Source organism: Prevotella sp. oral taxon 376 (assembly GCF_003043945.1).
Taxonomy (GTDB): Bacteria; Bacteroidota; Bacteroidia; order Bacteroidales; family Bacteroidaceae; genus Prevotella.
In genome coordinates this window covers 527,501-585,171 of the sequence record NZ_PYXG01000002.1, presented here as the reverse complement: position 1 = coordinate 585,171, position 57,671 = coordinate 527,501, and the positions used below count along the sequence as shown (strand labels likewise).

The 57,671-nt window shown below is 49.3% G+C and carries 49 protein-coding genes, 1 rRNA gene and 2 pseudogenes (1 of these 52 cut by a window edge); 18 read left to right on the top strand and 34 right to left on the bottom strand.

Annotated features, from left to right (window positions below):
• Together C7120_RS12045 and C7120_RS12040 are read left to right on the top strand one after the other, a co-directional pair.
• Nucleotides 1-133: the 3' portion of a site-specific integrase gene (locus C7120_RS12045; RefSeq protein WP_004368363.1), read on the top strand. The gene continues 1,097 nt to the left of window position 1, outside the view; the window shows 133 of its 1,230 coding nt (coding positions 1,098-1,230); its start codon lies beyond the left edge, outside the window; its stop codon occupies nucleotides 131-133.
• Nucleotides 134-138: 5 nt separating this feature from the next.
• Nucleotides 139-1,308 carry a site-specific integrase gene (locus C7120_RS12040; protein ID WP_004368362.1) on the top strand — a complete coding sequence of 390 codons (1,170 nt, stop codon included), beginning with the start codon at nucleotides 139-141 and terminating at the stop codon, nucleotides 1,306-1,308.
• Between the two features lie 85 nt (nucleotides 1,309-1,393).
• On the opposite strand, the gene C7120_RS12035 is transcribed toward C7120_RS12040, so the two are convergent.
• The 6 genes from C7120_RS12035 to C7120_RS12010 all read right to left on the bottom strand — a co-directional run bounded on the left by C7120_RS12035 (nucleotide 1,394) and on the right by C7120_RS12010 (nucleotide 4,657).
• Nucleotides 1,394-1,924: an HXXEE domain-containing protein gene (locus C7120_RS12035; protein ID WP_004368361.1), complete on the bottom strand. Its 531-nt coding sequence runs from the start codon at nucleotides 1,922-1,924 to the stop codon at nucleotides 1,394-1,396.
• Nucleotides 1,925-1,978: 54 nt separating this feature from the next.
• Entirely contained in the window at nucleotides 1,979-2,617 is a 639-nt protein-coding gene (locus C7120_RS12030; RefSeq protein ID WP_107621885.1) for a sister chromatid cohesion protein PDS5, read from the bottom strand.
• Between the two features lie 84 nt (nucleotides 2,618-2,701).
• Entirely contained in the window at nucleotides 2,702-3,319 is a 618-nt protein-coding gene (locus tag C7120_RS12025; protein ID WP_004368359.1) for a DNA alkylation repair protein, read from the bottom strand.
• Between the two features lie 104 nt (nucleotides 3,320-3,423).
• Nucleotides 3,424-3,891 carry a GNAT family N-acetyltransferase gene (locus C7120_RS12020; RefSeq protein WP_233247102.1) on the bottom strand — a complete coding sequence of 156 codons (468 nt, stop codon included), beginning with the start codon at nucleotides 3,889-3,891 and terminating at the stop codon, nucleotides 3,424-3,426.
• Nucleotides 3,892-4,069: 178 nt separating this feature from the next.
• Complete coding sequence (locus C7120_RS12015; protein WP_004368357.1) at nucleotides 4,070-4,372, bottom strand: helix-turn-helix domain-containing protein; 303 nt, start codon at nucleotides 4,370-4,372, stop codon at nucleotides 4,070-4,072.
• Between the two features lie 6 nt (nucleotides 4,373-4,378).
• Nucleotides 4,379-4,657, bottom strand: coding sequence for a helix-turn-helix domain-containing protein (locus tag C7120_RS12010; RefSeq protein ID WP_004368356.1), 279 nt, complete (start codon nucleotides 4,655-4,657; stop codon nucleotides 4,379-4,381).
• Between the two features lie 479 nt (nucleotides 4,658-5,136).
• On the opposite strand from C7120_RS12010, the gene C7120_RS12000 reads away from it, so the two are divergent.
• The 4 genes from C7120_RS12000 to C7120_RS11980 all read left to right on the top strand — a co-directional run bounded on the left by C7120_RS12000 (nucleotide 5,137) and on the right by C7120_RS11980 (nucleotide 11,137).
• Complete coding sequence (locus tag C7120_RS12000; protein WP_004368355.1) at nucleotides 5,137-6,324, top strand: VapE domain-containing protein; 1,188 nt, start codon at nucleotides 5,137-5,139, stop codon at nucleotides 6,322-6,324.
• A gap of 364 nt (nucleotides 6,325-6,688) precedes the next feature.
• Nucleotides 6,689-7,630 (top strand): toprim domain-containing protein, encoded by a 942-nt coding sequence (locus C7120_RS11995; protein ID WP_107621884.1) that lies wholly within the window; start codon nucleotides 6,689-6,691, stop codon nucleotides 7,628-7,630.
• Between the two features lie 330 nt (nucleotides 7,631-7,960).
• Nucleotides 7,961-9,217 (top strand): MobV family relaxase, encoded by a 1,257-nt coding sequence (gene mobV, locus C7120_RS11985; protein ID WP_107621883.1) that lies wholly within the window; start codon nucleotides 7,961-7,963, stop codon nucleotides 9,215-9,217.
• A 381-nt stretch (nucleotides 9,218-9,598) separates the two neighbouring features.
• A complete protein-coding gene (locus C7120_RS11980; RefSeq protein ID WP_233247101.1) occupies nucleotides 9,599-11,137 on the top strand; it encodes a hypothetical protein in 1,539 nt (512 codons plus the stop codon).
• A gap of 290 nt (nucleotides 11,138-11,427) precedes the next feature.
• On the opposite strand, the gene C7120_RS11975 is transcribed toward C7120_RS11980, so the two are convergent.
• The 6 genes from C7120_RS11975 to C7120_RS11950 all read right to left on the bottom strand — a co-directional run bounded on the left by C7120_RS11975 (nucleotide 11,428) and on the right by C7120_RS11950 (nucleotide 15,904).
• Nucleotides 11,428-12,087, bottom strand: coding sequence for a hypothetical protein (locus C7120_RS11975; protein ID WP_107621882.1), 660 nt, complete (start codon nucleotides 12,085-12,087; stop codon nucleotides 11,428-11,430).
• Between the two features lie 21 nt (nucleotides 12,088-12,108).
• On the bottom strand, nucleotides 12,109-13,032 hold the full coding sequence (locus tag C7120_RS11970) for a relaxase/mobilization nuclease domain-containing protein (protein ID WP_107621881.1): 924 nt from the start codon (nucleotides 13,030-13,032) through the stop codon (nucleotides 12,109-12,111).
• A complete protein-coding gene (gene mobC, locus C7120_RS11965; RefSeq protein ID WP_088439464.1) occupies nucleotides 13,029-13,376 on the bottom strand; it encodes a plasmid mobilization relaxosome protein MobC in 348 nt (115 codons plus the stop codon). The genes C7120_RS11970 and mobC overlap by 4 nt, the downstream gene beginning before the upstream one ends.
• A 102-nt stretch (nucleotides 13,377-13,478) precedes the next feature.
• On the bottom strand, nucleotides 13,479-14,369 hold the full coding sequence (locus tag C7120_RS11960; RefSeq protein ID WP_107621880.1) for a toprim domain-containing protein: 891 nt from the start codon (nucleotides 14,367-14,369) through the stop codon (nucleotides 13,479-13,481).
• A gap of 180 nt (nucleotides 14,370-14,549) precedes the next feature.
• A complete protein-coding gene (locus C7120_RS11955) occupies nucleotides 14,550-15,599 on the bottom strand; it encodes an AAA family ATPase (protein WP_107621879.1) in 1,050 nt (349 codons plus the stop codon).
• Entirely contained in the window at nucleotides 15,596-15,904 is a 309-nt protein-coding gene (locus tag C7120_RS11950) for a DUF3853 family protein (RefSeq protein ID WP_107621878.1), read from the bottom strand. Before C7120_RS11950 ends, C7120_RS11955 begins: the two co-directional genes overlap by 4 nt.
• A 460-nt stretch (nucleotides 15,905-16,364) precedes the next feature.
• Here C7120_RS11950 and C7120_RS11945 point away from each other — a divergent pair, with 460 nt between their 5' ends.
• On the top strand, nucleotides 16,365-18,299 hold the full coding sequence (locus tag C7120_RS11945; RefSeq protein ID WP_107621877.1) for a hypothetical protein: 1,935 nt from the start codon (nucleotides 16,365-16,367) through the stop codon (nucleotides 18,297-18,299).
• Nucleotides 18,300-18,435: 136 nt separating this feature from the next.
• Here the strand turns inward: C7120_RS11945 and C7120_RS11940 are convergent, their stop codons facing one another.
• Nucleotides 18,436-20,505: an OmpA family protein gene (locus tag C7120_RS11940; protein WP_107621960.1), complete on the bottom strand. Its 2,070-nt coding sequence runs from the start codon at nucleotides 20,503-20,505 to the stop codon at nucleotides 18,436-18,438.
• Between the two features lie 90 nt (nucleotides 20,506-20,595).
• Nucleotides 20,596-22,584 (bottom strand): DNA topoisomerase 3, encoded by a 1,989-nt coding sequence (locus C7120_RS11935; RefSeq protein WP_107621876.1) that lies wholly within the window; start codon nucleotides 22,582-22,584, stop codon nucleotides 20,596-20,598.
• A 354-nt stretch (nucleotides 22,585-22,938) separates the two neighbouring features.
• Between C7120_RS11935 and C7120_RS11930 the strand changes: the two genes are divergently transcribed.
• Nucleotides 22,939-23,568, top strand: coding sequence for a deoxynucleoside kinase (locus tag C7120_RS11930; protein ID WP_107621875.1), 630 nt, complete (start codon nucleotides 22,939-22,941; stop codon nucleotides 23,566-23,568).
• 15 nt (nucleotides 23,569-23,583) lie between these two features.
• On the top strand, nucleotides 23,584-24,213 hold the full coding sequence (locus C7120_RS11925) for a deoxynucleoside kinase (RefSeq protein WP_107621874.1): 630 nt from the start codon (nucleotides 23,584-23,586) through the stop codon (nucleotides 24,211-24,213).
• 2 nt (nucleotides 24,214-24,215) lie between these two features.
• Here the strand turns inward: C7120_RS11925 and C7120_RS11920 are convergent, their stop codons facing one another.
• The 8 genes from C7120_RS11920 to C7120_RS11885 all read right to left on the bottom strand — a co-directional run bounded on the left by C7120_RS11920 (nucleotide 24,216) and on the right by C7120_RS11885 (nucleotide 31,724).
• Nucleotides 24,216-25,316 (bottom strand): DegT/DnrJ/EryC1/StrS aminotransferase family protein, encoded by a 1,101-nt coding sequence (locus C7120_RS11920; RefSeq protein WP_107621873.1) that lies wholly within the window; start codon nucleotides 25,314-25,316, stop codon nucleotides 24,216-24,218.
• The gene (locus C7120_RS11915; RefSeq protein ID WP_107621872.1) at nucleotides 25,313-26,251 is read right to left on the bottom strand and encodes a GNAT family N-acetyltransferase; all 939 of its coding nucleotides are present in this window, start codon (nucleotides 26,249-26,251) and stop codon (nucleotides 25,313-25,315) included. The genes C7120_RS11920 and C7120_RS11915 overlap by 4 nt, the downstream gene beginning before the upstream one ends.
• Nucleotides 26,239-26,646: an FdtA/QdtA family cupin domain-containing protein gene (locus C7120_RS11910; protein WP_107621871.1), complete on the bottom strand. Its 408-nt coding sequence runs from the start codon at nucleotides 26,644-26,646 to the stop codon at nucleotides 26,239-26,241. The genes C7120_RS11915 and C7120_RS11910 overlap by 13 nt, the downstream gene beginning before the upstream one ends.
• Nucleotides 26,643-27,824: a formate-dependent phosphoribosylglycinamide formyltransferase gene (gene purT / locus C7120_RS11905; RefSeq protein ID WP_107621870.1), complete on the bottom strand. Its 1,182-nt coding sequence runs from the start codon at nucleotides 27,822-27,824 to the stop codon at nucleotides 26,643-26,645. Before purT ends, C7120_RS11910 begins: the two co-directional genes overlap by 4 nt.
• A gap of 15 nt (nucleotides 27,825-27,839) precedes the next feature.
• Nucleotides 27,840-28,988: a dTDP-glucose 4,6-dehydratase gene (rfbB, locus tag C7120_RS11900; protein ID WP_107621869.1), complete on the bottom strand. Its 1,149-nt coding sequence runs from the start codon at nucleotides 28,986-28,988 to the stop codon at nucleotides 27,840-27,842.
• 92 nt (nucleotides 28,989-29,080) lie between these two features.
• A complete protein-coding gene (locus C7120_RS11895) occupies nucleotides 29,081-29,593 on the bottom strand; it encodes a metallophosphoesterase (protein WP_107621868.1) in 513 nt (170 codons plus the stop codon).
• A 147-nt stretch (nucleotides 29,594-29,740) separates the two neighbouring features.
• Nucleotides 29,741-30,364: an AAA family ATPase gene (locus C7120_RS11890; protein WP_107621867.1), complete on the bottom strand. Its 624-nt coding sequence runs from the start codon at nucleotides 30,362-30,364 to the stop codon at nucleotides 29,741-29,743.
• Nucleotides 30,339-31,724, bottom strand: a complete 1,386-nt coding sequence (locus tag C7120_RS11885) for an MATE family efflux transporter (protein WP_107621866.1) — start codon at nucleotides 31,722-31,724, stop codon at nucleotides 30,339-30,341. Before C7120_RS11885 ends, C7120_RS11890 begins: the two co-directional genes overlap by 26 nt.
• 124 nt (nucleotides 31,725-31,848) lie before the next feature.
• Between C7120_RS11885 and C7120_RS11880 the strand changes: the two genes are divergently transcribed.
• The 5 genes from C7120_RS11880 (at nucleotide 31,849) to trmB (ending at nucleotide 36,595) form a co-directional block, all read left to right on the top strand.
• Nucleotides 31,849-33,222 (top strand): S8 family serine peptidase, encoded by a 1,374-nt coding sequence (locus C7120_RS11880; protein ID WP_107621865.1) that lies wholly within the window; start codon nucleotides 31,849-31,851, stop codon nucleotides 33,220-33,222.
• A gap of 6 nt (nucleotides 33,223-33,228) precedes the next feature.
• Complete coding sequence (gene xseA, locus C7120_RS11875) at nucleotides 33,229-34,524, top strand: exodeoxyribonuclease VII large subunit (protein WP_107621864.1); 1,296 nt, start codon at nucleotides 33,229-33,231, stop codon at nucleotides 34,522-34,524.
• Nucleotides 34,525-34,529: 5 nt separating this feature from the next.
• The gene (gene xseB, locus C7120_RS11870) at nucleotides 34,530-34,721 is read left to right on the top strand and encodes an exodeoxyribonuclease VII small subunit (RefSeq protein ID WP_107621863.1); all 192 of its coding nucleotides are present in this window, start codon (nucleotides 34,530-34,532) and stop codon (nucleotides 34,719-34,721) included.
• 80 nt (nucleotides 34,722-34,801) lie between these two features.
• On the top strand, nucleotides 34,802-35,818 hold the full coding sequence (locus C7120_RS11865) for a branched-chain amino acid aminotransferase (protein ID WP_107621862.1): 1,017 nt from the start codon (nucleotides 34,802-34,804) through the stop codon (nucleotides 35,816-35,818).
• Between the two features lie 6 nt (nucleotides 35,819-35,824).
• Complete coding sequence (gene trmB / locus C7120_RS11860) at nucleotides 35,825-36,595, top strand: tRNA (guanosine(46)-N7)-methyltransferase TrmB (protein ID WP_107621861.1); 771 nt, start codon at nucleotides 35,825-35,827, stop codon at nucleotides 36,593-36,595.
• An 18-nt stretch (nucleotides 36,596-36,613) separates the two neighbouring features.
• Here trmB and C7120_RS11855 read toward each other — a convergent pair whose 3' ends face one another.
• Nucleotides 36,614-38,449 carry a glycosyl hydrolase 115 family protein gene (locus tag C7120_RS11855; RefSeq protein WP_107621860.1) on the bottom strand — a complete coding sequence of 612 codons (1,836 nt, stop codon included), beginning with the start codon at nucleotides 38,447-38,449 and terminating at the stop codon, nucleotides 36,614-36,616.
• Nucleotides 38,450-38,562: 113 nt separating this feature from the next.
• Here C7120_RS11855 and C7120_RS11850 point away from each other — a divergent pair, with 113 nt between their 5' ends.
• Entirely contained in the window at nucleotides 38,563-39,666 is a 1,104-nt protein-coding gene (locus C7120_RS11850) for an Mrp/NBP35 family ATP-binding protein (RefSeq protein WP_107621859.1), read from the top strand.
• A 136-nt stretch (nucleotides 39,667-39,802) separates the two neighbouring features.
• Here C7120_RS11850 and C7120_RS11845 read toward each other — a convergent pair whose 3' ends face one another.
• Genes C7120_RS11845 through C7120_RS11825 form a run of 5 tightly spaced genes read right to left on the bottom strand, consistent with a single transcriptional unit; the run spans nucleotide 39,803 to nucleotide 45,704 of the window.
• Complete coding sequence (locus C7120_RS11845; protein WP_107621858.1) at nucleotides 39,803-41,116, bottom strand: ABC transporter permease; 1,314 nt, start codon at nucleotides 41,114-41,116, stop codon at nucleotides 39,803-39,805.
• A gap of 3 nt (nucleotides 41,117-41,119) precedes the next feature.
• The gene (locus C7120_RS11840) at nucleotides 41,120-42,283 is read right to left on the bottom strand and encodes an ABC transporter permease (RefSeq protein WP_107621857.1); all 1,164 of its coding nucleotides are present in this window, start codon (nucleotides 42,281-42,283) and stop codon (nucleotides 41,120-41,122) included.
• Between the two features lie 24 nt (nucleotides 42,284-42,307).
• Nucleotides 42,308-43,294: an HlyD family secretion protein gene (locus tag C7120_RS11835; protein ID WP_107621856.1), complete on the bottom strand. Its 987-nt coding sequence runs from the start codon at nucleotides 43,292-43,294 to the stop codon at nucleotides 42,308-42,310.
• A gap of 21 nt (nucleotides 43,295-43,315) precedes the next feature.
• Complete coding sequence (locus C7120_RS11830; protein WP_107621855.1) at nucleotides 43,316-44,827, bottom strand: TolC family protein; 1,512 nt, start codon at nucleotides 44,825-44,827, stop codon at nucleotides 43,316-43,318.
• 4 nt (nucleotides 44,828-44,831) lie between these two features.
• Entirely contained in the window at nucleotides 44,832-45,704 is an 873-nt protein-coding gene (locus tag C7120_RS11825; protein WP_107621854.1) for a hypothetical protein, read from the bottom strand.
• A gap of 162 nt (nucleotides 45,705-45,866) precedes the next feature.
• On the opposite strand from C7120_RS11825, the gene C7120_RS11820 reads away from it, so the two are divergent.
• Nucleotides 45,867-46,109: a GlsB/YeaQ/YmgE family stress response membrane protein gene (locus tag C7120_RS11820; protein WP_107621959.1), complete on the top strand. Its 243-nt coding sequence runs from the start codon at nucleotides 45,867-45,869 to the stop codon at nucleotides 46,107-46,109.
• 692 nt (nucleotides 46,110-46,801) lie between these two features.
• On the opposite strand, the gene C7120_RS11815 is transcribed toward C7120_RS11820, so the two are convergent.
• From C7120_RS11815 to C7120_RS11790, 6 genes and pseudogenes are all read right to left on the bottom strand, one after another.
• Nucleotides 46,802-47,656 (bottom strand): hypothetical protein, encoded by an 855-nt coding sequence (locus tag C7120_RS11815; RefSeq protein ID WP_107621853.1) that lies wholly within the window; start codon nucleotides 47,654-47,656, stop codon nucleotides 46,802-46,804.
• A 13-nt stretch (nucleotides 47,657-47,669) separates the two neighbouring features.
• Nucleotides 47,670-48,293, bottom strand: a complete 624-nt coding sequence (locus C7120_RS11810; protein ID WP_107621852.1) for a hypothetical protein — start codon at nucleotides 48,291-48,293, stop codon at nucleotides 47,670-47,672.
• Nucleotides 48,280-48,789: an RNA polymerase sigma factor gene (locus tag C7120_RS11805; RefSeq protein WP_107621851.1), complete on the bottom strand. Its 510-nt coding sequence runs from the start codon at nucleotides 48,787-48,789 to the stop codon at nucleotides 48,280-48,282. Before C7120_RS11805 ends, C7120_RS11810 begins: the two co-directional genes overlap by 14 nt.
• A 191-nt stretch (nucleotides 48,790-48,980) precedes the next feature.
• A pseudogene (locus tag C7120_RS11800) lies at nucleotides 48,981-50,135 on the bottom strand (sugar MFS transporter).
• A 24-nt stretch (nucleotides 50,136-50,159) separates the two neighbouring features.
• A pseudogene (locus C7120_RS11795) lies at nucleotides 50,160-52,455 on the bottom strand (GH92 family glycosyl hydrolase).
• Between the two features lie 392 nt (nucleotides 52,456-52,847).
• Nucleotides 52,848-54,575 carry a class I mannose-6-phosphate isomerase gene (locus tag C7120_RS11790; RefSeq protein WP_107621958.1) on the bottom strand — a complete coding sequence of 576 codons (1,728 nt, stop codon included), beginning with the start codon at nucleotides 54,573-54,575 and terminating at the stop codon, nucleotides 52,848-52,850.
• Nucleotides 54,576-54,734: 159 nt separating this feature from the next.
• On the opposite strand from C7120_RS11790, the gene C7120_RS11785 reads away from it, so the two are divergent.
• Together C7120_RS11785 and C7120_RS11780 are read left to right on the top strand one after the other, a co-directional pair.
• The gene (locus tag C7120_RS11785; RefSeq protein WP_107621850.1) at nucleotides 54,735-55,466 is read left to right on the top strand and encodes a GntR family transcriptional regulator; all 732 of its coding nucleotides are present in this window, start codon (nucleotides 54,735-54,737) and stop codon (nucleotides 55,464-55,466) included.
• Between the two features lie 562 nt (nucleotides 55,467-56,028).
• A 16S ribosomal RNA gene (locus tag C7120_RS11780) occupies nucleotides 56,029-57,561 on the top strand.
• Nucleotides 57,562-57,671 lie beyond the last annotated feature (110 nt).

Sequence of the window (57,671 nt, the reverse complement as noted above, 5' to 3'; positions counted from 1 at the left end):
AACGGTGAGCCGAATGTTGGGGCATAGAAACATTCAAACGACCGAACGGTACGCCCACGTTACTCCAAAGAAACTCTTTGATGAGTTCGAGCGATTTCTTTCTTTCACTGAAAACCTAACCTTAATCTTGTAAGACTTATGCGTAGTACTTTCAAAATTTTATTCTATATCAATAAGAACAAGACCAAGGCAGACGGCACAACGGCTATCCTTTGTCGCATCACCATTGACGGAGCAAACACAGTGATAACCACAGGCGAAAGCATAGAACCTCATAGTTGGAGCGTGAAGCGAGGGGAGACAACGGACAAGAAAATCAATCAACGCCTGCAAACCTTTCGGGAAGAAATCGAACAAAGCTACAATACTTTGCTCTACAAGTATGGAGCAGTGAGTGCCGAGCTTTTGAAAAACCATCTGCAAGGCATCGGACGAAATCCAATGACACTTCTTGCCCTTAGTGCAGAGGAACTCAAAGAACAGAGAGAAAGCAAGAGTGAGGGAACGTGTTGCAACAATAGAAATTCTGATAAGCAGCTCAATTCCTTTGTGAGAAGTCTTGGCGAGGAGGATATTCCTCTAACGGCTATTTCCATAGAGTTTTTTGATGATTACCGTTTCTATTTGAAGAAGGAGGGCTATGCCCCTGCAACAACGAACAGGCATTTGTGCTGGTTAAGTCGGTTGATGTATCGAGCCGTCAGTCAAGGGACAATACGCTTTAATCCTTTCGAGGAAGTGAAGTATGAAGCGGTGGAGAATAAACCTCGTTTCCTAAGCAAAGGCGATGTAGAGAAACTTTTGGTATTCCCATTGCAAGACGAAGGGGCGGAACTAAGCCGAAGAATGTTTCTTTTCTCTGTCTTTTCGGGATTGGCATTTGCCGACTTACAGAGTTTGCGAGCTTCGCAAATCGAAACGAATAGTGAGGGAAAACGGTATATTCGTAAGACACGCCAAAAGACAGAGGTAGAGAGCCTGATACCCCTGCACCCGATAGCGGAGCAGATACTTTCACGCTACACCAAGGAGAAAAGCAAGGGAGACTACAAGATATTCCCCGATACAATGAGCAAAGGCAAACTATCCACGCACCTCAAAGCCGTTGGCTTAGCGTGTGGCATTCGAACTCCGCTAACTTGGCATGTCGGAAGGCATAGCTTCGGTACGCTGACTTTGGAGGCAGGTATCCCGATGGAGAGCATTGCCAAAATGATGGGGCATTCGTCCATTGCCAGCACGCAAATCTATGCTCAAATTACTGACCAAAAGATTTCCTCAGATATGGACAGGTTGATACAACAATAGACTATGTAGGCTTAAACAGAAAAGAGTTTGCCACAGGCTAATGTAGCAAACTCTTTTTCTGTTTAATTATCGTTGATACCTTTACTCAATGTTTATTCAGCCACTTTTGAAACCTATTCATCAAGAGGAATGCAGAGAACAAACTAAGCACAGTAAGAATGAAACCGATTACTGCCCATAATAACATTTGCAAAGGAGATAAAATAGATGCCTTTGCAAATTCAACAAAGGCATAGACACAATATGGCAATGTCAAGATTGTGGTAATGATAACAGGTATGTATTTTCGGTATATAGCCCATTGTACAAGATGGACTATGAGATGGATGGAGTATCCAGCAAATGCAGCGAACCACCAATGATAAGCCCCCAGCCATAGAGAACAGAAAGAAATAGCAGCAATCAGTAAAAACTCGTGAGCAGTGCCAACGGCAAACGTGGCTGTAGAATAGTCAAAATGTCCTCTATGTGTAAGAAACTGCTCGAATTTTGGGAAACGCCTTTTTAATTCATTTCTATTATTGCCAAGCCAATACTTGAACATAATAATCTCCTCGTATTCGTGAATCATGAATACAATTGGGAGAAGTATCATTATCAATTCTAATTTCGTCATAACTCATCCATTATTCCATATTGGTTTAATAACAGTTCGGATGAAAAGTTATAATCACACACAGTCCTGCAATGCTTTCTCTGTGATGCGAATTGCTCCCGCACTATGAATACGGACGACAGGATGTTGGTCATTATCAGCAAACCATTGCAATTTATTCAAATAAGGCTCTACTACTTTAGGTTTTCTCTTTCCCATAACACGAAACATCTCAGGAGCCTCTATTCGCACTCTTTCAGCCTTGTCTTGCATCAATTCGTAAAAGAGCTTTAGATTTTCACAGAACAACTCTGGAGCATTCATTGCAATATTTTCACAAGCCCAAATAAATGACAGTCTTACATTATCGGCTTCATCTTCTACCATTTTCATCAATTTGTCTAAATAGGGAAGAACAAAATTCTTATCTGCCCTACCTATCCGTCCTATTGCATTTACTGCTCGTTCCCGTAGTTTGGGGTTGTTGTTTTCCAAATAGTTGGCAATTTTGCCAATGTATTCTTGCACTCGTAAAGGATATTTCAACCCCATTTCGCCAAGAAGCCACAAAACTTTTGCTGTTACAGCAGATGAATATTTTTCTGAAAGTCCTTTTGCTACATCATCTATCGCAACCTCCCATTTCTCTTTACTCTTTGTCAGCAATTTCAACTTATCCAGAAATTCTTTTTCGGCATTTGTCGGTTTATCCATAACAAGCGATATTTGATTTATCTATAAATTATTTGTTCGTCATTATACTCCTTGGATGAATAGTACAATTTCCTATGGTAATATCTATTTTAGCAACTTAGCTGCAAGTTTGTAGGTGAACAGGATTCGTGGATTGGACAAATCCCATTGTTGCACTTCCTGCCGTATCAATTCTGCGTGTTTCTTGCTTATATCCCTTAAAGCGTTTCCAATGGATTTCCGAAGATATTCGCTTTCGGATTCCTTATGCTTAGCTATGAGAGCAATAGTCACTGATGGGTTTTCTTTGAAGAACGGGCGACTTGTCCAAATTCTCAATCCCTCCGTTACGGCACGGATAACATTCGGATTATTATCATTCAGCCATTCTTCTATGAGAGGTAAAGAAACTTCATACCCTCTGTGTTTGCAAACTTCATCGAAAGCCTTTGCAAGCATTTCCTGCACGCGCCAATTTTTATCAGTACTTACTTGTTCTTTCAGAAAACAAAGTGTATCATTATTCGTTGCAGCCAATCTGCCCAATATAGATGTTGCCAACATTCGGGCTTGATAGGCTTCGTGCTTGAACAATTCGAGGGCAAGTTCAAAACATTGCTCTTTTGAATATATTTCCATTATTTCTGAAGCTCCATCATTGATGTGCTTAAAACCATTTTCAATTTGCAGAATATGATTAAGGATATTGCTTATACTTTTCATTGTTAATGTGCTTAAAAAGGCGATTGAATCTTTATTACAGTGGTCAACCAATAGAAATATGAGTAATAATTCAGCGGATAACTTTTGGGATTTCCCTAATAATACTACTCAAAGTTTATCCTGACAACGGAAAGGTTTCCAGATTTTGATGCTTCTTTCTTTGATACTTCACATCCTAGTTTTAAGTAAAATGGCAAAGGCGACAAATATGGTTGCCCATTAGATTTCATATACCTATCATGGTCAATAACCCAAGCATTTAATGATTTCTCCTTAGTCATAAGGACTTTCAGCATTGCACGTCCAATTCCTTTTTTTTGAATAGTCGGAGATAGTATAATAGCAAACCAACGAAGATTGTCTCTATCAAATGTAAAAGCCCAGCCTTTGATTATATCATTGTGCGACAAGTCCATCAATAAATAGTGCACGACATTTTCTAAACTATCTAAGTAACGATTAAAACTCTGCAACGAACTATGCGATATGATAATAGGATACTCATCATTCCATAACTGTAGAAGGAGCTTTCTCTCTTGCTCTTCTAAGGTTTTCTTTTCTTGCAGTTTCATATTTACTGCTTCAAAATTTATTTCCATGTTATTGGTATGATATAGATGATTTTATACACGTAATATGCTCTACAACAAAGGTATCTGTTTTTATAAATTCCAACAAGGAAATTTGAGCATTTAACACATACGATTGGATATTATTATGGAGCAATAAGAGAAAAGAAAGCCTGTACCGTCATCGATACAGGCTTCTGTTTATGTAGTTTTCTTGCAGCAGACGGTTGATGTCAGAGAGACGGTAGAGTATCTTGCCTGCTATTTGGGTATAGGGTATAATCCCCTTGTCCCGATAGTCCTGCAAGGTGCGAGGGCTGACGAAAAGATGTTCACAAACCTCTCGTCCCGTGAGGTAGATTTCGCCCCCGAAGAGCGGACGATGCGTTTGGGCAATCTCTCGCATACGTTTGCTCACTTCTTGAATGCTCGAAATGAGTTGTTTCATCTCGGGCGTTTCCTTGTTGATTGTTTCGTATTCCATAGTCGTTTAGTTTTTATGAGGATTAGACTTTGCAAGGAGAGCTTCCACGTCCTCACGTTTGTAATAGCACTTATGCCCGATTTGGATAAAGGGCAACACCGATGTATCTCGGTAATGTTGCAGTGTCCGTTTGCTGATGTTCAGTATTCGACACACATCTCCGTTGTGTAACAGGTCAGGTAATTCAGCAGGTGGAGCAAAGTACTCGTTGAAACAGTCGGTGAGTTCTACAATGCTCTCTTTCAGTTCCTCCCAAGCGGAGGTGTCAATGGCTGTAAATCTCATATCAATATCGTTTTAATTGTTATTTCTACTTCGTTTGGTGCAAATATACGCAGGCAAAATCCTTGTTTCCAGACCTGATGAAATCAAAGGAAACACAAGGAAATCACAGGCAAATGTACAAGCGTAAAACACCTATTCCACCCACTTTTTCTAAGTGCGTACTTGTGGCTTTGATACGGTATAAAATGGCTCTCATTAACAATGAATACACACGCCCCTTCTCTCCCCAAAGAAAAAGGATGCAGACGGTAGCAATCCGACGAAGTCGCTTATAGAGCCATTATCCTCTCTGTTCTCTCTTTTTGAGCCTTTTAGTTCTGACAGCTCCTGTTTTTCGCTCCTGTTTTCGGAGCATTCTTGTGTATCTCGAAGCAACAAACTCGCAAACCTTGGCGGTATGGAGTCGGCTCTCTAATTTGGTTTTAGCATCCTTTTTCGGATGAAAGTTCAAAACCAAGCAAATAGAAGAAGTACGAACAATGAAAAAAGAAGAGAAGGACAACCCCTCCAAGAACGCTCAAATAGAAGAATTTCTTTCGGCTCGCTATGAGTTTCGGTACAACACCGTGTTGCACCGAGCGGAGTACTGTCCACGAGGAACGGGTGATTATACAGCCATAGACCGCTACCGCATCAATACCCTCAAACGAGCATTGGACAAGGAAGCCGATGTACAGACCTCACCCGAGAATCTGTACAGCATCATTGAAAGCGATTTCTCCCCACGTGTCAATCCCGTACAAGCCTATTTCCAAGCGTTACCGCTGACGAAAGGGAATACGGCTATCACCGCCCTTGCCGACTGCGTGAGCGTAACCAATCCCGAGAAATGGAAAGAATACCTCACCAAGTGGCTGGTGGCAGTGGTCGCCAATGCAATGGACGACAAGCAGTGTCGCAATCACACCTGCCTTGTGCTGACAGGAGAGCAGGGCAAGTTCAAAACCACGTTCCTTGATTTGCTCTGTCCACCAGCTCTATCCGATTACCGCTATACGGGAAAGATTTACCCGCAGGAAAAGGACGTGCTGAGCCTTATCGGGCAAAACCTCATCATCAACATTGACGACCAACTCAAAGCCCTCAACAAGCGGGACGAGAACGAACTGAAGAACCTCATTACCTGTCCACAGGTAAAGTATCGTATGCCTTATGAAAAGCACATCGAAGAGCGACCGCACTTGGCGAGCTTCGTGGCTTCGGTCAATGGCAACGATTTCCTCACCGACCCGACAGGAAGCAGACGATTCCTGCCTTTTGAGGTGCTGGAGATAGAGATAGACAGAGCCAAGAGCATTCCGATGGATGCCGTTTACAGCGAAGCCAAGACACGATTGAATGAAGGGTTTCGCTATTGGTTCAATGATGAAGAAATTATTGAATTGCATAGAAACAGCGAAGCCTTCCAAGTCTATACGACAGAGATGGAATTATTGCTTCGCTATTTTACCTTTCCCACGGAAGTGGAGACGGCAACGAAACGCTTCTATATGACCAATTCGGAGATAGTGGGTTACCTCTCCTGCTATACCCGACAATCCCTCTCCGCCAAGCGGATGGGGGAAGCCTTGCGAAAGGCCGGTTATACGAGAGAGTGTCGCAGGATAAACGGCAATCCCGTATATGTCTATGCCGTCCGTAAGATTTACCCCGAGCAACCGCCATAGCACCCTGTTGTTATCACCTCCTTTGCAATACTTCTTTCTCTTTTCTTTCCTATTCTCCTTACTACGTTACTACAACTAAGGATAATACAGTGAAAGAGAAAGGATTGCAGAAGGTCTTCATCTTGCGACACGGCTTACTACCATCTTTCTACGCTTCTATGGCAGAAGGAATGAGAAAAGATGTAGACAGGAGGTGTAGAAGGACAAAATAGAATGAAGTGTTACACTTTTCTCTTTCACTGTCAATTACTTATCCGAGTGTCGAAGTGTAGTAAGAAGAAAAGGGGAAAATTCCAAAAAGAGAAAACAGAGCGAATAATGAGATAACGAACAAATGAATAACCCAAATCCAAAGATAACAGCAATGAATAACGAATATTACGACCTACAATACATCAAGGCAATACCGATAGCCGACTACCTGCACGCTTGTGGCATCGAGCCTGCGAAGCGTTACAACGGCTACGCCCTCTATCACGCTCCCTACCGAGAAGACCCCAACGCCAGCCTGAAAGTGGACTTTCGGCAAAACCTGTGGCACGACTATGGGACAAACCAAGGTGGAAGCATCATCGACCTTGTGATGCAGATGCAAGGAAGCAGTGCCTACGAAGCAATGGCGCATCTTGCCGAAGGGAAAGCAACACCCCTCGCACCCTCTCCCTTTCATTGTGAAACTCACATGAAGCAGATAAGAGATGAACAGCAACCAAGTAATGCAAGGCGTATTCTCTTCATCAGCGAAGCATTGCCCCTGCACTTGCAGAACTATCTCCAAGAGGTGCGCAAGATAGACCTTGCCGTGGCAAGCCCTTATCTCCGCCATATTCGCTACGAAGTAGGAGGACGAGAGTATTCTGCCATCGGCTTTGCCAACCGTGCAGGAGGATATGAACTCCGAGACGACAAGACATTCAAGGGCACAATAGCTCCAAAGGATATTTCTCTGATTGCAGGAGAAGCGAGCAACGCTCCTCTCTGTATCTTTGAGGGGGGTATGGACTTCCTTTCCTATCTCACGATGAAAGGGAAAGAAACTGCACCTTGCCTTGTACTGAACTCCGTCAGCAATCTTCCACGAGCCATCGCCTATCTCCACGAGAACGGCATCGACTCTGTTCGAGCTTTCCTTGACAACGACCAAGCAGGACGACAAGCCCTCAAATCTTTACAATCGGCAGGCATCAGTGTGGAGGATATGAGCCAATACTATGCCCGATACAAAGACCTCAATGAGTACCACGTTGCCCAAAGAACAGAACTAAAGCAGGTGATACCACCTCGCAAACGAGGACTTAGACGATAAGGCAAAAGAGAGCAAACAACATTATTCTATCATCAGGTATTCAAAGATGCAGAAAATAAAATGTATGCGAATAAACGGCTTTGTTTCGATAGCTACGGCAGTTCCTCAGAACAGCAAGTTTGCAGAGCAAAACTTAGAAACAAAGCGTGCAGGCATTCACAGGATGCAACGCAACAAGAAAGAAGCACGAGCAGGGCGGAGCGGACATTTCGAAAAATGCCATAGCTCATTAGGGTATTTTCTTTACGCTGCACTCCGTTATCGCTAAAAATACCCTCCTGAGCCAAGGGGCGGTGCCCCTTTGGATACCCCTAAATCAATCTTCAAGCAATGGGCTACGCCGTTTTACATATAGACAAGGCGAGAGGAAACGACTCGGCAATGACCGCACACATAGCGCGTACATTCATGCCGAGTAACGTCGATTCCTCCCGCACACACCTCAATCGAGAGCTGGTGCAATTCCCTGCAAATGTAACTAACCGTACCGAAGCGATAGAGCATCGCATCGCCACGGCAGGTATCTACCGAAAGGTGGCACAGAACCAAGTCAAAGCCTTACGCTTTATCCTGTCAAGTTCACCGGAGGATATGGCTCGCATAGAGCAAGAAGGACGCCTGTACGAATGGTGCAATGAAACGATGGATTGGCTTCGCACCACTTTCGGGGCGGACAATGTGGTCGCAGCCACACTGCACGCAGATGAGGACACACCTCATATTCACGCCACAGTTGTCCCGATTGTCACGGGTGAAAGACGGAAAGCCAAAGAGGAAGCCAAGAACGGCAAGCGGAAGTACAAGACAAAGAAGAATAAGGTACGACTTTGTGCAGATGATGTGCTCACGCCCAAAAAGTTGGAAGACTATCAGACGAGTTATGCCAAGCGAATGCAACGGTTCGGATTGGAACGGGGCGTACACGGTTCGGAAGCCAAGCACCGCACCACGATGGAGTATTACAAGGAAATCCTCAAATCCACGAAGGAGAAGAAAGTCCAAGAAGCAGAACTCACAGCCAAGATAAAGGAATTGGAGAAGCAGGCAGGTAAGCTCCGAATGAAAGGTACGCTGTACTCCCTCTTTGGCAACTCCGAACTCGACAAGGCAGAGAAGCGTATTGCAGACTTGGAACAGGAAGCCGAACGACAGCGGTATCTTTCGGAAAAGGAGAAGAATGAAATCCGAAAGGAAGTCGTTCTCTTGCAGGACACAGTCAAGGGAAGGGACAGAGCCATTGCCGAATTGAAAGAAACCGTGCAGGTTTATGAGGAAGAGCGGAATTGGATAAAACGTTTTTTCAATGGCTTCTATCAATTGCTGAACATTCGTCTGATGCTCCGAAAGATGGATTTCTCTGACGACAGAATAGCGGAGATGTATCGCACGGAGACTCCCCAGCGAGGTACGGCTAAAGCCTATTCGGGGCTGTACAAGAGAGAGTTTACGGAAGAGGACAGCGAAATCCGTATCATCAAGGATGAGAAGAAGCGACCACTTCTAACTATCAACGGGCTTCCCATTACCGATTGGTGCGAACAGAAATGGAAACAGCTTATCAATCGTAACCGCTCGCAACGGCTGTAAAACCGAAAATCCCCTTTCTCTTTCATCGTTGTAATTCAGTCTCGACAAAACTTTTCAGGAAGAAAATCACGCAAGAACGCTCACTTTCCCTCGCAAATGTGTATCTTTGCAAATGGTAAAAGTGAGCGTTCTTTGGCTATTCAAAACAATGTACCTTAAAGCACTCTGCTCATTTCTAAATCGTTACCCATACATTTATTCTAAAATGGTAACACTCTGTTCTTCAACAAGATAGTTTGCAAACAAAAAATCTGTCTGGGTATTCTTAATGGCTTCCATTATGCAAAGGAAGCACTCAACGAGATTGTCGGTGACAAGAATGCTGATATTGAATCTTTTAAGTCTTTTTTTTTGGACAAGGTGCATATCATCCATTATTGTGTGCCGAAAGACGTAGATTTGAATCACTATTTTGAAGTTATGAACTCTCGCGGTGAGCAGTTAGAAAAGCACGAAATAGTAAAAGCCAAACTCTGTGAGCAACTAATTGGCAATGAAGAAGCTATGGAGAAGTTTAGTCGTATATGGGAGGCTTGTAGTGACATGAGTTTCTATGTTCAGCAGAAGCTTCCTGGGATGACAAGTGTCTTTGGTAAAACAATGGGCAGTTTTGATATAGAATCTTTCAACGACTTTCCGAATTCTAATGTGGATTCATCTTTATCATTGGGGATGAAAAGTATTTCAGATCTTTTAAATACACCTATAAAAAAGATAGAAAAGAAGGAAGATGATGACATAAACGATCGTTTCCAGCCCATAATAGATTTTCCGAATTTTCTGTTAATTGTACTGAAAATCACGAGAGCGTGGAACGAGGATGATTTTAATCCTTTGAGTTTCACGCTTGATGATAAAGAACTAATTAAGGAGTTTGACAAAGTAAATCTTACTCCTGGGTTTGTTAAGGACTTCGCATACAATCTCCTTTTGGCTAAATACTTTCTTGATAACTTTGTAATACATCACACAAATGGCGAAGATAGAGCCATTGAGAATCCATGGAAGTTGCAATATTTTTACAAGAAAGGTAGTAAGGCTTCTTATCTAAAGGATTTGTATGAGGACAATAAGGCACAACAAAATGAGGTTATTCAATTATTGTCTATGTTTGAAGTCGCTTTCACACCTAAGCAAAGAAAAAACTATCTGTTCTATTGTTTATACCACTTGTTTGAGGATTGTGACCTTAATAATTATGTGGAATTCTTAAGAAAACTGGCTGATAAGTATTTCTTTGATGTGTATCTCGATGCAAGTAAACTCAACGATATAAATCAGCCGAAACCAAATAGTTTTGATGAGACTATTTTTAATAATGGTGAATTGAGCGTTGAATTAGAGAAAACGAATCGAGATTTCAATCGTATTTACCCTCTCGGGTCATACAATATACCTTTGTATGTGTTTAATTATACTGATTATAAGCTTTGGAAGAAATATGTTGTTGAACTGCGAGGTAACAAAGCAAAGAAGAATTCTCGTAATCGAAAAGATTTTTTCAATTCATTAGGTTGTAGTGGTTTTGAGTTGGATGCTTTCAATAGCTTCTATTTCTCTCGAACTAGAAAAAGTTTGGAGCATTATTATCCGCAAGCTAAGGCTGGAGACAATATGCCAATTAGTACGCATGATATAAACTGCTATGGCAATTTTGCCATGATAGGTTCTGATGCAAATAGTTCTGGCTCAAACTTGAATCCAATTAATAAAAATAATCGCTATCTTGATACAAAGTCCAATCAGGTGAGTGTTGCTTCCTTAAAGTTCAGAATTATGTTACAGATATGCCAAGACAATTACAATAACGGTATTAAAGACAAAGAGAAGGAACGTCCATTTGGCTTAGAATGGGACGTAGAAGATATGGTCCGTCATCAAAAAAATATGTTAGAGATTATTATGAATAACTCTGAATGAAATTCAATATAATACCATTATGCCGTTCCTATAACATTGACATAAGTATATTCGCACATTCTATTGACTATCTATCACCATGATATATGTCAGATTGAGGAAATCTTCAAGTAATCAGCCTTTGTTTGTACCAACTGGGCTATCTATGTAATTCTGTTTAACGGTAAGAGGGTGTATCAAACTGAAGTTTTATGCAATAGTAAACTATAAGTTTACCTACAAGGATAAAAACCAACTACTGAACGAAGATACTCCAAGAAACTGCACTAAACAATTTCTTGGAGCGTTCACTATTTCTTCAAATGCCTCTTTAGTTTTCTTTGTTCTTGCTTGATTTGATCCTGTTGTAGCAACAATTCCGCTTGCCGTTGCAGGGCTTGCTCATAATCAATGACCTTCTGTTGCATCTGCTGAATGGCTTTGGGATTGCGATGCATTATGAAGATACTATCGAGATGAGCGAAGTCCAAAGTTGTGGCTTTGCCTTGCATGCGCAGATAGCGATAGCGGAGGTCGTAATCGGAGGCGGTTTGCAGTTGATTGGCTCCCATGGCGAAGAACCAGCAACTGACCATGACCAGCCCGCAAACTAACAGGAGTAGCATGCGCTCGGCTAATTGTACGCTGGCAAAGAGCGAGTAGCTCTTATACTCTACGGGCTTTTGTTGCTCACGGATGAGCTGTTGCAAGGTTTCAAACTTCGGGTCGAGTTTCTTGCTCGACTGCGAGAGTGCCTCCAAAACAAAAAGTTGGTGCTCCTTGATTTTGGCTTGCGTCTCTTTGGAAAGATGAATTTGCACGGTTTCTTGCGTTGTAGTGCGCGGTGCTATTGAGTTGGTAGGCTGTTCTGCAAGCGTGGTGCGTAGTTCTGCTTGCGCCTTACTAATGGCTTTACATTCTTGTTTGAGTTCTTCGAGAATATCGAGAACTGGTGCTATTTCGTTGTTCATACATTTATCATTTTGAGATGATTAAATTCTACGTTTGCGGTTGGCTCTGTTGCGAAGTTTCTTTTGGAATCGGAGTTCATCAACGTCTACGCCTCCGCTGGGCATCGGCATCGTAAAGATTTCGTCAAGTGCATCGGATAAGTCGCTTGCAAATCCGCTCTCATCTATCGAATGTGCCATTGGCTCTTTCGATAGATGTTGCTGTGCCTGTTGAATGTTTCGCTCTATCTCTGCATTGAGGCGCGAGAAAGAACAGGAGCGGTCTATCTTTGAGCCACTGAAACTGCAACCGTCTTTCTCGAAGATGATACCTTGCACAACATCCGTATTGCCTTTCGTCTTGAAACGAGTGGCAATGCCTTGTTTGTTTAAGTCTGTGACAAAGTCTTTCCAATTGTTCGATTTGGGCAAAACTGCTTTGATTCCATCGAATATCTCATAGCGCAACTTGTCTTCACCTCGCAGTCGGTGGCGATTTACCGCCTTTTTCCCTTCGCCAAGTGTCAAACCGTAGCGCTCGGAAAGTTCTCGGCAAATCTTCGTAGAGCGGTATTTCTCATTGCGATCGCTGATGGTCTTGCCATCATTGCCAATGCGATTGATGCAAATGTGCAAGTGCGGATGCAGACGGTCGCTGTGCCTTACGATAAGGCTCTGCGTGTCTCCGTAGCCCATTTTCTCTAAATACTCATTGGCAATCTTCACCATCACATCATCTGTCAATCGCTCGGCATCGCTGGCAGAGAACGAGAGTATCGTATGGCAGACGGGCTTCTGCACGTTCGGGCGCATAGAGGCTTGCAGAGTGAACTCGTCGGCGCATAGGTTTTGGTCGATAAAACCAATGTTATTACTCGCTAAAACCTTAGCTTTTCCTTTCTCTTTGCTAAGCATATAATTGATAACTCCTCCGAAGTCTGCGCCTTTAATAATCTTTGCTATCATGGTTTCAAGCGTTTGATGAGTTCATGGATGAGGACTTTGAGTGCATTCAAGTCTTCATTGAGTGCATAAATACCAAAGGCATTGAGTCGATGGGCTATCTGATTGAGATTGTTTGCCATACCCGAGACTGTGCGGATGAGTTGCATCTCTTCGGGTTTGATGCGTGCCTTGACTTCTGCTTTTGTGATGAGCTGTCGCAAAAACTCGGTACGAGTAATAGAGGCTTCTCGTGCTTTGCCCAATAAAGTGTAGTACTCCATCGTATTAAGCCGGAGAAGCACTTGGTATCTTCGTTTCTCTGATAAAGTCTTGGTGGGTCGCCCACCTTTATTCTTCTGTTCCATTTTTTTATTTTTTGATGAGACCAACGGGATTTTTACCTCCCAATGGTAGGAGCAAGTAGGTTTTGAGATACTCAAAACACAAACTTGCTTCACAAGTACACACTATCTTCTGATGCCACGTTTCGTAGTCGGTAATAACACCTGTTTCTCTTTGATTTTGGATTGAGCAACGAGCCATTCGTTAAGGTCTTTGTGCTCTTGGTAGCGTGTAGAACCATCAACGATTTGCGGACATATTTGCTTTAAAACAGCAAAGGATTTACGCCCGGCATCGTCATTATCCAGAAAGCCTTCTACTTGCTTGTAGCTTTTTATCTTCTCTTGTATGCGTGGTAAAAGAGCCAAAGAATTAAGAACTATGGTATCGCAGGTTGAAGAAGGATTTAGCGTTTGCCACGAAAGAAAATCCATAAACCCTTCGAAGATTTGTAAAACGTCTGTGGCTTTACTAATAGTTGTAATTGCCTTCGGGGCGATACATCCTTTGAAATACATATTGCGGATTTCCCATCCCAAAGCATCGTTTGCAAATCCAATGGCATAGTATGTCCGATTCATATTTTGGAATAGAACTTCCGAGCAGTAGGCGCTGGCTACGGGAAGAGGAATAGAACGTGCTGCGAGATAGCGGAGCAAATAGGGATTGGAGAGCGGTTGCGCAGATAGGATTTCCAATTTGCGCTCGGAGATTTTTCTTTCACCGCCAAAAGAAAATTCTTGATGCGCTACTTGTTTAGCACCACTCAAAAGCCTGATGGCTTCGCTGATAGTGCAACGATGTAAAGCGCATACAAGGTCGATGATGTCGCCATGTTCGCCCGAGCCGAAGTCGTACCACTGGTTGCGCTCTGTATTGACTTTGAAGGATGGTGTGCTTTCATTGCGCAGCGGAGAGTAGTACCAATAGTGAATGCCTTGTACTCGTGCTGGCGCATAGCCCTGTTGTTGCAAATAATCTGTGATAGAAATTTGCTTGATATTTTGTATTTCCATTGTAATTCTGTTTTAAGTTGAAATGAAATTGCTCTAGCCTTTTTCTTTTGGAGGCTGGTTGATTCTTGTTTGGTCGGACGGTTGTACACTATAGGCACCCATTTGCGACCGACCAAACTCGTTTCTCTTTGGTCGGATTGGTTCAGGTATATATAGCCTGTGTCCGACCGACCAAAGGTTTTAGGGTAGATAGTCTTGGTTGAGCCGATATTTTCCTCGTTCTTCCTTTATCAGCATACCTTTATTGAGCAGAAATTGTAGAAGTTCTTTGATTTTGGTTTGCCCATAAGATTGACCTACGACCTCCGCATAAGCCTTTTTGAGTGCTGCAATGAGTTCGCCATAGGGTAGGACTTCACGCAAAGAAAAGGCTTGTGTCAATGCTTTGCGATGTTCCGTGTCGCTTAGTTCGTGGTAAGAATAGCGGTGAGGTTTGCGCTCATTGTCCGTGTAGGTCTGGTCGATTTCAGGAACGCACACCTCATCTTCCATTTCCTTGAGCCGAAAAGCAAATTTGTCGAAAGGCTTGGAACGAATGATGGCAGGGGCAACGATGCTTCGCTCGGGCAGCGTGTTGTCCCTCGTGACTTGCAGGACGGTCTCTGCCTTGTTGTTGAGTTCTGTGCCGATATGTCCTCGTGCGTTGTCGTCTCCTTTATTGAGGTGAAGCACGGTCTGAATGTGAATATTCTGTTCGCTCGTCCACTGCATCAGGTCACCCACCAACTTGGTTGCCTCTGTGGAGTTGTTGATGTCGAGCATCAAATCTCGAATGCCGTCAATGACTACCAGTCCCACGTTAGGCGTGTTGTAAATTGCATAGCGGATGATTTCTCTGCGCTCATTAGGGTCAGCAATGGCTCTAAGGTGGCTAAATCTCAAATATTCGGGTTCTCTATCAATCGGCAGTCCTGCTAATCGCAGAATGCGCTGCATCACGAGTTGGCAATGATAAGGGCTTTGTTCCGTGTCAAAGTAAAGAATAGTGCGTTTACTTTCAGGAAATGATGCTTTATATTCCAGCACCTGCCCATTGACAAGAGCTGCTGCAACGATGGCACTCACATTGAAAGTCTTCTTGGCTTTCGCCTTACCTGTCGAAACACTGAAGTTGCCCAGCGTACCGATGATTGCTTCACCTGCTTGCAGTACAACTGGAGGAAGCGAGAACTCGTCCCTAACGTGAATGAGCGATGCTTTCCAAATATTTTCATAATCTGTCGTGTTCATCCTCGTCCTCCCATCTTTCGCCCTGCCAATTCCAGCGCAAGGTCGGCATCAACAATAATCTTACGACCAACTTGTGTAATGGCACGATTGATTTTACCACTCTGCTTTATACGGTTAGCTGTAGGCAAACTACACCCGAAGAGGCGTGCAATGCCTGCTAAGCCGTACACATACCGTTTTTCTTCTTTGGTGGAAGCATTTGTAGATTCCCTGCTCGTGGATATATTACCGTGTTGTGCAAGGAAAAGTAATTCTTCACCAGTCATCTGCCAAACAGGCTTGTCTAGTAATTCGTTTATCGTCATAATCCAATTGTTTTGAAATGAATAACTCGCCCTTGCGCATAGGGCATTCAGTCAGGTCTGACGATGCAAAAGTAGAGAGCTTTTAATGTTATTCCAAAAGGTAGGGATACAGCGAGAAGTATAGGGAAATGCAAGGAAATCAAGGACTATCAAAAACGCTCAATACATATTCAAAAAGTGGATAGTTTTGGGTAAAACGATATTCGTTTCCAATCATCATTGACTACTTAAGAGATTATGTTAGTATCCTTTCATAAGAAAAATTATCCTATCAGTATTAATTCCATCTTTTCTTCGTTTTATTATATTAATGTTTCTACCTTTGTAAGTGAAACAACAACAATCCTATGAAATATCAGTGATTGAACATAGTATTATAAAGATACGTTGGGGCGTATAAGGCATCTTTTCCAAAGGATTATTTCATTTTGGAATTATGCCTTTCAAAGAATAATTAAAGATGAACAAGAGCAACAAACACTTTAAAAGGAAAAGGCAACAACCTACTCCTAAACAGAAGAAACAAAAAACGATAGCAAAATCGTCAATTAAAGGCGATTATACATTTGAAGCCCAAATGCGCGCTATGGGTAAGCGCTTGCTTGAGGTCTTTAAGGATAAAGATACTGTCAATGCAACTTTAAGAGAGCATATTGAGACAATTGAGGGCTATTTCAGGAGATATGATTCTGTGCAGTTGCTTGGAAGCATTGGATTATATTTATTAGATAACCTTCCCAATCTTGAAAAGTATTTTATGGCACAGATGAATGGCACAGAGATGCATCTAGACGAAAATGCTGAAGTGATAGCGGAATATGCAATGAACTTTGGTCTTTCAATGCCAAATGATGGCATAGATAACCCCACAGATGAAGTCGTTAAAGATTTGAGAAATCGATTGAGGACCTTGTTTATGACATATATCTATCAAGATATGCCTTTAGTTGATGATCCTATGCAGTCCATTGATTGGATGATTCATATGGATACCATCGCTGTTCGTGGTGATGGTTATCAAGTTCATGTGTATGAAGTATTTAAAGAAATGTTCTTCCCACATACGACCTTTTACCAACAGCAATTCGGCTATAGTGTTGACCAACTATTTGATTTCTTTATGGATCTGGAAAATAGGGTTATATGCAAGATATGTAGCCAAGATACTATCTATGGTACAACAAAGATGCATGATCGGTGGGTGAAATGGGAAGAAAAGACTTTTGGCCCTATTGGCAATGAAGCTAGATTAGAGAATAAAGATTTCTCAAAAGGTATATTTGGTGCGTTCTTTGAAGCAAACCCAGATGTACCGCATACGGAAAATGGCATGCAATTCCTTATGTATCAACCAGATGATTATAGAGGATCTGATATGATATTTTGGGTCTATCCTCAAAGCGAGGTGGAGACAAGAATCCTAGATTCTCTTTCTATGAAATTTGGTGATAATTCTGCTTTTCTTGTAGAAAGCGAGTTCAAAGGCAGTATTATGAATGGTCATAGTATTTTTGAGAAGCCGTTCGTTAAAGATGATGATAAATATTATTGCTTTACTCCTATGATTCCTCATAGAAATCTGTTCTTGATTGCAGAAAAGCTTATGATGCGCGATGGAGCCTATTACCAGAAGAAATTCCAGCAGAACACAAGTCCGATTAGCCGAGACGTTTATATTGAGAATAAAGTAAAGTCTGTTATGGAGTCATTTCTATCAGATGTCACATTTTATTCTTCTGTACATTACAAGATAGTAGAGAATGAGGTAGAAAAGAATTTAGAACTAGATATTCTTGGCGTTTCAGATAAGGCCGTCTATATTATAGAAGTTAAAGCCCATGAACTTTCTTATAAGGACAGAGTTAGGTTGGATGGAGCCAAGTACAAATTCAAGGCATCTGTAGCTGAGGCATGTAAACAATGCTGCAGGTCAGTTGATTTTATCAATAACTCAACAGAACCTATATTTGGCACACAACAAGGGACAGTTTTAATTAACAAGACAAAACCAATATACAAGATAGCTGTAACCTTTCAGCATTATTCTTCGTTGTTGGGACAGATGGATAAACTTGTGGCTGCCAGTTTGATGGAGGAACGCTTCCGTGATACATGGGTTGTGTCATTATTTGACTTGATGGTTGTTGCTGACTTTGTTGAATCAGAAGATGAATTTTTATCTTATCTTGACATGCGAAAGATTATTAATACTAATCATAGTACATTTCATGATGAACTTGATTTGCTAGAACAGTTTCTAAATGAATCTCTTGCAGATAAAGTGAATACAGATAAGCCTATGGTGATTATTGGAGGTTCTAAGCATATTGATGAGGAGTATGCCAAAGATTTTAATTTTCCAATAAATCCTGAAACCTATAATCCACAATCTTAAACAAAAATCCTTTGAGGGATTTTCTATGCAATCAGTAAATATTGTTTCTCCGAAGTTTTTTTGGGTGTAATAAAGGGTGTAAATCACGTAACTCGTTGATTTACACCCCTGTTTGCGGAGAGAGAGGTACCGCTGATTAGTTGAAGATGAAGTTTGTGCCTTCCTCTTCGTCTTTTGTCTCTAGGCTTTTCTTTCTGGTCTGGGGCTGCTTTTTGAGTTGTCCGTTCTCGTCGAACAGGCCGTAGGTGGTGCGCAATACGGTGAATTCCGTCCGGCGGTTCAGTTGGTTACAGGTCTCCTGCTCCTCATCCTTCTGCTGTTTGATAAATTCTTCGGTCAATACATCTCCCTCCTTGAGCCAAGGATATTTGGCGGCAGTCTTCTTGTTGATGGTCTTGGGTTTCTCCTTTCCATATCCCTTTGGGGTCAGGCGGTCTTTCGTAATGCCTTTGTCGATAAGATAATTGACCACCGACTCTGCCCGCCGCTGCGAGAGGACCTTGTTGTATTCTGCCGAACCCTTATAGTCTGCATGGGCACTTAGCTCTATCGTTACATTCGGATTCTGGTTGAGAAGGCTCACGAGCTCGTCGAGCGCGGTCTGGGATTCCGGCCTTAAGGTGGCCTTGTCGAAGTCGTAGAAGATGTTGTCGATAAGTACGGGTGCCGAGATATTTGCCAACGGGAACTGCAGGACGGTCTCATCCGACTCTTCGGTCTTCCTCACGCTCACTTCTTCCTTATGGTTCAGGAAGCCCTTGCAGGTAGCCAGAAAGATATAGTCTACGCCCGGTTTTACTACCTGCGTGAACGAGCCGTCTCGATGCACGCTAAGTTTCTGGTTGGTTCCGTCGTTTCCCACGATGTAGACTTGTGCCTGGGGGAGCTCGTATCCGTCGATTTCATACACCCAACCCTTGACGGTATTGACGATTTCGGGGTTCTCGAAGGCGAAGATGTGATCCCATCCTCTGCCGTCTCCTCTGTTTGACGAGAAGTATCCTCGATTGTGCGGGCCCTCGAAAGTCATGCCGAAGTCGTCGCCCTGAGAGTTGAGCGGGTATCCGGGATGCTCGAGTTCATATCGTCCTTCACGGTTGACCTTGGCAATATAGATGTCGAGCCCGCCCAGTCCTCCATGTCCGTTGCTGGAGAAATAGAGGTCTCCGTTCGGCCGGAAAGTGGGAAATTCCTCATCGCCTTCGGTGTTGATGGGACTTCCCAAGTTCTCTACTCCGGCCACTCCTGCCGATGTGAGCCTTACCCGCCAGATGTCAAGACCGCCCATGCCGCCAGGCATGTCGGAAGCGAAATACAGCCACTGTCCGTCGGGAGAGACGGCCGGATGGGCATAGCTTGATAGCGTGTCGCGTGTGAGTTGCAGTTCGTTTGCCTTTCCCCAAGCCGCATCGGATCGGCTGGAAGTTACGATTTGTGCATAGCGAGGTGCGCTGGGATCGGTTGTGCACAGCGTTAGATACATCTCGCGTTGGTCAGGGGAAAAGCAGCAGGCTCCCTCGTCGTAGGCAGTGTTCAGTCCTCCGCTTACCGGTTCGGGCTTGCCCCATTTGCCTTTGTCGTCTTTTTCCGAGATGAAGATGTCTCCGTTCTTGGCTCCGGTAATACCGCTTAGTTCATCGCCTGCGGCTTCATTGCGTGTACTTGTAAAGTAGAGGCGGTTGTATTCGTCGCCTGCGAGCATCGGAGAGTAGTCAGCTCGTCGGGAATTGAATATCGCCATGCGTTTCACGGTGTAGCGTGAACCGAGTTCTTTCACTTGCTTGGCATTCTTGGCAGCCTGCAGTCCGGTCTTTGCCAGTTGGTTGCCGGGTAGGGAGTCGGCCACAAATTGGAACTCGTCGGCCGCCTCTTTGTAGGAGCCGTTTTTCATGAGTTGTTGGGCTAACGACAGGTGGTCGTCGATATTGGCCTTGTTGTATCGGATGGCATTCCTATAGGCTCCGACGGCACGCTGGTGCTGGTTGATCTTCCCATAGCATTGTGCGATTTTCTGTGCGAGCATTCCCCGTCGGTCTCGTTCTTTTGGCGGGGTGGCCTGATAGGCTTTGCGGAAGTATTCTCCCGCATCATAATATTCGCCCAGGGCCAGACTTTTCTCACCTTTCTTGATATTTCGCTCGATGCTGCACCCTGTCAGGAGCGTCAGCGCAATCAGCAAACCGTATATATAGAGGCTTCTACGCATCTTTTGTTCTTTCTTGTATAACGGACCATGCGGTGGATTATTGCCTTGCTTTTTCCTGCTATCCGGCGGATGGGGAGCAGGCGAGAGCATTTAGGCTTTTTCCTCGAACGGCAGGCGGAAGTCGCACCCGTTTTTCCAGTTGCTGCATCCGTAGGCGGCTTTCCCTTTGATGACGGTGCCCTTGCCGCATTTGGGACAAGGCTTGCCGATGATCGTGTCGTCAGCTTTCAGCCGCGGAGCTTGCCGCCGAGGACTCTTCTTCCTCAGGTCGGCCTCGGTAGTAATGGCCACCCGTCGGTTGGAATTGTCGCTCAGCACATCGTTGACGATGTTGCCGATCTGTTCTTTCAGTTCGTTGACAAACTGTTGAGGATCATAGGTCTTGTACTCGATGTCGCGCAGTTTCTTCTCCCAGATGCCCGTGAGCTCACAGCTTGTGAGCAGTTTCTCGTGGATGGTGTCTATGAGTTCGATGCCTGTGGGAGTGGCAAGCAAGTTCTTGCGTTCGCGGCGGATATAGCGGCGCTTGAAGAGAGTCTCTATGATTCCGGCTCTCGACGATGGCCTTCCGATGCCGTTTTCCTTCAAGGCGGCACGCAGTTCCTCGTCTTCCACGAACTTTCCGGCCGTCTCCATGGCTCGGAGCAGCGTTGCCTCGGTATAGTATTTGGGTGGCGTGGTCCACCTCTCGGTAAGGGTGGGCGTATGCGGACCCGTCTCGCCGACGGCGAACGAGGGCAGGGTGCGCTCTTCATCGCCGCTCTTGGCGTCTTCTTCGTCGGCTTTCTGCTCTTCCTTTGCATATACGGCATGCCATCCGGGGTCGAGGATTTCCTTGCCGCCGACCTTGAATTCCACTTCATCGACCGTTCCCATGACCGTGGTGGTGGAGAATTTGCAGTCGGGATAGAAGACGCTGATGAAGCGGAGGGCTACAAGTTCGTAGACATTCTTCTCCATATCGGTGAGCCCGCGGGCAGGAACGCCGGTGGGAATGATGGCGTGGTGGTCGGTTACCTTCGAGGTATCGAACACCTTCTTGTCCTTGCGGAGTTTTTTCCCGATGATCGGTTGGGTGAGCGAGGCATAGTCGTCCAGTCCCTTGAGGATGGCGGGGCACTTGGGATAGATGTCGTCCGAGAGGTATTGCGTGTCCACACGGGGATAGGTGGTGAGCTTTTTCTCGTAAAGGCTCTGTATGAGCTTGAGCGTCATGTCGGCCGAATAGCTGAACTTCTTGTTGCAGTCCACCTGCAGCGAGGTGAGGTCGTAGAGGTGAGGCGGCGTTTCCGTGCCTTTCTTTTTCTGCACTTCCGTAACCGCGAAAGGCTTCCCGGCTATGGCCTCGAAGGCTTTCTCGCCGTCTTCCTTGCTGAGAAACTTACCTTTGGTAGCCGTGAATTGCGTGTCGCGGTATATCGTTGCCAGAATCCAGTAAGGCTCGGGCTTGAAGCCGTCGATTTCCTTCTGCCGGTTCACAATCAGCGCAAGGGTGGGCGTCTGCACGCGTCCGATGCTCAACACCTGTCGGTTCTGCCCGTATTTGAGCGTGTAGAGCCGGGTGGCGTTCATGCCCAGGAGCCAGTCGCCGATGGCTCGGGAGAGCCCTGCCAGATAGAGGCTCTGGTATTCGTTCTGGTCTTTCAGCCGCCCGAATCCCTCTCGGATGGCCTCGTCGGTCATCGAGGAAATCCACAGTCGCTTGACCGGACAGGTGGCGTTAGCCCTCTGCATCACCCATCGCTGAATCAATTCGCCCTCCTGACCGGCGTCTCCGCAGTTGATGATGCCGTCGGCCGCCTGCATGAGCCGCTCTATGATGGCGAACTGTTTCTTGATTCCGGCGTCCTCGATGAGCTTGATGCCGAAGCGTCGCGGTATCATGGGCAGGGCGGCGAGGCTCCAGTGCTTCCAGTTCTCGCTGTAGTCGTTGGGCTCCTTGAGGCAGCAGAGGTGTCCGAAGGTCCATGTAACCTGATACCCGTTGCCCTCCATATAGCCGTCATGGGCGGCCGTAGCTCCGATGATTCGTGCTATATCCTTGGCTACGCTGGGTTTCTCGGCAATGCAAACTATCATTTTGGAAAATTCTTTCTGAAATGCAAAGATACGAAAAATATTTTAGTCGGTGGCAGGATCACCGGTTATTTGTTTCATGAAAGGCTACGGGCATCCTGACGAAATCGGCGAGATAGTGCGACGAAATCGGCGAAATCGTGGCACGAAACCGCCGATTTTGTCCCACTGGCAGCGGCAAGAAGAAAATCCGGAAGCCGCCGGAGGGTGTGCCGCCAGCAGCCTTTCGGCTTCCGGCGTCCCGCCCTGATTAAAATTATTGCTTAAAAATATCGTTAAAAGGAACGGTAACTCTGGGAATTTTGTTACCTTTGCAATGAAATCACTCGATACGAATCTAATAAAGAAGAATAAGAAGTGCATATTGCAATTGCGGGAAACATTGGCAGCGGCAAGACCACATTGACCACGCTGCTGGCAAAACACTACGGCTGGATTCCACACTTTGAGGCCGTGGACTATAATCCTTATCTCGAGGATTATTATAAGGACATACCCCGTTGGTCGCTTAACCTCGAGGTGTTTTTCCTCAAGGAGCGCTTCAAGGACTTGCTTGCCATTGCGAAATCAGAGAATACCATCATCCAGGATCGCTCTATCTACGAGGGCGTCTATGTGTTCACGGCCACGAACAAGGCGATGGGCAATCTCTCGGATCGCGACTTCGACACCTATATGGGGCTGTTCGAGTCGATGATGATGATCGTGAAATATCCCGACCTGATGATCTATCTGCGCGCCTCGGTGCCGCATCTCGTGGCCAATATTCAAAGGCGCGGGCGGGACTATGAGCAGACAATGCCGCTCGATTACCTGACGAATCTCAACGACAGATACGAGGATTTCATCTTCAATAAATATAAGGGAAAGGTGCTTGTGGTGGATGTTGATGACCTCGACTTCCAGCATAACCCGAAAGAACTGGCGCAGATCGTCGACAAGGTCGATGCCAACCTCTTCGGCCTTTTCTCTGATCAGGACGAATAATCAAACCTTACAGTTATGCACATAGCAATAGCCGGAAACATTGGAAGTGGCAAGACCACCCTCACGAAGATGCTTTCCAAGCGTTACGGATGGAGGCCTCACTTCGAGCCTGTTGACAACAATCCCTACTTGGAGGACTATTATGCCGACATGAACCGATGGGCTTTCAACCTTCAGATTTACTTTCTGAACAAGCGCTTTCGTGATGTAGTGGAGATATCGAAGAGCTCCGAGACCATCATTCAGGACCGCACCATCTTCGAGGACGCACGAATCTTCGCCCCGAACCTCCACGACATGGGGCTGATGAGCGACCGCGACTTCAACAACTATACCGATCTTTTCGACCTGATGATGTCGCTCGTGAAGTTGCCCGACCTCATGATCTACATCCGCTCGTCGATTCCGAACATCGTGGAGCAGATAGAGAAGCGCGGCCGCGACTATGAAAAGTCGATCCGCATAGACTATCTTCAGGGGCTGAACAACCGCTACGAGGAGTGGATAGCGGGCTATGAGGGCAAGCTGATGATAGTAGATGGCGACAAGCTGAAGTTTGAGAGCAATCCGAAAGATTTCCAGCTGGTTACCGATACCATAGACGCGGAGCTCTATGGACTGTTCCCTTTCCAGGACGCTAAATAGGATCAGGGCTCGAACTCGTTGATTCTTTCGACGATATAGGTGTATTCCTGTCTGTCTAAGCATGGATAGACGGGAATGCTTATTTCCTCCCGATGAATCTTTTCGGTGATGGGCAGCCGGAGTTTCGCAAGTTCCTGACAGCACTCCTGGCGGTGGGGCGGGACGGGGTAGTGAATCATCGTCCCGACGCCGTGCAGCCTCAGGTGTTCCTGAAGTTTGTTGCGGTGCTCACAGAGAACGGGGAAAATGTGCCAGACATTGTCTTCCTGGCTCGGTAATGGGTTGTGAACCGTCGGGTTGACGATGTTCTTTAGATAGAAGTCTGCTATCTTCCTGCGCTCCCGGTTGTCCTCGTCAAGGTATTTCAGCTTTACATCAAGCACGGCGGCCTGTATCTCGTCCATCCTGCTGTTCTTGCCCTTGTAAGGGAAAATATACTTCTCGCTGCTCCCGTAATTGCCTAATGCCCGGACTATGGACGCCAGTTCGGCATCGTCGGTGGTAACGGCGCCGGCGTCGCCCAGTGCCCCGAGGTTCTTCCCGGGATAGAAGCTGTGGGCGGCGGCATCGCCCAGCGAGCCGGTCCTGCGGCCCTCAAACTCGCATCCGTGTGCCTGCGCGTTGTCCTCGATGAGCTTCAGACGATGCTTTTGGCATATCTCCGCTATCTTGGGAGTAAACGAGTTCCGGCCATAGAGATGGACGATCATGACGGCGCGGGTCCTTTCCGTGATGGCTTCCTCTATCTTCTCGTCGTCAATCTCATAGGTCAGGAGACTTGGTTCCACAAGTATCGGCTTGAGCAGATTCTCCGTAATGGAGAGTAGGGAGGCGATGTATGTGTTGGCCGGGACGATGACCTCATCGCCGTCTCTTAATACGCCCATCTCCTTGTAGGCACGGAGAATGAGCGTGAGGGCATCCAGCCCGTTGGCGCACGATATGCAATGGCGGGTCCCGATGTAGCCGGCATAGTGAGTCTCAAACCTCTCCACGGCCTGTCCCTGCAGGTATCTGCCGCTGTCCACCACCTCTCTCACGGCATCCTGAATCTGCTCAAGATGCTGCGAAGTAACCCGTTTCAAGTCTTGATATGCTATCATAAGTCCCATTCATAAGTGTCGTAGACAACGCTCCTGCCGCCATATCCTTCCTTGTGGGCTATCAGGCCTTCGTTCAGGATGCTGCCATTCTGCTCGGTGGAGCTGCCGAAGTCGAGATAGGGATATGTCGTATAGTCATGGTACACGACCCGTTCGTAGATTGCTTCCATGGCTCCCAGCTCTTTTCCTTCTGTGTTGGTGGAGATGTATTGGCAGTGAACTACCTGCGGGGTGATGTAGAACAGGATGCCTCCGATGATGTGCCCGTCCTTGTAGGCGCTGTATTGGATGATGTTCTTGGGGAATCGCGATTTCAATAACGCCATCTCCTCGAGCGTGTGGACGGGCTTTGCCTGAAAGCGGTTCATCAGGTTCTCTTCCAGGATTTCCCAGAATTCGGCGAGGGGAGCGTCGCTTTTGACGCAGATGCCACCATCCTTTGCCTTGCGGAGTTGGCGCAGATGATTCTTGCGCCAGCGCAGGTGCTGCTGCATGAAAATCGTCGTGCCGATGTTTCTCGACCGCAGTCTTGCCCCGCATTTCCAGTAGATTGCATAGAGGTCTTCTTCTGACGGGTGCACATGATAGATCCAGGGGACGGGGCGATAGACCACCTTTCGGAAGCCTTGTGCTCGCAGCCAGCCGTTGAGTTCCTCAAATAAGGCACATGTGTCGGCGGCCTTTACGCGGATGTCCATGAGCAGGCCGCCATAGGTAAGGCCGAAATGAGAATAGAGCGTAGTGCCTTTCTGGTGAGCCGGGAGGAGCGCATAGAGTTTCCCGTTCTTGTAGAACAAGAGCGAAAAGTCTTGAAACCGGTCGGCATGATAGTCCATGTAGTCGCGATAAAACAGGAAGGTAGCGTTCCTTGCCCTGCTCACATATCGGTCCCAGAGCAGCTTGTCCTCGGTTGTATATCGTCTTATTTCGAACATCGCAGGTATTCAAGGTATTCATTGAAGTCGCGGATATAGTCGTCTTCGCTGAAGAACTCCGAGGCCAGAACCAAGCAGACGGCACCCGAAGAGAAGTCGTCGAGGGTGCGCCATGTACCCGTTTCCACGAGAAGGCCTTGATAGGGGTGGTTCAGGAGATGGGTTTTCTGTTCCGTTCCATCACTTAGGGTAACGGTAAACGACCCGCTTACGGCGATGATGAACTCGCTGCATTTGCGGTGGGCATGCCCTCCCCGGTTCTCTCCCGACGGCACATCATATACCCAATAGGCTCTCTTGATGTCAAAGGGGATGTCTTTCAGTCCCTCCGCAACCGTCAGGTTACCCCGGGGATCGGCAATTTTAGGGAGGTCTATGATTGTTCCGAGTCTCATTTCTTCATATAAGGATCTGTGCCGAGGACGGTTTTCGCCAGCCGTTTTGCCTTGTCGCGTAGGGCGTTGAGGTCGTCGCCAATCTCCCCGTAGCACAGCGTAACGCCCATTCTGCGCCCCACATGAGCCACGGGCTTGCCGAAGATGCGGATGCGGGTATGGTCTTCCCGCAGGGCCTCCGACAGGTTATAGTCGAGCGGCCCGTCGCTCTCTACGGGTGAGAGGATGACTGCCGAGCAGCCGCAATGCTCCAGATGGATGGCGGGAATGGGCCATCCCATGACGGCTCGTAGATGCAACTCAAACTCGCTGAGGTTGGTGGTATGCCCGAGGGTAACCATGCCCGTGTCGTGCGGACGGGGCGAGAGCTCCGAGAAAATGACCTCTCCCTGCCGGGTGAGGAAGAACTCCACGCCCCAGATGCCATAGCCGGTGAGCGCCTTGGTTATCTCGTCGGCCATGTGCCGGGCGGCCTTGAGCGCTTTGTCCGATAGGTGATAGGGCTGCCAGCTCTCGCGATAATCTCCGCCTTTCTGCACATGTCCGATGGGCGGACAGAACAAGGTGGGGCCGTTTTTCTGGGTAATGGTGAGCAGGGTGAATTCTGATTCGAAGTCGATGAACTCCTCGATGATGACCTCCCTGGCGTCTCCGCGCCCTTCTTCCATGGCCTCGCGATACGCCTCCTGCAGCTCGTCGTCGTTGTGGACATAGCTCTGTCCGTGTCCGGAAGAGCTCATCAGGGGCTTGACCACGCATGGAAAGCCGATCTCATCGGCTGCCCGCTTGAACTCCTCAAAGCTTCTCGCATAGAAATACCTTGCCGTCCGCAGTCCTAACTCTTGCGACGCGAGGTCTCGGATGGCCCGGCGGTTCATCGTGCAGTGCACGGCCTTGGCCGACGGGACCACCTGAACGCCCTCCTTCTCAAACTCAAAGAGCCTCTCGGTGCGGATGGCCTCAATCTCGGGAACGATGATGTCGGGACTGTGTCGGTGCACCACGGCGGCAAGGGCGTCGCCGTCGAGCATGGAAAACACCTCGTGCTCGTCGGCCACCTGCATGGCCGGTGCGCCCTCGTAGTTGTCGCAGGCGATGACATAGAGCCCTGCCCGCTTGGCCGCTATCGTAAATTCCTTGCCCAGTTCGCCGGAACCGAGGAGCATGATTTTCTCCATCTTGCCTTTCTTGAATTATCGTTTTCCGTACATCTGTTCGTAATACTTCTGGTAGTCGCCGCTCGTTACCTCCTGAATCCACGGCTGGTTCTCGAGGTTCCAGCGGATGGTCTTCACGATGCCGTCGGCAAACTTGGTCTCGGGAACCCATTCGAGGTCGTTCTTGATCTTGGTGGGGTCGATGCCATAGCGGGCATCATGGCCGAGCCGGTCTGCCACGAAGGTGATGAGGTGGTCGTTGATCCAGTCGATGCGGATGTCTCCGTTCTCGTCCGGCTCTTGCTTCCTGAGCACCTTGCGTAGCTGCTTGTCTTCCTGCATCATGTCGTGGATGGTCTTGATGACGAGCTTCACGATGTCGATATTCTTCATTTCGTTGTGCCCGCCTACATTGTATACCTCACCTTCCTTTCCTTCCCGCACCACCATGTCTATGGCCTTGCAGTGGTCCTCCACATAGAGCCAGTCGCGAATGTTCTCTCCCTTGCCGTATACGGGCAGTTGCTTGCCTTCGAGGATATTGTTGATAATCAGCGGGATGAGCTTTTCCGGGAAGTGGTAGGGTCCGTAGTTGTTGGAGCATCGGGTGATGCTCACGGGCATGTGATAGGTGTCCCGGTAGGCCATTACGAAGAGATCGGCACTCGTCTTGGAAGCGGAATACGGACTGTGGGGGCACAGCGGGGTCTGTTCCGTGAAGTATCCCGTGGCCCCCAGGGAGCCATAGACCTCGTCGGTGGAAACCTGATGGTATCGCTTGCCCGGCTTCCAGACGGGGCGCCCCTGCCCGTCCTTTCCCGTAACCCATGCCCGGCGGGCTGCGTCGAGCAGGTTCTGCGTGCCGAGGATGTTGACGCTCAGGAAGAGCTGAGGGTCTTCTATGGAGCGGTCTACATGGCTTTCGGCCGCGAAGTTGACCACATAGTCGATGTCGTAGTCGGCAAACAGCCGGTCGGCGAGTTGCCGGTCGCGGATGTCGCCTTTGACGAAAAGGCAACGCTCGTTGTCTATGTCGTCCTTGATGGTGCCCAGATTACCGGCATAGGTGAGGGCGTCGAGGATGATAATCCGGATGTCTTCGTTGGCATATTTCCTGTGGAGGAGATACTTGATGTAGTTTGCACCGATGAAGCCGGCGGCTCCTGTTACCAGATAAGTTTTCATATGCTTCTAAGTCTTATGATTATTATGTTGTTAAAAGTTATTCTTCAGATTCCGTATTCTTGACGACGAACATCATGGCGGATGATGTAATATCACATTCTGCTGCTGTGTTCGCCGAGCATGATGACCTCGCAGTCGGTGAATTTCTTTCCTTCGACGGTGAGGCGGACCATCGTACGCTCCCTGTGCCACCCCTGCATGCCCGCCGCTCCGGGGTTGATGTGCAGCAGGTTGAGCGTCTTGTCGAACTTCACCTTCAGTATATGCGAGTGTCCGGAGATGAAGAGGTCGGGCGGGGAGGCATAGATGCGGCTCCGGATGGAGCGGTCGTAGTTGCCGGGATAGCCGCCGATGTGCTTCATCAATACATCCGCCTCCTCGCAGCGGAACCGCAGCACCTCGGGATAGCGGCGCCGGATGTCCTCGCCGTCTATGTTTCCGTGGACGGCGCGGAATAGCGGCCGCATGGCCTCAAACTTGTCGGCCACCTCCAGGGAGCCGATGTCGCCCGCATGCCAGACCTCGTCGCAGGAGTCTAAATATTGTATATATTTTTCATCCCAATATCCGTGAGTGTCGCTGATGATTCCTATCTTTTTGGTCATTTTTAATCTCTTGATATCCAGTTGGTTATGAGCCGCATTTCAAAAGACGGCCTTTTGCCTTCCTTTTAACCGTTATCTGCCGGCCTTTTAACGGCTAAAAGCTCGCCTTTTAACGGCTTCCTACTTTCCTGTTTGCCGCTTGCAGGTTTATGTGTAAAATCTTTTCCTGATAAAATCAGCAATGAGCTTTCCGGTTTCCTCCACTCCCAGTATGCTTGAATTGACGCAGAGGTCGTAGCCCTCGCTGCATCCCCAGCGCTTTCCGGTATAGTAATTGTAGTAAGAGGCGCGACAGCTTTCGCCGTCCACGATAAATCTTTGGGCTCTTTCCTCGCTGAATTGGTGCCGCTCGGCCACCCTCCGGATGCGGTCTTCCATGTTGGCAGTGATGAAAATGTCTGTCTTGTCGGGGTTGTCGCGCAGCACATAGTCGGCCGTGCGACCCACGAACACGCAGTTGCCTTCGGCCGCCGCCTTCTTGATGGCATTGCTCTGGAACTGGTAGAGGCTCTCCTGCGAGAAGTCGTTCTTATAGAAATTGCCTTCTCCGAGCAGGGGTACATGGATGTGGAAGAGCGACTTCGCGAAGCCTTTCCTTTCATCGTTCTGTTCAAAGAACTTTTCCGAGAACCCGCTTTCCTTGGCGGCGAGATTCAGGATTTCCCTGTCGTATAGTTTCGCGCGGAACTCATTGGCCAGCATCTGTGCGATGATGCGCCCGCCGCTGCCTATCTGCCGGCCGATGTTAATGATTATCTTCTGTTGCTCCATGTTGCGTTTCTTTATATTGTTTGTTGAATTTTCTCATATAGATAGTCATGATCGCGAGGGCCACCACCGCTGCCGTACCGTCTGATACGGGCAGGGAATACCACACGCCGTCGATGTCCCAGAAGCGGGGAAGTATCAGCAGGCAGGGCAGGAGGAAGAGCAGCTGCCTTGAAAGAGAGAGGAAAATGCTGATTTTCACTTTCCCTATGCACTGGAAAAAGTTGGTTATCACCATCTGGCTGCCTATTACCGGGAAGAGAAGCATATTGATGCGGATGGCCTTGATGGACATTTCGATGAGCGTGGCGTCGGTCGTGAACATGCGTGCCAGCAGGTCGGGGATGAGCATCCCGATGGCCCAGCCCGTGGTCATGATGGCTGTCGCCGCAAGGATGGACAGTTTCAGTACATGCAGCAGGCGGTCGATCTGCAGACTGCCGTAGTTGTATCCGGCAATGGGCTGCATGCCTTGGTTCAGCCCGATGACGACCATGATGAATACAGTGGCCACTCCGTTTGAGATGCCATAGGCTCCTACGCTCAGGTCGCCGCCATAGCTGACGAGCTGGTTGTTCATGAAGATGACGATGATGCAGGCGCAGGCGTTCATCAGAAACGGGGAGATGCCGATGCCGACAATGTTCTTCACAAGGTCGGCTTTCAGTCTGTAGATGCCCCTTTTCAGGTGCAGAAGCTCTTTCTTGTCGGAGAAAAGCCTCATCTGATATATCAGTGCGAGGGTCTGCGAGAGCATGGTGGCAAAGGCAGCGCCCCGTATTCCCCAGTGCCACCACCATATGAAGATGATGTCGAGCAGGATGTTCATCGCCACGGTGAATATCGTGGCATACATGGCCTGCCTGGGCTTGGAGGCTGCGCGGAGCACGGCATTCATGCCGAAGTACATGTGCGTAACCATGTTTCCGGCCAGAATCACCTGCATGAAGTCGCGGGCATAGGGCAGGGTGGCATCGCTCGCTCCGAAGAAACGGAGTATGGGGTCGAGGAAAATCAGGCAGACGACGGCGAAAAGAAAGCCGACGATGAGGTTCAAGGTTACCGTGTTTCCCAGCAGGTTTTCTGCCGTGTCGTAGTCTTTCTGGCCTAACTTCACGGAAATGACCGTCGAGGCTCCCACGCCCACCGCTGCCCCGAAGGCTCCGGAGAGGTTCATGAAGGGAAAGGTGATGGCGAGCCCCGAGATTGCCAGCGGCCCTACCACCTGCCCGATGAAGATTCTGTCGATTATATTGTACAGAGAAGAGGCGGTCATAGCGATGATGGCCGGAAGGGCATACTGCCACAACAGTTGCCCGACGGGCTTGCTGCCCAGCTCCAGCGTCGCTTTCTTGTTGTCCATTGGATCGATTTTGTATGATGCAAAGATAGCAAAAAACTGAGAGACCACAATATAAATAAGGTGTAAAATTTGGAATTTAGCGAAAATAGCACTACTTTTGCAATACGGTTTAGGAGCCAAGATTATGAGAAAAATACTTTATATACTGGTGCTTTTGTTGCTTTGCAATCCCGCGCGGGCCCAGAAAATAGCTTTCCCCGGCGGCAAGACCTATCTTTTCCGTGTGCAGCTGAGGGATAAGAAAGGCACGAAATACTCTCTGAAACATCCCGAGAAGTTCCTGTCGGAGCGGTCGTTGCGACGGCGTGAAAGGCAAGGCCTGAAGACCGATTCCACCGACCTGCCTTTGTCCCAGAAATATCTTGACGAGCTGAACGCGGCAGGATTCGAGGTTGTCGGCGGGAGCAAATGGAACAATACGGCCTTGGTGAAGCTCACAGACTCGCTGAATGCCGGTGGATTGGCGGCTTTTCCGTTCGTAACGGGCGTGAGGTGCGTGTTCCATTCGCCCGACTCCATCTCCCGTCAGAGGGTCTTTCCTCTGAAGAGCGATACCACGGAGGCCATTCCCGGGAAACCTTACGGCAAGGCGACGAGGCAGATCGAGCAGCTCAACGGCCGGAAATTGCATGAAGCGGGCTTTCGGGGGAAAGGCATGCTCATAGGCGTTATCGACGGCGGCTACATGAATGTAGACATCATCCCGGCGTTCAAGGATGTCGTGATTGTGAGCACGCACGACTTCGTATATCCTTATAAGTCGGATATTTACCACCTGCTTGACCATGGTACGATGGTGCTTTCCTGCATGGCAGTCGTCGATTCGTTCCGCTATGTGGGCACGGCTCCCGAGGCTCACTATATGCTCTTGCGTTCGGAATACGGTCCGACGGAGAGCCTGTCGGAAGAAGACAGCTGGGCGATGGCCGCTGAATATGCGGACTGCGAGGGGGTGGATGTCATCAACAGTTCGCTGGGCTATGCCCAGTTTGATGACAAGAGCACCAATTTCAGGTATTCCGAGCTCGACGGCAAGAGCACTTTGATCTCCCGGACGGCGTCTATGCTTGCCGACAAGGGTATGATTCTGGTTTGCAGTGCGGGAAATTCCGGCGATGAGCCGTGGAAGAAAATCACGCCTCCCGGCGATGCGGAGAATGTCTTGACGGTGGGTGCCGTCAACGCGAAAGGGGTTAACACCAACTTCAGCTCTCTCGGCCCGTCGCAGGACGGACGGGTGAAGCCCGATGTAATGGCCCTTGGCGGGACAGCCCGGGTATTCAATGGGCGAGGCGTCAACTCTACGGCGAACGGCACATCCTTTGCCTCCCCGATCTGTTGCGGTATGGTCGCCTGTCTATGGCAGGCGCTTCCCGGGAAGACAGCAAGGGAAATCATCGGACTGGTAGGGGCGAGCGGCGATCGTGCGAGCATCCCCGACAATGTGTTCGGATATGGAATCCCGGATTTCTGGAAGGCTTATCAGATGGGAAAATAAATTTACATGAAGCAGCATTCCCTGACTCTTTATGAACTCAATGAGCTCGTTCGCGAGACGATAGAGGTCTCTATGCCCGATGAATATTGGGTGGAGGCCGAACTTTCGGATGTAAACGACAGGGGCCACTGCTATATGGAGCTTATCCAGAAGGATGAGTCCAGCAAGACCCCGATAGCCAAAGCCCGGGCCATCTGCTGGAAAACGAGATGGCAGTATGTGCGTTCTCACTTCGAGAGCGTAACCGGACAGCCCCTGCATGCCGGCTTGAAGGTCTTGCTGAAAGTGAAGGCCACCTTCCATGAGGCATTCGGGTTCTCGTATAATATATCGGATATTGACCCTACATTCACGCTTGGAGACATGGCGAGGAGGCGTCAGGAAATTATCCGGCAACTGCAGGAGGAAGGAGTGTTTGACTTGCAAAAGGAACTGGTAATACCCCTTTTTGCCCAGCGTATAGCCGTGATATCGAGCGAGACGGCGGCAGGCTATGGCGATTTCTGCAGCCAGTTGGACAACAATGAGTATGGCTTTGTGTTCCATCCTACGCTTTTCCCGGCCGTCATGCAGGGTGAGCAGGTGGAGCAGAGTGTGATTTCCGCCCTCAATGCTATCAATGAAAGAGTTGAGGACTATGATGTCGTGGTGATCATAAGGGGAGGGGGAGCCACGGCGGATATGTCGGGTTTCGACACGCTCAGCCTCGCCGAGAATGTAGCCAACTTCCCTTTGCCGATTATAACGGGTATCGGGCATGAGCGTGATGAGAGTGTCCTCGACATGATTTCGAATACCCGGGTGAAGACCCCGACCGCCGCGGCAGCCTTCCTTATCGACCATCTCGCAAGGGTCTATGCACGCATAACGGGGGCGCAGGATGTCTTGTTGGATCTCGTGAGTAGGCGGATGGAACATAAACGCATGCGGTTGTCTCATCTGGCAGAGAAAATCCCTGCCCTGTTCCGCCTTTTCAGGATGCGGCAGGAATCGCGCCTGGATATCCTCATGAGGAACTTCGTTTCAAAGGCTCAGGGCAAACTGGAAAGTCAGGGATGGCGGATTAGCGCACGGGAAGTGTCTGTCAGCACGCTTGTCGGACGCCTCTTGGAGAAAAGGAGGCAGCAAATCATACTCCTTGAGGAAAAGCTCCGCCTGATGGATCCCAGGCTGATGTTGAGAAGAGGATATTCCATCACCCTTTACAACGGGCGCCCCGTAAAGGATGTAAAATGCCTGAGTAGCGGCGATGAGATAGAGACCCGGGTGGCGAATGGCATGATAAAGTCAATAATAAAATAAATAGTATGGCGAAGGAAATCAAATATGAAGAGGCTGTCAGGCAGCTTGAGGAAATCGTGGGGCAGATGGAGAACGACGAGCTTGATATCGACGATCTCACGGAAAAACTCAAAGCGGCTCAGAAACTGATAAAGCTTTGTAAAGACAAACTTACAAAGACAGACGCGGAAATCAAGAAAGCGCTGGAAGGGAAGTGAGTTTTCTTGGGGGAATATTTGCTGAAGTGTGGAATTATTATTATTTTTGTGGCAGAGTATCACTTTTAAATCAGAAAGCAATGAAGGGTATCGATTGGGAAAGCTTGTCGTTCGGGTATATGAAGACGGACTATAATGTGCGCTGCTATTACCACGACGGAAAGTGGGGCGAGATAGAAATCTGTTCAGAAGACACATTCAACATTTCAATAGCGGCGTCTTGCCTGCATTACGGGCAGGAAGCTTTTGAGGGGCTGAAGGCCTATCGTTGCCCAGACGGGAAGGTTCGCGTCTTTCGCATGGACGAGAATGCGAAGCGCCTGCAGAGCACTTGCCGCTATATCGTAATGCCTGAACTTCCGACGGAAAGATTCGAGGAGATGGTGAAGAAGGTGGTTCGCCTCAATCAGGAATGGGTTCCCACCTATGAGAGTGGCTCTACTTTATACATCCGCCCTTTGCTGATAGGCATCACGCCGCAGGTTGGGGTTCATGCTGCCCGCGACTATATGTTCGTCATCTTCGTAACTCCCGTGGGTCCTTACTTCAAGGGCGGCTTCCAGGCTAACCCTTACGCCATCGTCCATAACTATGACCGTTCCGCCCCGTTGGGTACCGGTAGCTATAAGGTGGGCGGCAATTACGCGGCCTCCCTGTATGCGCACAACCTGGCGGCGGCAAAGGGATATGCGTCAGAATTTTATCTTGACGCGAAAGAAAAAAAATATATGGATGAATGCGGGGCGGCAAACTTCTTTGGTATCAAGAACAACACATATATTACGCCGAAGTCTTCTTCCATCCTTCCAAGTATTACCAACAAGAGTCTGATGCAGGTTGCCGAGGACTTGGGCATGAAAGTGGAGCGGCGGCAGATACCTTATGATGAGCTGGAGACATTTGAGGAGGCGGGCGCCTGTGGCACGGCGGCCGTCATCTCGCCGATATCTTACATCGACGACCTTGATACCGGCGCCCATATTGAATATGGAAAGGAGCCGGGACCATGGTCCAAGAAGCTGTATGATACCCTTCGTGGAATCCAATATGGAATCATTGAGGACAAGCATGGATGGACAACCGTAGTGGTTGAATGATGTTTTATGAGTAAAGGAAAGTTGGCCAAGTTTGCTGATATGGAGACATTCGGGAATGTCTTCCAGGCTCCCTTTTCTGTAGTCAGCCAGATTCCGTTCGCAATGAAAGGGCATTGGGGCGAGCAATATTTCAAGAATGCAAACCCCATTATATTGGAATTGGGATGTGGGAAGGGAGAATATACGGTAGGTTTGGCCAAGCTTTTTCCCGACCTAAACTTTATAGGAGTCGACATCAAGGGTGCCCGTATGTGGACGGGTGCCAAGATGGCATTGGAGGAAAACCTGCAGAATGTGGCCTTCCTGCGTACCAATATCGAGGTGATAGACCGCTTCTTCGCGGAGGACGAGGTGCAGGAAATATGGCTTACATTCTCCGATCCGCAGATGAAAAACGTGCGTAAACGCCTAACGAGCACCTTCTTTCTGAACCGTTACCGCAACTTTCTCGTCGACGGAGGTATCGTCCATCTGAAGACCGACTCGAATTTCCTCTTTACTTACACAGCCCATGTAGTGGACGGAAATCACTTGCCGCTACTCTTCCGAACAGAAGATCTTTATCATACGGAGGGAATCGACGGGGAGACAAGTAAAATCCTTGGCATCCGGACCTATTATGAGTCGATGTGGATAGAAAGGGGACTGAATATCAAATACCAGAAATTCCGTCTGCCGAGACAAGGCGACCTCATGGAGCCGGATGTGGAGATCCCCGTGGACGACTACCGCAGCTATCGTCGCGACAAGCGTTCCGGCCTGGAGACGGCAAAGTGAGAGCCTCGGCCCCCGTGCCTAATGCAAGGCAGGAGCTATCGGGAACATATAGAATATCCGGTAAGGATTATAATCAATCATGACCTGATCGACGACCACATCATCCCCTACGGCCTGAATATCGATGCTGTGGCTGTTGCGCGTAAGGTGTACTTTCAGGTTTCTCACCGCTTGCCCACGCTCGGTATCGGCAATTCCTTGAGCAGATTTCGGGTCTGTCGTGCCGGTAAAATCATAGATATTTCCATCCACATTGACATAGAACCTCCGGTCGCCAGATGTAGGAATGACCGCAATCCGGATGACTGCGTCGGCTTCCCACTCAGAATAGAACGAGAAAGAGAGGCTTTCACCTTGTGGAATGGCAATGGTTTTCATGCTGTGTCCTAACATCTGGATGGCCTTTGAGCCTTGAGAGGCCTTTCGATAGTCCGCCGCGTTCTTGACGAGGGCATTGTCGGTGTCGAGACTGAAGTGGATGGGGTCGGGCCTTCCATGTTCTTCTATCTCCTTTTTGGTTATCTTTCCGGGAAACCGCGGCTCACCGAGAATCAGTGGATTATCATTGATGTCGAGTGTGCCTTTCCATTTTCCCCGGGCCAAATTGTCATTATAATAAGAGGTGAGCTGCAGGATTTCTCCATGGGCTTTCCAGCTGCGCACGGCCGACTGCAGTGCTTCCGAGTCGTGCAGGAATGACTCCGGTCGCCCGATATGTCGTGCCTCCAAGGCCTGTAGTTGCTTGGTTGCCATGGCCCATGCCGCATATACGGGATATTTTATAGTCGCGAAGTATGCGTCCTGCAGGTATTCCGGGATGAGTTTTTCTACCGGCGTGAGCGCGGAGGCTACATCCTTGTAGTTGTCGATGTAGCGTTCAAGCTCGTTGCCGAAGGCATCGGCGGCAAATTCCACATTCATCTGTTCCGGCTTGCGGATGCCCACCAAGTGGTAATATTCGGTCATCACGGGTAGTAATCGAGCGGCTGCATGCTCCCCGAACATGGCCGCAAGCCACTCGCCATAGTGCGACTGGATATTCGATTCGCTGACGCGGTTGATGTTCCAAGCCATGTCCATGAAGAGCGAAAGCTGATAGGCATCCACCTTCGGGTTGTTAAGGCTCATGATCCATTCATGGGTTGCGCCATGTCGATAGGCCTGCCACATCTCGCGATAGACGAGTCCGGGTTGTGTGCTCGGGAGCCAGCGTTCTGGCAATCGCAGCACTTTTGTGCCGTCTTTTGCCGTTGCGGGCTGATGCAGGAGGGTGTTTCCGCGCAGGCGGAGAAGCAGTTCCGTCAGGCTTTTCCGGTCGAACTTGCCGTTGTCGACATAGAATCCGCGTTTCTCGACCGAAGGCCATTGCACGGTGTAAAAGTCGCTTTTCAGGGCAAGATAGTGCTTCTGTGCAGGTCGGGCGTCGTTCCACCCTATCCAGGGAGAGACTCCCGCGAGGCGCGAGAGTTCCAGTATGCCGTAAGCCGTGCCATAAGTATTGCTGCCAACGACCATGATATTCTTCCCTTGGCATCCGATATAGAAAGCGTCTTTCTTGGCGATGATGCGCTCGATGGGAATTTTCCGCTTCTGTAATTGGATGAAATCCTTATCTTTCAGCTTATCGAGTTCGAAAATCTCAATGGTTCCTCCGTCCTGGGATTCTGCCCGCTTGCCAGTAAGCTGGTGCATGTCGTCGCAGAATAAGTCAAGAGCCATGTCTATGACCGGCGACTTCTTGCCGTAAAACTGGTAGGAGACACCTTGGCGGCCATTGAACCATACCACCTCTTTTGCCATCGAGGAGAGGGCAAGGAGGCTGGCGAAAAGCGCGAAGAGAATTCTTGGTTTCATGATCGCAAAGTTACGCTAAAAAACCGAGATGTCCAAATATTTTGTCGGATGGGCTTGCTCATCCTACTTATTTTGTGTATTTTTGTAAGACAAAAGAAAATATAAAAACAATTATGACATTATATCCAAAACTTATTACGGACGCCCTGGCTACCGTTGTCTATCCGGGTACGAAGAAAAACTTGATAGAAAGCGAGATGCTGGCAGATACCCCGAGCATCAACGGAATGAAGGTGCGCATCGTGCTTTTGTTTCCCCGGGACACCGACCCGTTTCTCAAGTCGACCTTGAAAGCTGCTGAGGCGGCCATCCACTACCATGTGAGCAAGGAGGTGGAGGTGGAAATTCAGACCGAGTTCAAGTCTGCCCCGCGTCCCGAAGTGGAGAAACTGCTGCCGGAAGTGAGGAACATCATCGCCGTGAGTTCCGGCAAGGGCGGGGTAGGGAAGTCTACCGTGGCGGCTAATCTGGCCATTTCCCTGGCTCGGTTAGGCTACAAGGTGGGACTGCTTGACACCGATATCTTCGGCCCGTCGATGCCTAAGATGTTCGGCGTGGAGGATGTCTGCCCCTATGGGGTGCACAAGGACGGGCGCGATTTGATAGAGCCCGTCGAGAAATACGGTGTAAAGATGCTCTCCATCGGTTTCTTCGTCAGTCCCGACACGGCAACTCTCTGGCGAGGCGGGATGGCCACTTCGGCGCTGAAACAGCTCATTGCCGATGCTGACTGGGGAGCGTTGGACTATTTTATCCTTGACACCCCTCCCGGCACCTCCGACATCCATCTGACCCTCTTGCAGACTCTGAGCATCACGGGAGCGGTCATTGTGTCTACTCCGCAGCGCGTTGCCCTGGCCGACGCACGCAAAGGAATCGACATGTATCGCAATGAAAAGGTGAATGTGCCTATTCTGGGTCTTGTGGAAAATATGGCATGGTTTACTCCGGCGGAGCTTCCCGAGAACCGTTATTACATCTTCGGGAAAGAGGGATGCAAGAGTCTGGCGGAGGAAATGGGCGTGCCATTGCTGGCGCAGATTCCCATCGTGCAGAGCATTTGTGAGAACGGCGACGAGGGCACGCCCTCGGCCCTCGACTATGAGACCGCCATGGGGCAGGCTTTCCTCAATCTTGCGCAGGCCGTGGTTACGGTAACCAACAAGCGCAATCGCGAGAAGCCGAGGACACCGATACTGCATGTGAAGAGCGATTAGGCCGTAGCGGGTTTTTGCGGAGGTTATAGATAGCTTGACAATCTCGCCGATTTCGTCCGACGAAATCGGCGAATTTGATTGACGAAATCGGCGAATTTGTAATTCTGTCAGCGGCAAGAAGGAAAGGAGATGCGGCCTATGGGTGTTCCGTGTTGTCGTCTGTCGGTCCTGCGGCCATGGATGCCGCCTGTCTTGCCTTGCGCTCCCGGACCTCTTGAGCCTTGCGTTTCAGTATCTCCAGACGGTTGTAAGCGTGTCGTCGTGTGCGCAGAATCTGGTATCGATAGACCAGACAGGTCAGGAAAAAGTAGACCAGCACCTGAATCCAGAGTGCCTGATATTCCACTTGGATATCGGCCAGTGAGGCCCTCATCTCGTTGATGCGCATGAACCCGCGCACTCCGAAAGTGGAGGGGAAGAGCCATGCAATGCCCTGCCAGAAGCCCGGGATGTTAGCCTGCGGCCAGCTGATGCCGGTCATGAAGAGGAAGGGCAGCGAGGTGAATACGACCAGGAGCATCACATTCTCACGGTATCTTACCAGACACGACAGGGCCATTCCGAAGAAGATGCACGCCAACAGATAGGGCAGCATCAACCCTATAAGAGTCTTGGCGGAGACCATCGAGGTGAACGAGAAGAAGTGGGGCACGCATAGGGTGATGTAAGCTGCCATGACACAGTAGATCATGAAATAGCACATCGACTTGCCCAGTACGATCCGGAAGATGCCGTTATAGTGGCGCGAGATAGGCACGAGATCCTGATAGCGGTTGTTCTCGCGTGCCGTGCCGGCAGAGAGCCCGATGCCGAGGAGCAGTGTCTGCTGCAGGATGAGGACCAGTACGCCAGGCAGGACGGCGTTTCCATAGCCTCCGGTGGCATTGAAAATGGGTACTTCGTCAAAGTCCAGGGGCCTTGCGGTAATCTCATCGTCGCGATTGGTAAAGCCGTTCGACCGTGATATCTGTATCTGCGAATTGATGTCTTGGGAGACGGCTTGGGCCGTCTGGTAGATGGCCTTGTAGGTAAGCATCAGGCTCATGTTGCAGTAAACGCCCACATGTGCCTGTTCTCCACGGTTCAGCCGCTTCTCGAAATCACTTGGGAAGTAGAGCACCCCGTGGACGGCTTGCTTGCCCACGAGCGCTTTCGCCTCGTCAAGGCTGTTGCAGTAGTAGGCCACCTTGGTGTCGCTGGCTCCGTCGAACATGCGGATAAACTGGCGGCTTACGTGCGAATGGTCGAGGTCTACGACGGCAACGCTGACATCCCTGACCACCTCGTTGTTGTAAATCCATGAGTAAAGCAGCGGATAGAGCAGTGGCACGAGCACGCAGAAGATGAGCACTCCCTCGTCGGTAATGGTAGAGCGCATTTCCTTTGCCCATATATGGCACATGTCCTTGAGGCCCTCCGCGATGCGATATCGTAGTCTGTCTTCTCTCATAGGCTAAGGAATATAGACATATTTCTCCATGGCGGTCTTGATATGGTTGACGGTGAGCATCGGGAGCGCTATGAAAATAATCATCGCGCCGATATTCCAGAAGCTGTCGGCGAGGGAATAGCCATTGAATATACTTGTCTGATAGATCATGTAATAGTGGCGCAGGGGAAACAGTTGGGCCAATGCCTCTATCATCGGGCTCATCGAAAAGAGCGGATAGGTGGCGCCACTCGTGGAGAAGCTGAGCACCGCCCACAGCGAGCATATACTCATCGACATGCGCAGGGAGGGCATCAGGCCGAAGGCAAATATGCCGAATGCCTGGGCCGATAGCACCGCTAATAACCCCGCCAAGAGTATGGGAACGATGCCTCCGGGGTGCGGAAACTGGAGGATATAGAAGATGTAGAACTCATAGCAGTAGAATATTGTCAGGAAGATCAGGAACTGCGGGAGCATCTTTCCGGCAATGGCCACATGGATGTTGCCCCCTGCCATGCGGATAAGTTCCCGTGAAGTCTTGAACTTCAGTTCAGTGCCAATGGAGTAAGGCGTGATGAGGAAGATGAATATCATCAGCACGCCGGGCAGCATGGAAGTGCTCAGATAGACATTATAGTTTCCCCACGGATTGCCTATCATGTGCAGGTCGACGGCTATAGGTTGAAGGATGGTGGTGATTTCCTTACTTGTCTTGCCCAGGGCAGACAGCTTGGCAGAGCCCACGGCGGCGGAACCCAGCGTGGCAACGGTTTTCAGGTCGCGGAACAAAGTGGAGCCCGCGACGAGCGTGACGCTACTGTAATAGAATGAAATCTTTGGCTGCCGGGATGACAGCAGATCGCTGGTCGTGCCTTTCGGAATATACAGGAAGGCATATATCTGATTCCTCTGAATGGCCTGTCGGGCTTCGTTCACATTGGGATAGCGGGCCACTACACGCGAAGTCTGGAAGCCGTCGAGCGTGCGGATCATGCTCCGAGTGGTGGCGGTGTTGTCCTGATCGACGACGCCGATCGGCATCTCAATGGGCTGCCCCTCGTTCATCAGCGAGGTAAAGAAGAGGATGCAGAGAATCGGAAATATAACCATGCAGAACACATAGATGGGATTCTTCCTTAGAATTCCACATTCCCTTACTGCTATATGGTATATCTGCTTCAGCATCTCGCCTTTCTTGATAACGCAAGATCATTCTTTGATGATCAGACTCATGCCCGGTCTGAGACCCTCGAACTTGTCGATCGGTCGGGCTTTTACCTCAAATGTCTTCAAGTCATACTGTCCTGTGGTCTTCGTGGCCTTCCAGGTGGCATAGGAACCCTCGTCCTTGATATAGAAGACTTTCATCTTCAGCTCTTTGTTGAAGGCAGGGGAGAAGGCGGTGAAGGTGTCGCCTACCTTGAGCCCTTTCAGCTTGTCCTCCCGGACATTGAAGGTTCCCCACAGGTCGCTCATTACGGATATGCTCATGATGGGTGATCCTATACCCACGAGTTCGCCGACTTTGGGGTAGACATTGGCCACCTCACCTTCTACCTGCGATACCTGCACAGTTTCCCGCAGCAGAGAGTTTACCACCTCCACGGCACTCTTTGCTGCCTGTGCGTTCTTTGCGGCGATTTGCTTTTCCTGCTCGCGGGCACCGTTTCTGGCAAGGTCATACTGGCTCTTGGCGGCCTTTACCTGGGCTTCCGTTGCCTTGTAGGCGGCAAAAGCCTCGTCGCGCTTCTGCCCGCTGATAACTCCCTCGTCATACAGATTCTGCATGCGGGTGTAGGTTTTCATGGCAATTTCGCTGGCAGCCTGCGCCTGTTGGTAGAGTTGGTAGGCGCCCTGAATCTGCTCTTTGCGGGCTCCGGCATCGGTAAGATCTTGTATGGCCTTGGCGGCTTCGCCGGTTGCTTGCGCCACATTCTTTTGTGCGTCTACCTCCGGAACCCGCAGGATGGCAAGCGTGTCGCCGATACGGACATAGTCGCCCTCCTTTACCCGAAGCTCGACGACTCGTCCCGGGAGCTTGGATGATACGCGATACTCTGAAACTTCAACCTCGCCTTGTACGATGTCTTCTTGTCTCCCGAGCGTGAAGAAGCCGATAAGGGCAACGATAACCACCACCGCAATGAATCCCAAAACGGCTAACAAGATGTTGTTGTGTTGTTGTTTTGCTGACATATCTTGATTCTTTTTTCTTTCTTATTCCAAAACACCGAGTGCCTTCTGCAGGTTTACCTGTGCCAGTTTCACCTCTATTTCGGCGTCAATTTTCTGATTCTGGGCCTTCTGCCAGGCTGTCTGAGCCGCCATGACATCGGCTATCTGCATCACTCCTTCCCTGAATCCGAGGTTTGCGCAACGCAGGTTTTCCTCCGCGCTCTTCATGTTTTCCTGTGTCATGACCTGTCGTTTCTGCGCTTCCTTGAGCTTAAAGCGGCTTTGGGTAACTTGCAAGTTTATCTTTTCCTGCACATCGCCGAGCTCCATCATGGCTATGCTCGTGGCAGCTTTAGTGGCTCTGACCTTGTAGACTCCTTCAAACCAGTTCCACAGGGGGACCTGAACCAGGACACCCACATTCCACACTCCGGAGAACTTACGCTCAAAACCGTTGAACACATTGGGGTTCGAGATGATGTAGCCGCCCGTGAGCGCGATGTGAGGAAGATACATTGCGCGCACAAGCCGGGTATTCTCCTTGCTCATGTCAACGGCATTTTGCAGCATTCTTACTTCCGGCCGGCTGCTATAGGTGGAGTCGGACGGGTAGCTTTCCGCGGCAGTTATCGCGGAGAGGTCGTTCTTGTTCTCGTCGAGAAGGGTGATGGGCTCATCGGCGGGAAGGCCGCACAGCTGGCAGAGCAGCATCTTGGCAAGTACCAGCCCGTCCTCTATCTGGGTAACGGCCATATCCGCTTCATTCACCGTTACATCCACCCGGAGGCCGTCGGCCTTGGTAGCCACGCCTTCCTTGATCATCTTGTGGACATCGTCGCTTAGTTTCTTGACGAGGTCCTTGAAGCTCAGTGCCAGCTTTTGCTTCTGTCTCAACGAGACTACCAGCCAATAGGTCTGGTCTATATTATAGAGCGTGCTCTGGGATTTGAGGCTCAAGTCGTTCTGTGCCAGCTGCTCTCCCAGGTCAGCCATGCGGTTGGCGGCGGTGATGGCTCCTCCCATGAAGATGGGCTGCCGCAGCATGACGGCTCCCGACCAGATGTTTCTCGTGTCGGTCCTGAAGGCGTCGGCAATGCTTTGTCCTAACCGGTCGCCGGCCTGAGCGAGCGGAGTACCGATGTTGCTGCCGGCCTGTTGTAGCAGGGTGCCCAGCTGTTGGGCTGCCTGCGGGGTAATGACGCCCTGTTGCGCGAGCCCTGTCAGTATGTTGCCAATGTCTGTGCTGAGCGTGGAGGAGACCCCGGTTACGATGCTGGAGCCCAGTCCACTCAATGTCGCTTTCTGCCTGTTGTTAAGCAGGGAAATCTCCTTGCTGAAGTATTCGTAGCCCCCCAAAGCGTCAACCTTTGGCAGATATTTGGTGCGTGCGGCCTTGCGGATATTCATGGCCACATCTTGTTTCAGCCTCGATACATTCAGTTGCTTGTTGTTGCGCAATGCCAAGGCCCGGCAACTGTCGAGGCTCAGCACTCGTTGCGCTTGCAGACTGAATGCCATGAGGCAAAAGCTTATCGCTAAAAATATCTTTTTCATCAGTCTATTTTAAAGTAACACTTTTCGAACCAATCATGTTGCCGTCGGCAAAGATGCTGACGCCATAGGTGCCGCTGACCAGTGCCTGGATCACATCCCAGTACATGGAGACGGGCGTCTCCTGGCCTCCGTATTCCACGCTTTTCTTCATGGAGGCTTGCAGACTGCGGTTCTCATAATTGAAGGAGCCCGCGTTTCCGAGCACGCCGCCAGCCGGGGAGGAGATGCGCACATAGATGTTCTTCATGCCGCTCTGGGCCGTAACATTCTTTGCCAGCGAGAAGTTTACTTGCAGGACCTTTGCCTTTGCCACCCTGTCGGTGGTTCTTCCGTGCTTGTCCTTGGCCTGGATGTTGATGCCGATGGCATCGAGTTGGGCGGCGATGGCCACTTTCTCGGAGAGCGAGGCCTTGTCGGTGCTGAGGCTTTCTATCTGCCGTGTGGCCTCTTCATACTGTCCTTTTACACGCGTATTCTCTGCCGCGAGGTTCTGATTCAGCCGATTCAGCGAGTCTATCTCCATGACATAGCTCCGCAGGACGGCTCTCACGGTGGCCAGTTCTTTTTTCAGGCGGGTGATTTCCCGTGCGTCGGAGCTCTTCGTCTCCTTAAGTTCCCGGAGGAGTCTCTGGGTCTTTTCCTGCTCCGCGGTGAGCTGTGCGACGATGGAGTCGTTGTTTATCTGGGTTTTCATCTCGCTGTATTGCTGTGCGAACTGCTGGTATTGGTTTTCCATTTCCTGCTTGTCAAGCTCGGCAAGTTCCTGCATAGCCTTATTCTCCTGCTTCTGTCGGTCGAGGCTCATGTAGAGATACACCAGGCCGCCGACCAGTAACAGGAGTAGGAGAATCAGTGGAAGTAAGATCTTAGTCTTCATAATCGTAATAAATGCATAAACCGCTTGCAAAGTTATGTTTTTTCTGCCTAATTGCCAAAGAAAACCTTTCTTTCAATTCTTTAATATATTAAAAAATGGTATTTTTGTGGAAAATTAGAACAAAAAAAGGTATATTTGTCCCCGATAGACATAAAATGGTGTATTATTATGATTTGGACGATTATCGTGGGGATTCTTGCCGGTTTCATTGCCAGCCGGCTTTTCAAGCACAAAGGGTCGGGGTGCGTTGTCGACTTGTTGCTCGGCCTCGTAGGCGGTTGGCTTGGCGGCCATGTCCTGGACTGGCTTGGGATTACATGGGCTGGAACTCTCGGCGAGATCGGAACCGCTGTCGTGGGGGCCGTGCTTCTGCTGTGGATTGTCTCGCTGTTCGCCAAGAAGTAGGAGGGCCGTCCTTGCCTTGCTGGCGGGGTGGGGCAGTCTGCCGGCAAGGAGACTTCTGCCATGGGGAGCACCCGGAAAGGGTTTCTCCCGGGTTTGTTTGGTTTTGCATGAAGCATAGCTATGGGATGCCGGACGGTCTTGCGTTTCGGGGCATGGTGTTTGTAGGTTCCTATATGCAACTAAATTCTTACTTGTTTTAACGCTTATCCTCAAAAATCAGGCTGTTTTTTGTCGGCGGCTCTCTCTTTGCTTGAAAATGGGGCTGATTTTTCCTGTTTCCGGATTTTCTTGATAATCAATGAGTTGCAACGATTTATAAGGTTTCGTGCATGAATTTGTAAGGGAAATCTTGATAAAAAGCGGCTAAAAGGCAAGTAAAAGGTGGCCTTTTGCACGGTCAGCAACGGCTTTTTGCGAGGCAGATAACGGCTGACAGTAAGGAAAAAGGAGGCAAAAAGGCCTCGGAATTGTTTAAAAACGACCTTTTTTCCTTGAAAAGCGCGGTCTCGGCGAGCAAGTTTTCTTCTGGATTGCGATTTCCGTTTGTAAAGGAAAAAGAATTTTTCGCCTTCTTCTTTAACTTAAAATGGTTAATTTATAACTGGCTTAAAATGCAAACCTTGCCAGTCTATTCTTCACGAACCGACAGCGGCAAGGTCTGCGAGAGAATTTATGAATTTTTATCGTTCCATTTATTTGAGGTATTTCACAGCCAGTTCGAAGAGTCCTTTGCGATAGTTGTCATAGCAGTATTTCTTGAGCTCGTTGATGCCCTCAGCCACGAATTTTTTCTCGTCTGGGTTCAGATACTTGCCCCCGCTCTTGCATAGGAGCATGATCTTGTTTGCCATCGAGGTGCGGTAGAGATCGCCGCCCTGCTCCTGTTTCGCGGTCTTATAAAGTTCCCGGAGGCTTCCGAAGCGCGAGAGAAACTCCTTGGCAGACCCCACGCTGTCCGACCTTGAGAAGGAGAAGGCGTTCCAATCTATGTTCTTGAGTTCTTTCAGTTGCTCCAGATCATTGCCGTTCCAGATACTGAAGCCTTTAGACTTCTGCGGGTCTTTCCCGTAGATGATCCACAGGGAGCCGGAGATGTTGCCGCCCTTCTCGTCATACCACACCAGCGCGTATACCGTGCGGAACTCCTTGTTGCTGCCGTCTCTGAAGTAGGCCGCCTTGTAGTTGTGGTCTTGAAGGGTGCCGAAACTCACGCCCTGACGGTTGTCTTTGCCGTAGGCAATTGAAATAGAGGCGTTGGAGTCTTTGTTGGCACCCTTGCTGAAGCTGCCGTAAGCCCCTTTGGCATCCAACTCGAAGGCTCGTAGGATTTCCTTGAGCTGACCGCTCTTTGGTTTGGGAATACTGAAGTAGGTAATGTTGTAGCTGTAGTCTTCCCCTTTCTCCGTCGACCTGCTGTTGATGTACTCGTCCATGGCGTTGCCGTTGAGGAAGTCGGCCGTGGCTTTCTTCAGGTGTGTTTGGGCGGTTGCCGTGAGCGGTAGGGCCAGGGTGATGGCCGCCGCGATAAATAGTTTCTTCGTCTTCATGATTATATGGGTTTTATTCGTAAATGGTTTCCGTCTCTTCCTCCTCTATCATCTGGGCCGTGAGGTATTCCTGCTGCAGGATGTAGAGGTCGATGGTCTTGTCGGCCGTGGCCAGTTTTCTTTCGAGTTCCCGCAGTTTCTGCTCCACCAGTCGGTCGGCCTTTTCTTGTGTCGATGTTGCCGCGCCCTGTGCCATGTAGCTCTTGGGTGGCCGTGGGTTTCCGCGGGTTATTTGTTTTTTCCTGGGATGCCGAGTTTCCCCAGGTCGTGATTTCCTGCTTGCCGTATCGGCTTTCAAGGTTGTGGCGGAATCTGCGGACCGTGCGAGGACGGGCTGTCCTGGAGTCTGGATGAGGGCTTTGCTGTTGTCTCGTGGCCACAGGACGAAGAGCAGGAGGAGGACGGCGGCTGCCAAGAGAATGGATATGAGGGCCGCCTTATTCTTTCTCCGGCGCGCTTCGGGCTTATCTTTCCCATCCATTTTCCCAAGAAAGGCAAACATTTCCTGATAGGGCTTCCACTGCTCTCTGACTTCTGTCCCGGCAAAATAGTCGGCAAGCTGTGATTCTTCTTTGGGTGTTGTTTCGCCCTGCATGTATTTTTCGAGCAAGCGCTCTATGTTCTTATCTGTTTTCATACCTGTCTTTTCGTTTTATTTCTTCAAAGAGTTGTTTTCTTGCTTTGCTGAGTAGTGTCGCCACGGAGCCTTTCCCGATGCCCAGGAGGGCGGCTATCTCGGCGTTGGTTTTTTGTTCTGTCTGCCTGAGCCGGAGTATCTCATACTCCTTGGGGGGAAGTTCCTGCATCCTTGCGTCCAGCCATTGCCCGGTCTCGAGACCCACCAACCGGTCGTGGGGTGTGGCATAGGCCTCGTCGGCAATCGACAGGCTTTCGAGTATGCCGAGCCTTCTATGGCTTCTGAAGTGGTCGATGCAGAGGTGCCGGGCTATGTGCCCCGCGAGCCGTTGGCAGTCTTCTGCCGTGGAGAATTCGGCGCGGTGCAGCCATAGTTTGAGCAGCGTGTCTTGTGCGATGTCCTCTCCTGATTCCTCGGGAATCTGGTAGTTTCTGCTCATCTGCAGGGCCTTCTTCCGCAGACTGTCCGCGATTTGTTCGAATTCTCTTTGTTCCATTCTGCTAATATAACGGGAAACGGCGGGATTAATCAATGATTTTAACTCTTCTTAAGATTCAAAAAGGGGCAGCTTAAAAAATGTGCGCATAAGTTATATGCGCACAAAACTCGTTTTAATGGCGATTCAGAGTGGGGAGGTCTCTTGCCCATCGGTCTGGATTCTTGCTCCTTCGCGATTTCCGGAAGCCGTTATCGCTTGCCATGGAAAGCGCAATAGCAAAGATATGTCGTGCAAAGAAGGATCACGCAGACGCCTCCCGTTACTCCCCATAAGTCCATGAAGAACCCTATGACGGGAGGAATTACGCCTCCGCCCGCAATGGCTGTTATCATGAGACCGGAAATCTGGTCGGCCTTTTGGGGACTATCTTCCAATGCCATGGCATATATGATGGGGAAAACAGGGGCTCCGAAGAGTCCCAGTGCTCCGATCAATGCCATGTCCACATAGTCAACTTTGATAAAGATAAGGCCCAGCACACTCACCAATGCTAATAGGATGGTTATCTTGAAATACTTTAATTCGCTCACTTTCGCAAGGAAGATGCTGCCGGCAAACGCGCCGATCGTCCTGAGCAGGAAGTATATCTGGGGAGCCAGCTTCGTCTGCTCCGGTCCCCAATTGAACCTTTCTGCCATGAGCTTTGAGCTTATGAAGTTGGTGGCGACATCATAGCCGACGATGAAGAAGATGCCTAAGAATAACAGCAGGATGGTTTTGCCTTTCAGAATCGCCCAGATTTCTTTCACGGAAGCCCTCTTTTCCGTATCCCGCTCCCTCTCGATGTGGACAGACATCAGTCATATCGCGGAGATCAGGGTGATTGTGCCCAGTATGGGAAAGCAATAATACCAGTATTCTTCGCCGAAATAGTGCAGGGCGAGCAATACGATCTCCGGACCGGCGAGTGAGGACAGTGCCTTCACCACTTGTCCTGCCGTCAGCCCGCTTGCCAGGTATTTCGGGTTCGTAAGTACATTTTTCAATAGCGGATTCAATGATATTTGCAGTATGGTGTTGCCCATACCAAGCAAGGCGAAGGCCACGAGGCAGATGGCGCCATTATAGCTGACAAGGGGCAAAAACATACCGATGACGGTAATACCAAAGCTTAAGAGGACGGTGTTCTTCCTTCCCCATTGGCTCATCTTGTTGCCTATCGGGATGCCGAGAAACAAGAACCATATGAATACCATAGAAGGAACGAATCCTGTCATGGTATCCGACCAGTTGAATGTCTTCTGCACATAGTCCGATGATATCCCCACGATATCGCAGAAACCCATGACAAAGAATCCCAATAAAATCGGCAGCAGCTGGAAGTGCGTAGATTTGCTTTTCATGTTCAGTATGTTTGTTTCTCTTTCTTATTGTGGACAAGGTGGGGTAGAGGAAGTTCCCCAGCTTTTTTGAGGCTCTGTTCCCATGACGAAGTGGAGTCTGCCTCCTTTCAGAAGTTCTTCACGATACATCCAGCAGTCGTTTAGAGGCTTGCCGTTCCATATGGCCGATTGCACATAATAGGGATTATTTCCCTGTTTATCGGTCGTAATGATGAGTTTCCTGCCCTTTGCCGTCATCTTGTTTAGCTTGATAACAACCTTGCGGAAGGCAGGACTTCCGAACTGGAAGGTTGGCTGGATAGGTGTACCACCCTGTACATCAAACAGGCCAAGGGTATTCAATACATACCAAGCACCCATTTGTCCCTGGTCTTCATCTTGTCCATACCCGTATCCGTGCTCGTCCGTATGTCCATAAAATTCATCGCATATCATGTGAGTCCACTTCTGTGTAAGGTATGGAGTGCCAGAGAAGTTGAACAGCCAGGCTATATGCAGGCAGGGTTGGTTGCCTTGGTTATAGACGGCCTGGAGGCCAGAGAAAGCGTCGGAGACCTTGCCGCCTCCGAAAATATTCTTCTGTGATTCCGTGAAGATATTGTCCAAAAGCGTGTTGAACTTGTCTTTTCCCACTTTGCTTATGAGCAGTAGTGGATTCTGGGGGACATAGAAGGTGTATTGTGTCGCATTGCCTTCCTGAAAGCCTCTCCATGGCTGCAAGGGATCAAAGTTGTCAAGAAATCTCCCGTCGACGCCTCTTGGATGGATTAACTTCAGGTCTTCATCGAAAAGCCGGGTCCATCCATTGGAAAGAGAGATGAACTTCTCGTAGTCGGCAGTCCTGCCCAAGGCCTTTGCCCATTGAGCCATGACATATGCGCTGAAACTGTATTCCAGAGTATGAGACGCGGAGAAGCAAGATCCCTTGTCGTCTGTACCGAAGTCGGTGGCATGGTTGTATGGAACAAAGCCGTTCCTTACGAAGAGCCCCACATCCTTCTTGCCCGCGCCTTCAGGCCGCTTTTTGTCGCACAGCTCATTTTTCAGGGCAGCCTCATAAGCCAGTTCTATATCATAGTTTCGTATTCCGCAGTTGTAGGCTCCGGCAAAGATGATGGGCATCATGTTGGTTCCCACGCCTGAGACATATTTGCTGGCGGCAATGCCGTCGCCAAGCCAGCCCGCGTCCTTGTATACAAGCAGCTGACTATTGATGAAATCGTTGTAATACTCGGGATAGGCGATGGCCCAAAGTGTGGTGAGGTTCCAGTAGGCTCCCCACATGGCATCTGTGTTGTAGTGGTTAAACTTTGGCTTCTTGTTCTTGTCCAGCGGGATGTAGCCAAAGGCCTGTGTAGAATTTGGTCTTGTTGACCTCTGATTCATCTGTTACCTCGATTCTGCTCAGAAATTCATTCCATGTCTTGGTGGCGTTTCCGCGGGCCTTGTCAAAAGATAGTTTTGAGGCTTCGGCCTGTAGATTGTTGCGGGCATTCTCGATAGAAGTGTAAGAGAGCCCTATCTTTACCTCTATCTGCTCATTTTCTTCTATAGCGAAGTTGGCGCTCATCATGGCGCCTTTGCCGTGGATCTGACTGCCCATGCGGGGTGTTTCTCCTTCCTGGAAGACGGAGACAGAATTGGGAACCTTGCTCAATACCGCGTAGAAATACATTGGAACGGTGGCTTCCTGCTGGTATTTCTTTACATATTCAGGCTTTGTTATCACATATCCTTCTATGACATTACCATTGATATTGCCGATGTAGGCATCCTTTACCTCGCCGCTTTCTCCCTGTCGGTTCCCTATATTGAACAGGATGTGGGCATCTTGGGCTGCGGGAAAAGTGTATCTCTGGAATCCCACTCGATTGGTTGCGGTAAGTTCCACCTTTGTTCGATAGTCTTTCAATACGACCGTATAGTAGCCGGCTGTAGCAAATTCCGTGCTCTTTTCGAAGTTGGAGCGGAAGCCTTCCTCTGGGTTTTCCACTTTCCCGGGTATGGTTTTTATCTCTCCGACGACAGGTATCAGCGAAACGCCACCTATCTGAAATTCATGGAAACACGGGAATCCGTCGATCGAGCGATGGTTGTCTTGATAGCCTACGGCTTCCCATCCCTGCTTGTTACCATAGGTCCCGTTGGTTGAAGCCCCCAGTTTTGCCATGCCAAAAGGCATAGAGGCTGGAGTATAGAAAAACCATCGACTATGAGTAACGCCAAGGTTTGGGTTTACATATTTCGTGAAGTCTTGGGCAGAAGCCAGTTGAATTCCCGTCAGAAGGATAATAAAACGGGCATATCTAATCGTTTTCATTGCTGTTTCATATTAGTGATGGCAGGGCCGGAAGCATTTCCGTGTTCTATTACAAACGGTGTGTAATTTGATTACACACTGCGTGTAACCCGATTACAAGCTGCTGGTAACAGAATTGGCAACAGCAGCTAATTTAGGAAAAGGCTTCCACCGCACTAGCATGTAGAATCATTTGTTATCTTTCGTTCTTGTAAATAGAGATCAGGCCCAACGACTCCAATGCCGCGTCTCCGTTGGCACATGTGGGCTTATTGGAGTTGCCGTTTCCCTGGAAGTTCTTCTCATCTTCGTTCCACCATAGTCCGCCGTCGTTAATAGGATTAACTTGTTTTGCGGTCTAGAACATAAATTTAGTTTCATAAATTCGTTGTTTGAGATTTTTTTTATAGGTTTTATACTCTCACATGCGCTTCGATGAGTTTGCAGGTTTTGCCTTCTGACTTCCCAAAAGGGCGGACGGTGTATGTCCCGACGCATGCCGGCACGATGAAGGTTTCGACATAGTGTACCACGAAAGGCTCAAAGGCTCCGCATGGACTTTCAATGACGACCTCCTCTCCTTTGGCAAGGTTGAGCACATGCACGCTTCCGGCATTGTGCAGAGATATCTTCTCGTCGAAGGTGTAGCGTGTTGTTTCGATAAATTCATTGGGGTGAAGCCCTGTGCGCTCCTTCTTGCAGTGCGGGGTTTCGGCGAGGAGCTCAATGTGGTTTGCCAAGTGTTCTCGTACATATCTCGTGTCGCGCTCCCATTTGATGACCTGCCTACCTCTTTCTATATTAATTGGGCGAGGCTTCCCATCAAGCCCTAATCGCTGCCAATCGTAGAGCTTGAAGGTAAATATGTTCGGTGTCGCGCTGATTTCCAGCACCATACAGTTGCGTCCGGAGCAGTGGATGGTGCCGTTGGGGATGAGGAAGTGGTCATGCTTTTTGGCTGGTATCTTGTTGACATATTGCTCAACAGGGAATTCCGTTCCGTTCTTCTGGGCGTCGTGCATCTCGTCAATCATTTCCGTTGGGTTGATTCCCTCCTTCAATCCAAGATAGATCACGGCGTCTTCATCGGCATCCAGCAGGTAATAGCTTTCGTCCTGGGTATAGTGGATGCCGAAATTTGTCTGAATAAATTGTGTCGTGGGATGTACCTGCAGGCTCAGGTTTCCCCCGTCCATGGTGTCCAGGAAGTCGAATCGGATGGGAAAGCTTCTGCCGAATCGGCTCTCGACGGCCTCGCCGAGCAGAGGCATGGTTTCAAATAATACAAGGTCTTGTGCGGGAAGTTCGAATCGTACACCCTCCACATCGAGCAGAAGGCTGTTCTCTTCTGGTACGCAGTCGAAGCACCATCCGTAGTTGTCCTCGGAGCGGTCTAAGTCGCAAACCTTTTTCATCCATTGCCCGCCCCAGGGTGCAGGGTCAAAGAACGGAACCACCCGGAAGGGCTTTCTCGCAGTCTTCTGAATACCCTCCTCGAAGGTTTGGTTGCTGATCATTTTGGGGTTTCCCGCCTGGTTGCTGTCAATCCAGTACTCGATGCGGTGGGCCGTGCCTAATTCGTGCTTGTAGCGGTCGCAGATGTTCCAGTCGTTGAAGTATCCGCGTTTATACTGAAGCGAAGGAGTCTCCTCGTGGTTGTCGTATCCCAAGGCCTTTACCTCGTGCCGGCGGAATCTTTGCTGGATTTCCCATCGTGCCATGTCGGCATAGACGACGGGGGCATCTTTAGCTGCGAGTTTTGCCGCGCCCGTACCTAATATTATTATAGGCTCATCCTTGGATTCTGTTAAGAACTCGTCAACCTTGTCCTGACAGAAGTATTCGTCTAACGAAACATTGGAAATAAAGCCGAACAGCACATCGTCGGTCATAAACCGTTGCGTGAGTTCCTCGATTTCCTGTTGAGGCTTCATGAGGTTCCGGGTCGACACGATCCTGCGTCCCGTTCTCTCGAAGGCAGAGATGAACTCTTCTTCCATGGCTCCTGCATAAAGCTCAATAGCCCATTGCTGCCGATTTCCATATCGGCTTTCAAGTTCTGCTATAATGCTGTCCCAGCCTTGATAAATGGAACCATTCACGGGAGTGGCAGGATATTTGTCATAATTAGGTTTTCTCATTACGGCCTTTATTTGTTTGAACATATTTGGTTTTGTGCAAATATAATGATTAAAATCTTAATAAGCAATAAAAAACAGGAAAAATTGATGTTATAACTTTGTTTTTCTGTCTTTTTTTATTTTCTTTGCTATTACAACTGCAGAAAACAGAGAAGATTCATGGAAGAAATATGCCCAAAAAGAGATTTGCCGTTGCATGTTCAGGCGGAGAACATACTGAGAAAACTAATCGAGGAACCCGAATATAAGAATGGCAAGGTGCTCCCTGACGAGGTTACCCTGTCCCAGCAGCTCGGTATTTCGCGTAACACCCTTCGCCAGGCCATCAATAAGCTTGTCTACGAGGGACTCCTCGTGCGGAAGCGCCGTGTGGGCACGAAAGTGGTTCGCAAGGGACTTGTCAGCCGTATGAAGAACTGGCTCAGTTTCTCTCAGGAGATGCGTCTGCTCGGCATCGAGGTCCGAAACTATGAGTTACACATAAGCTACAAGGAGCCTACCGGGGAGATTGCCGCCTTTTTCGGGATGGGGGAGGGCGTCCGGAAACCTTGCCTTGTCTTGGAACGGGTGAGGGGCAATACCAGTTATCCGTTCGTTTACTTTATTTCTTATTTTAATCCGAATATCCTTTTCAAGGACGACGAGGTTTTCCAGCGGCCCTTGTATGAAATTCTTGAGCACGACTATGGAATCACCGTGAATACGAGTAAAGAGGAGATAAAGGCAAGGCTGGCGGGTGCTGACATTGCCAAGAAATTGAACATCAGCTCCGAGGATGCGATCCTGGTTCGCAAGCGTCTCGTGCTGGATGTAAACGATGTTCCGATAGAGTATAACCTCGGCTATTACGAGTCTCACAGTTTTTCCTATACGGTCGAGTCCGTTCGTTAGCCTTTTTCCTGCCGTCCCCGGCCTGCCGATCCCGCCGATTTCGTCTGCCGATCCCGGCGAGTTTGTCGGTCAATCCCGCCGGTTTTGTCTGCCGATCCCGCCGGTTTCGTTCCTTTTTTCATTGCTTTCCCGCTCCCCCCTGTCCCCTTTTATATATAATAATGTATGCTTTCCCTCCTTTTTTCCCTTTCCTTTTGTTTTGTCAACATTTCCGAAAACTTTTCCTTATTCCTGAAATTATCTCCCCCAAAGTTTGGCCGGTTGTTTTTTTTGTGTTACCTTTGCACTCGCTTTCGCCCATTTTGCGGGTCGTTAGCTTGATATTTTTCGTTCTTTGGCATTCTTACATAGAGAGACAGGTAGTACAGGAAGTCCAGGCATTCTCCTTCCCGGCGCTCGTTGCCCGGTTTGGTTTTTGCCTGTCATTTTTCAGGAAGAGTCCGTTTTTCCCTTTTCCTTGATTGGTATTGGGAAGATTCCACGGATTCCGGATAGCCGTTCTGACCGGATCGGCGCGCGCCGTTTCCTTTTTTGGGAATTTGGCGCCGCCACATGATTTTTTACAATGGAGAGTTTGATCCTGGCTCAGGATGAACGCTAGCTACAGGCTTAACACATGCAAGTCGAGGGGCATCATGTCGGTTGCTTGCAACCGATGATGGCGACCGGCGAATGGGTGAGTAACGCGTATCCAACCTGCCCCCGGCCGGGGTATAACCCGTCGAAAGGCGGCCTAATCCCCCATGTAGTCCTCTGAGGTCCTCCGATGAGGATGAAAGGTATTTTTCCGGCCGGTCGATGGGGATGCGTCCGATTAGCTTGCTGGCGGGGTAACGGCCCACCAGGGCTTCGATCGGTAGGGGTTCTGAGAGGAAGGTCCCCCACACTGGTACTGAGACACGGACCAGACTCCTACGGGAGGCAGCAGTGAGGAATATTGGTCAATGGGCGGAAGCCTGAACCAGCCAAGTAGCGTGCAGGATGACGGCCCTATGGGTTGTAAACTGCTTTTGCGCGGGGATAAATTGGGGAACGTGTTCCCCTTTGCAGGTACCGCGCGAATAAGGACCGGCTAATTCCGTGCCAGCAGCCGCGGTAATACGGAAGGTCCTGGCGTTATCCGGATTTATTGGGTTTAAAGGGAGCGCAGGCCGCCCCTTAAGCGTGTTGTGAAACCCGGGCGCCCAACGCCCGGCCTGCAGCGCGAACTGGGGGGCTTGAGTGCGCGCAACGCCGGCGGAATTCGTCGTGTAGCGGTGAAATGCTTAGATATGACGAGGAACCCCGATTGCGAAGGCAGCCGGCGGGAGCGCAACTGACGCTTATGCTCGAAGGCGCGGGTATCGAACAGGATTAGATACCCTGGTAGTCCGCGCTGTAAACGATGGATGCCCGCCGTTGGCACTTGGTGCCTTCGGCCAAGCGAAAGCGTTAAGCATCCCACCTGGGGAGTACGCCGGCAACGGTGAAACTCAAAGGAATTGACGGGGGCCCGCACAAGCGGAGGAACATGTGGTTTAATTCGATGATACGCGAGGAACCTTACCCGGGCTTGAATTGCTGAGGACGGCGCCGGAGACGGCGCTTCCCTTCGGGGTCTCAGTGAAGGTGCTGCATGGTTGTCGTCAGCTCGTGCCGTGAGGTGTCGGCTCAAGTGCCATAACGAGCGCAACCCCTCTCCGTAGTTGCCATCGGGTCATGCCGGGCACTCTTCGGACACTGCCGCCGCAAGGTGTGAGGAAGGTGGGGATGACGTCAAATCAGCACGGCCCTTACGTCCGGGGCTACACACGTGTTACAATGGCCGGTACAGAGAGTCGTCCGGGCGCGAGCCCGGCCCAATCCCTAAATCCGGCCTCAGTTCGGACTGGGGTCTGCAACCCGACCCCACGAAGCTGGATTCGCTAGTAATCGCGCATCAGCCATGGCGCGGTGAATACGTTCCCGGGCCTTGTACACACCGCCCGTCAAGCCATGAAAGCCGGGGGCGCCTGAAGTCCGTGACCGCGAGGATCGGCCTAGGGCGAAACCGGTGATTGGGGCTAAGTCGTAACAAGGTAGCCGTACCGGAAGGTGCGGCTGGAACACCTCCTTTCTGGAGACGGCATTGGGTTTTTTCCGTGTGTCTTTCGGTTCTCTTCCCTCCTGTTTCCTGTTCTCTCTTTCCCATATTTTTTCGGGGATGGTCCTCCGCCGCGCCTTGCC

What these genes read in the sequence shown, in the direction of transcription:
- C7120_RS12040 (WP_004368362.1), top strand. Translation starts at nt 139, where the DNA reads ATGCGTAGTACTTTCAAAATTTTATTCTATATCAATAAGAACAAGACC.
- C7120_RS12035 (WP_004368361.1), bottom strand. Translation starts at nt 1,924, where the DNA reads ATGACGAAATTAGAATTGATAATGATACTTCTCCCAATTGTATTCATG.
- C7120_RS12030 (WP_107621885.1), bottom strand. Translation starts at nt 2,617, where the DNA reads ATGGATAAACCGACAAATGCCGAAAAAGAATTTCTGGATAAGTTGAAA.
- C7120_RS12025 (WP_004368359.1), bottom strand. Translation starts at nt 3,319, where the DNA reads ATGAAAAGTATAAGCAATATCCTTAATCATATTCTGCAAATTGAAAAT.
- C7120_RS12020 (WP_233247102.1), bottom strand. Translation starts at nt 3,891, where the DNA reads ATGAAACTGCAAGAAAAGAAAACCTTAGAAGAGCAAGAGAGAAAGCTC.
- C7120_RS12015 (WP_004368357.1), bottom strand. Translation starts at nt 4,372, where the DNA reads ATGGAATACGAAACAATCAACAAGGAAACGCCCGAGATGAAACAACTC.
- C7120_RS12010 (WP_004368356.1), bottom strand. Translation starts at nt 4,657, where the DNA reads ATGAGATTTACAGCCATTGACACCTCCGCTTGGGAGGAACTGAAAGAG.
- C7120_RS12000 (WP_004368355.1), top strand. Translation starts at nt 5,137, where the DNA reads ATGAAAAAAGAAGAGAAGGACAACCCCTCCAAGAACGCTCAAATAGAA.
- C7120_RS11995 (WP_107621884.1), top strand. Translation starts at nt 6,689, where the DNA reads ATGAATAACGAATATTACGACCTACAATACATCAAGGCAATACCGATA.
- mobV (WP_107621883.1), top strand. Translation starts at nt 7,961, where the DNA reads ATGGGCTACGCCGTTTTACATATAGACAAGGCGAGAGGAAACGACTCG.
- C7120_RS11975 (WP_107621882.1), bottom strand. Translation starts at nt 12,087, where the DNA reads ATGAACAACGAAATAGCACCAGTTCTCGATATTCTCGAAGAACTCAAA.
- C7120_RS11970 (WP_107621881.1), bottom strand. Translation starts at nt 13,032, where the DNA reads ATGATAGCAAAGATTATTAAAGGCGCAGACTTCGGAGGAGTTATCAAT.
- mobC (WP_088439464.1), bottom strand. Translation starts at nt 13,376, where the DNA reads ATGGAACAGAAGAATAAAGGTGGGCGACCCACCAAGACTTTATCAGAG.
- C7120_RS11960 (WP_107621880.1), bottom strand. Translation starts at nt 14,369, where the DNA reads ATGGAAATACAAAATATCAAGCAAATTTCTATCACAGATTATTTGCAA.
- C7120_RS11955 (WP_107621879.1), bottom strand. Translation starts at nt 15,599, where the DNA reads ATGAACACGACAGATTATGAAAATATTTGGAAAGCATCGCTCATTCAC.
- C7120_RS11950 (WP_107621878.1), bottom strand. Translation starts at nt 15,904, where the DNA reads ATGACGATAAACGAATTACTAGACAAGCCTGTTTGGCAGATGACTGGT.
- C7120_RS11945 (WP_107621877.1), top strand. Translation starts at nt 16,365, where the DNA reads ATGAACAAGAGCAACAAACACTTTAAAAGGAAAAGGCAACAACCTACT.
- C7120_RS11940 (WP_107621960.1), bottom strand. Translation starts at nt 20,505, where the DNA reads ATGCGTAGAAGCCTCTATATATACGGTTTGCTGATTGCGCTGACGCTC.
- C7120_RS11935 (WP_107621876.1), bottom strand. Translation starts at nt 22,584, where the DNA reads ATGATAGTTTGCATTGCCGAGAAACCCAGCGTAGCCAAGGATATAGCA.
- C7120_RS11925 (WP_107621874.1), top strand. Translation starts at nt 23,584, where the DNA reads ATGCACATAGCAATAGCCGGAAACATTGGAAGTGGCAAGACCACCCTC.
- C7120_RS11920 (WP_107621873.1), bottom strand. Translation starts at nt 25,316, where the DNA reads ATGATAGCATATCAAGACTTGAAACGGGTTACTTCGCAGCATCTTGAG.
- C7120_RS11915 (WP_107621872.1), bottom strand. Translation starts at nt 26,251, where the DNA reads ATGTTCGAAATAAGACGATATACAACCGAGGACAAGCTGCTCTGGGAC.
- C7120_RS11910 (WP_107621871.1), bottom strand. Translation starts at nt 26,646, where the DNA reads ATGAGACTCGGAACAATCATAGACCTCCCTAAAATTGCCGATCCCCGG.
- purT (WP_107621870.1), bottom strand. Translation starts at nt 27,824, where the DNA reads ATGGAGAAAATCATGCTCCTCGGTTCCGGCGAACTGGGCAAGGAATTT.
- rfbB (WP_107621869.1), bottom strand. Translation starts at nt 28,988, where the DNA reads ATGAAAACTTATCTGGTAACAGGAGCCGCCGGCTTCATCGGTGCAAAC.
- C7120_RS11895 (WP_107621868.1), bottom strand. Translation starts at nt 29,593, where the DNA reads ATGACCAAAAAGATAGGAATCATCAGCGACACTCACGGATATTGGGAT.
- C7120_RS11890 (WP_107621867.1), bottom strand. Translation starts at nt 30,364, where the DNA reads ATGGAGCAACAGAAGATAATCATTAACATCGGCCGGCAGATAGGCAGC.
- C7120_RS11885 (WP_107621866.1), bottom strand. Translation starts at nt 31,724, where the DNA reads ATGGACAACAAGAAAGCGACGCTGGAGCTGGGCAGCAAGCCCGTCGGG.
- C7120_RS11880 (WP_107621865.1), top strand. Translation starts at nt 31,849, where the DNA reads ATGAGAAAAATACTTTATATACTGGTGCTTTTGTTGCTTTGCAATCCC.
- xseA (WP_107621864.1), top strand. Translation starts at nt 33,229, where the DNA reads ATGAAGCAGCATTCCCTGACTCTTTATGAACTCAATGAGCTCGTTCGC.
- xseB (WP_107621863.1), top strand. Translation starts at nt 34,530, where the DNA reads ATGGCGAAGGAAATCAAATATGAAGAGGCTGTCAGGCAGCTTGAGGAA.
- C7120_RS11865 (WP_107621862.1), top strand. Translation starts at nt 34,802, where the DNA reads ATGAAGGGTATCGATTGGGAAAGCTTGTCGTTCGGGTATATGAAGACG.
- trmB (WP_107621861.1), top strand. Translation starts at nt 35,825, where the DNA reads ATGAGTAAAGGAAAGTTGGCCAAGTTTGCTGATATGGAGACATTCGGG.
- C7120_RS11855 (WP_107621860.1), bottom strand. Translation starts at nt 38,449, where the DNA reads ATGAAACCAAGAATTCTCTTCGCGCTTTTCGCCAGCCTCCTTGCCCTC.
- C7120_RS11850 (WP_107621859.1), top strand. Translation starts at nt 38,563, where the DNA reads ATGACATTATATCCAAAACTTATTACGGACGCCCTGGCTACCGTTGTC.
- C7120_RS11845 (WP_107621858.1), bottom strand. Translation starts at nt 41,116, where the DNA reads ATGAGAGAAGACAGACTACGATATCGCATCGCGGAGGGCCTCAAGGAC.
- C7120_RS11840 (WP_107621857.1), bottom strand. Translation starts at nt 42,283, where the DNA reads ATGCTGAAGCAGATATACCATATAGCAGTAAGGGAATGTGGAATTCTA.
- C7120_RS11835 (WP_107621856.1), bottom strand. Translation starts at nt 43,294, where the DNA reads ATGTCAGCAAAACAACAACACAACAACATCTTGTTAGCCGTTTTGGGA.
- C7120_RS11830 (WP_107621855.1), bottom strand. Translation starts at nt 44,827, where the DNA reads ATGAAAAAGATATTTTTAGCGATAAGCTTTTGCCTCATGGCATTCAGT.
- C7120_RS11825 (WP_107621854.1), bottom strand. Translation starts at nt 45,704, where the DNA reads ATGAAGACTAAGATCTTACTTCCACTGATTCTCCTACTCCTGTTACTG.
- C7120_RS11815 (WP_107621853.1), bottom strand. Translation starts at nt 47,656, where the DNA reads ATGAAGACGAAGAAACTATTTATCGCGGCGGCCATCACCCTGGCCCTA.
- C7120_RS11810 (WP_107621852.1), bottom strand. Translation starts at nt 48,293, where the DNA reads ATGAAAACAGATAAGAACATAGAGCGCTTGCTCGAAAAATACATGCAG.
- C7120_RS11805 (WP_107621851.1), bottom strand. Translation starts at nt 48,789, where the DNA reads ATGGAACAAAGAGAATTCGAACAAATCGCGGACAGTCTGCGGAAGAAG.
- C7120_RS11790 (WP_107621958.1), bottom strand. Translation starts at nt 54,575, where the DNA reads ATGAGAAAACCTAATTATGACAAATATCCTGCCACTCCCGTGAATGGT.
- C7120_RS11785 (WP_107621850.1), top strand. Translation starts at nt 54,735, where the DNA reads ATGGAAGAAATATGCCCAAAAAGAGATTTGCCGTTGCATGTTCAGGCG.